Origin of the sequence: Belnapia arida (assembly GCF_016773205.1) — a bacterium.
In the GTDB taxonomy this organism is placed as follows: domain Bacteria; phylum Pseudomonadota; class Alphaproteobacteria; order Acetobacterales; family Acetobacteraceae; genus Belnapia; species Belnapia arida.
Genome location: NZ_JAETWB010000001.1, coordinates 106,141 through 159,789, shown reverse-complemented (window position 1 = coordinate 159,789; position 53,649 = coordinate 106,141). Strand labels below are relative to the sequence as shown.

Here is a 53,649-nt window from a genome sequence, read left to right as displayed (position 1 = left end):
GCGATCAGGCTACGCGCCGTCTCCAGGTCGTTGAAGGGCGCGACCAGCACCTCTTCCCGCACGCTGCGCGGGATACCGGCGGAGTCCGGCACGGCGACGGGGAAGTTGGCGAGCTGCTTCGGCGCCAGGCTCATCAGCCCCCAGTCGGACATGCCATGGTAACCGCCCTCGAATTTGAGGATGCGGTCGCGCTTGCGGAAGGCCCGCGCCACCCGCAGCGCATACATATCGGCCTCCGACCCGCTGGAGACGAAGCGCAACTGCTCCGCGCAGGGCAGCGCGGCGACGATGGCCTCGGCGAGGCGGATGCCGGGCTCGCTGGTGGCGAAGAAGGTGGTGCCGAGCGGCAGTTGCGCCCCGACCGCCGCCAGCACCTCCGGATGGCTATGACCGAGGAACATCGGGCCGGAGCCGAGCAGGTAGTCGATATATTCCCGCCCGGCGACATCCCAAACCCGCCCGCCGTGCCCCTCGCGGAGAATGACCTCGGGGGCGAAATTGCCGAAGCCTCCCGCCGGCAGCACGCGCCGTGCCGCCTGCGCCAGCGCCGCTTCGGTATCGCTTGGGGAGATGCTGTCCATCGCCGTCGGTCCTTGGGCTGGGATGGCCCTCAGCCTAGGGCATGATCGCCCGGGACCGAAAGCCGGCGCCATGGATCATGCAGCAGGGCGCCAGCCTCGGATGGATCCTCAGGACTTCGACGTCCCCGCGATGATCCCGCCGGCCAGCGTCGCCGGGTTGCGCTCCCACCAGCGGCCTGCATCCACCCAGGTGATGAAGTCGAGCACGGCGCGGTTGAAGCCGTCCGGATCCTCGATGTTCATGGCATGGCCGCAACGGGGCATTACCAGCAGGGCGCTGGTGGCAATCGCGCGCTTGAGGAAGAGGCCGGGCTCCAGCGTAGGGTCGTCCTCGTCGCCGCAGACGATGAAGGTCGGCAACTTCATCCTGCGGAACTCGGCCTCCAGGTCGAACAGACTCGGGCGCTCGCGCTGGACGCCGCGCATGGTCAGCACGGCGCCATCGGTGTCGTGCTCGGCGAGCTGGGACATGAACTCGGCATAGCCGCGCGGGTCCTTTTCCTCGAAGACCAGGCGGGTCGGGCCGCGGCCATAGGTCCTGGCCATCTTCCACATGCCCTCCCCGGCGATGCGGTCGGCGGTCGCGTCCACCTCGGAGCGGAACTGGTCGCGCTTGCCCGGGGCAGCGCCGTAGCCGACGCCCGCGGCGGTCAGGCTGCGCGCCAGATGCGGGTAGCGGAGGCCGAGATGCAAGGTGGCGAAGGCGCCCATCGAAAGCCCGACCACATGCGCCGGCGCCAAGCCCAGGCGCTCGATCACCTGGGCGATGTCGTCCGTGGCGCGGTCCTGGGAATAGGCAGCCGGGTCATGCGGCACGGCCGAAGGCGGATAGCCGCGGGCGTTGAAAGCGATGCAGCGGTAGCGCCGGGCGAAGAAGCGCATCTGCGGCTCCCAGCTGCGCGCATCGCCGGCGAATTCATGGACGAAGACCAACGGCGTGCCGTGACCGGCCTCCTCATAGTGCAGTTCCACCCCGTCATCGGTGGTGATGGTCGGCATCGGTCCCGTCCCCCTCCTGAGCGAGGCAAGGCTAGCCGGGGCCGGGGAAATGGAGGAAGGGGGCTTCAAAGAGGACCCTGCTGGTCCTATTTAGTCGGCATGAGGGATGTGCGGTGTTGAGGCTCTCGAAACTGACCGATTATGCCGTGGTCGTCATGGCCCGCCTGGCGCGGGATGGCGCCCTGCCGGATGGCCAGGTGCAGACCGCACCGGGCCTCGCCCTGGCGACCGGCATCGCCGAGCCGACCGTCGCCAAGGTGCTCAAGATATTGGGCCAGGCGGGGCTGGTGGAAGGGCTGCGGGGCGCCCGTGGCGGCTACCGGCTGACCCGGCCGCTCGCCGCCGTGCCCCTGTCCGAGGTGATCGTCGCCATCGATGGGCCGATCGCCCTCACCGCCTGTGTGGATGGCGGCCAGGGGCAGTGCGAGGCGCAGGGCATCTGCGCCGTGCGCGGCCGCTGGGACCCGGTCAACGATGCCATCCGCCGGGCCTTGTCCGACATCACCCTCGCTGACCTGGCCGGCCCCACACGCTGCGCCACCGTCCCCGCTTTCGCTCAGCTCGTCGCCGAGTAGGAACCCGATATGCCCGCAGTCGCCGAGACCCTCGACACCGTCCAGTCCGTCACCGAAGGCACCTACAAGTGGGGCTTCGAGACCGAGATCGAGATGGATTTCGCCCCGAAAGGGCTGAACGAGGATACCGTTCGCTTCATCTCCGCCCAGAAGAAAGAGCCCGAGTGGCTGCTCGAGTGGCGGCTGAAGGCCTTCGCCACCTGGCAGAAGATGCAGGAGCCGCGTTGGCCGGCGGTGAAGTACCCGCCGATCGACTACCAGGACGCCTACTACTACGCGGCGCCGAAGAAGAAGGACGGCCCGAAGTCGCTCGACGAGGTCGATCCCGAGCTGCTGAAGACCTATGCCAAGCTCGGCATCCCGCTGAAGGAGCAGGCGATCCTGGCCGGCGTCGAGGGCGTGGGCGACAGCCCCTCCGAGGGCGGCCGCATGCCGATCGCCGTCGATGCGGTGTTCGACAGCGTCTCCGTCGCCACCTCCTACAAGGAGCGGCTGGCGAAGGACGGCATCATCTTCTGCGCCATTTCCGAGGCGGTGCATGAGCACCCGGAGCTGGTGAAGCAGTACCTCGGCACCGTGGTGCCGCCGGGCGACAACTTCTATGCGGCATTGAACAGCGCGGTCTTCACCGATGGCAGCTTCGTCTACATCCCGAAGGGCGTGCGCTGCCCGATGGAGCTGAGCACCTACTTCCGCATCAATGCCAAGAGCACCGGCCAGTTCGAGCGGACGCTGATCATCGCCGATGAGGGCGCGGTTGTCTCCTATCTCGAGGGCTGCACGGCGCCGATGCGGGACGAGAACCAGCTGCATGCGGCGGTGGTCGAGCTGGTCGCGCTCGATGACTCCCAGATCAAGTACAGCACGGTGCAGAACTGGTACCCCGGCGATGCCGAGGGCCGGGGCGGCATCTACAACTTCGTCACCAAGCGGGCGCAGTGCCGCGGCAAGCGCAGCAAGGTGAGCTGGACCCAGGTGGAGACCGGCTCGGCCATCACCTGGAAGTACCCGTCCTGCGTGCTGCTCGGCGATGACAGCGTCGGCGAGTTCTACTCGGTGGCCATCACCAACAACCACCAGCAGGCCGATACCGGCACGAAGATGATCCATGTCGGCAAGCGCACGACATCGACCATCGTCTCCAAGGGCATCTCGGCCGGCAAGGGGCAGAACACCTATCGCGGCCTGGTGCGGGTGGCGCCAACGGCCTCGGGCGCGCGTAACTTCACCCAGTGCGACAGCCTCCTGATCGGCGACCAGTGCGGGGCGCATACCGTGCCCTATATCGAGAACCGCAACATGTCGGCCAAGGTCGAGCATGAGGCGACCACGAGCCGCATCGCCGAGGACCAGCTGTTCTACTGCCGCCAGCGCGGCCTGTCCGAAGAGGATGCGGTCGGGATGATCGTCAACGGCTTCTGCCGCGAGGTGTTGAAGGAGCTGCCGATGGAATTCGCCGTCGAGGCCCAGAAGCTTCTCCAGATTTCGCTCGAAGGGAGCGTCGGTTAAATGCTGCGTATCGAAGGACTGACCGCCGAGGTCGATGGCAAGCCGATCCTCAAGGGGATCGACCTGGAAGTCCCTGCCGGCGAGGTGCACGCCATCATGGGCCCGAACGGCTCCGGCAAATCGACCCTTTCCTATGTCCTTGCCGGGCGCGAGGGCTATGAGGTGACAGGCGGCAGCGCGACGCTGAACGGCGTCGACCTGCTGGGCATGGAACCGGAGGAGCGGGCGGCGGCGGGCGTCTTCCTCGCCTTCCAGTATCCGGTGGAGCTGCCGGGCGTTGGCAATGCCAATTTCCTCCGCACCGCGCTGAACGCCATCCGCCGCGGCAAAGGCGAGTCGGAGCTGGACGCCATGCAGTTCCTGAAGCTGGCCCGTGCCCGCCTGAAGGAACTGCAGATGTCGGAGGACATGCTGAAGCGCGGCGTCAATGTCGGCTTCTCCGGCGGTGAGAAGAAGCGGAATGAGGTGCTGCAGATGGCGCTGCTCCGCCCGAGCCTCGCCATCCTCGACGAGACCGACAGCGGCCTCGACATCGACGCGCTGAAGATCGTGGCCGATGGCGTGAACGCGCTGCGGGCGCCGGACTTCTCCGCCCTCGTCATCACCCACTACCAGCGGTTGCTCGACTACATCGTACCCGACAAGGTGCATGTGCTGATGCAGGGCCGCATTGTGCAGACCGGCGGGCCGGAGCTGGCGAAGCAGCTGGAGGCCTCTGGCTATGCCTCGGTGCAGGCCGCGGCATGAACACCGTCGTGCATAGCGGCGCCGAGGGCTTCCTGCACCGCTTCGAGGGGCTGCGGGCGCGCCTTCCGGGGCAGCGGCTGGCCTGGGTGCAGGCGCTGCGCGAGGCGGCGGCCGAGCAATTCCGCGTCGCTGGCTTCCCGACTCGCCGGGTCGAGGCCTGGAAATACACCGATCTCCGCCCCGTCTCCGATGCCGCCTTCGACGAGGCGCTGACCATCCTGGGCGATGGCGACACGCTGCCGGCGCCGCGCGGTGAGCGTCGCGCCGTCTTCGTCGATGGCCGCTTCCGCGAGGAGCTGTCGCAGATCGAGGGCGCCAGCTTCGCCATTGGCAGCCTGGCGGAGGAGCTGCCGCGGCTGGAGGGGCGTCTCGGCGCCCTGGCCCGCCCGGCGGAGGAGTCGCTGGTCGCGCTCAACACCATGCTGTTCGAGGACGGATTGCTGGTGACGGTGCCGACCGGCGTCGCCGGTGGCGTGCTGGAGCTGTGCTCGCTCGCTAGCCGCAGCGAGCGGCCCTCCGCCTTTCATCCGCGCCACCTCATCCGGCTCGAATCCGGTGCCAGCCTTACCATCGTGGAGGAGGCGAGCGGGCCCGAAGATACACGCTACCTGCATAATCCGGTCTTCGAGATCGAGCTGGCGGAGGGCGCCGTGCTGACCCATGCCCGCATCCAGCGCGAGGGGGTGAAGGGCTTCCAGCTCGGCACCGTCTATGCGCGGATCGAGGCGGGCGCGACCTATGACAATTTCACCCTGAATGCCGGCGCCCGCCTGGTGCGGAACGAGATCCACGCCGTGCTCGCCGGGCCGAAGTCCGCCTGCCACATGAACGGCGCGCAGCTGCTGCGCGCTGGCCAGCATGCCGACACCACGACGGTGCTCGACCATGCGGCGCCCGATTGTGCGAGCCGGCAGACCTACAAGACGGTGTTGCAGGGCAAGTCGCGCGGCGTCTTCCAGGGCAAGATCCATGTCCACCAGGTTGCGCAGCGCACCGACGGTTACCAGATGAATCAGGCGCTGCTGCTGAGCCCGGATGCCGAGATCGACAGCAAGCCGCAGCTCGAAATCTATGCCGACGACGTGAAGTGCAGCCATGGCGCCACCGTGGGCGCCCTGGACGCCGACCAGCTCTTCTACCTGCGGGCCCGCGGCATCCCCGAGGCTAAGGCGCGCAGCATCCTGGTCGAGGCCTTCCTGCAGGAAGCGATCGAAGGCGTCACCGATGAGACCGCCCGCGCCGCGCTGGAAAGCGCCGTCGCCGGCTGGTGGGAGAAGGAAGCTGCATGAACGCGCCGGTCCAGCCGGGCTTCGATGTCGAGCGCATCCGCGCCGACTTCCCCATCCTGGCACAGCAGCACCGTGGCAGGCCGCTTGTCTTCCTCGACAGCGGCGCCTCGGCCCAGAAGCCGCGGCAGGTAATCCAGGCGATGGTCCGCAGCATGGAGGAGCGCTATGCCAATGTGCATCGCGGCGCCTACCGGCTGAGCGAGGCCGCCACAGCGGATTACGAGGCGGCGCGCGCCGCCGTCGCCCGCTTCATCAACGCGGCCGACCCGCGCGAGGTGATCTTCACCACCAACAGCACGGCGGCGATCAACCTCGTCGCCCATAGCTGGGGGCGCGGGGTGTTGCGGCCCGGGCAGGCGGTGCTGGTCTCGGAGATGGAGCACCACGCCAACCTCGTCCCCTGGCACATGCTGCGGGACGACAACCGGGGCATCGAGCTGCGCATCTGCCGCGTGACCGATGCCGGGGAGCTCGACCTCGACGACCTTGAGGCCAAGCTCGCCGACGGCAAGGTGGGCCTCGTCGCCGTCACCCATATGTCGAACGTGCTGGGCACGGTGACGCCGGCCGGGCGGATCGTCGCCATGGCGCATGCCAAGGGTGCCAAGGTCCTGCTCGACGGCAGCCAGGCAGCCGTGCACCGCCGTGTCGACATGCAGGCGCTGGGCGCGGATTTCTACGCCTTCACCGGGCACAAGCTTTACGGGCCGACCGGCATAGGCGTGCTGTGGGCGCGGCTCGAGCACCAGGAGCGCATGCCGCCCTTCCTCGGCGGCGGCGACATGATCGCGAGCGTGACGCTCGAGGGCAGCACCTGGGCGGAGCCGCCGGCCAAATTCGAGGCCGGCACGCCGCCCATCGTCGAGGCGGTAGGGCTGCATGCGGCGATCGACTACGTCTCGGCCATCGGCATGCCGGCGCTCGAGGCGCATGAGCATACCCTCGTCGACCACGCCATGCGCCGCCTCTCCGATGTCGAGGGGCTGACGCTGCTCGGCCGGGCGCAGGACCGCGGCGGAGTCTTTTCATTCGCGCTCGACAATGCCCACCCGCATGACCTGGCGACGCTGCTCGACCGGGCCGGCCTCGCGGTGCGCGCCGGGAGGCATTGCGCCGAGCCGTTGCATGCGCGCTTCGGCCTTGAGGGCGGCACCTGCCGCGCCTCCTTCGGGCTCTACACCACGCTCGGCGAGATCGATTATCTCGCCGAGGCTTTGACGAAAGCCAGGGAGTTCTTCTCCTGATGTTCGACGACCTCCGTGACCTCTACCAGGAGGTCATCCTCGACCATGGGCGGAAGCCCCGGAATTTCCGCCGGCTGGAGGATGCCGACCGCACGGCCCGCGGCGACAACCCGATGTGCGGCGACCGGATGGAGCTGTTCCTGAAGCTCCGGCCGGACGGTGCCATCGAGGACGTCGCCTTTCAGGGCCGCGGCTGCGCCATCTCCATGGCCAGCGCATCTCTGATGACCGAAACCGTCAAGGGAAAGTCCCCGGCCGAGGCCCATATGCTGGGCGACCGCTTCCGCAACCTCGCCATGACCGGCACCTGCCCCGATTGCGGCGCCTCGCTGGAGGAGGAGATGGAGCGGCTGCAGCCTCTCTCGGGCGTGCATGAGTTCCCAAGCCGGGTGAAATGCGCGACGCTTGCCTGGCACACGCTCAACGCCGCGCTCGATGGCGGCGCGAAGGAGGCGACGAGTGAGTGACGAAGCCACCACCACGCATGGCGCCTGGACACCCGATGGCGAGGTCCCGCCGCCGGCGCCGAAGGTGAGCGAAGATGCCGTCATCAGCATGATGAAGACGGTCTTCGACCCGGAGATCCCGGTCGACATCTACGAGCTCGGCCTGATCTACGCCGTCGAGATCGAGGATGACGGGAAGGTGAAGGTCGAGATGACGCTGACCACGCCTTCCTGCCCCTCGGCGCAGGAGCTGCCGAGCCAGGTGGAGGAGAGCATTCGCATGGTCCCGGGCGTGACCGGCGTGAAGGTCGAGGTCGTCTGGGATCCGCCTTGGGATCAGGGCCGGATGAGCGAAGATGCCCGTCTTGCCATGAACATGTTTTGAGGGAGGCCGCCATGAGCACGACCACCCAGAGCCCGCCGCGCACGCGTCGCGCGCTGCCGCCTTTGATGCAGCTGACCGACGCCGCCGCCGAGCGGCTGCGCGCCCTCTACGCCGCCGGCGAGGCCGGGCGCCTGCTCCGCATCGGGGTGAAGACCAAGGGCTGCTCCGGCCTTTCCTACGACCTGTCCTGGGTCGATGCGCCGGAGCCGACGGATGAGCGGGTCACCGACAAGGAGGTGACGGTGCTCGTGGACCGCAAGGCGAGCCTCTTCCTCATCGGCACCACCATGGATTACGAGCAGAAGGCGATGTCCGCCGGCTTCACCTTCACCAACCCGAACGAGAAGGGCCGGTGCGGCTGCGGGGAGAGCTTCCACGTCTGAGGCTGCGGCCGCCCCTCAGCCGCTGGTTTTTTCTCGTCCTGCCACCCCGTTGCGCTAGGCTTCCCGGAAAGGACGGTACGGTCCTGACCAGGGAGGCCTCAGCATGAACGTCATCACGCGTGACCCATCGGCCGGGACGCCACTCTCGCGCCTCGACCCGAGCGACCCCGCCCTCTACCAGAACGAGGCCTGGGCGCCGCTCTTCGCCCGCCTCCGCCGCGAGGAGCCGGTGCATTTCTACGCCGAGAGCCGCTTCGGCCCCTATTGGTCCGTCACCCGCTACAAGGACATCATGACGGCGGAGGTGGACCATGCGACCTTCTCCTCCGAGACCGGCGGCATCCAGCTCATCGACCAGCCGAAGGACCTCGCCCGGCCGAGCTTCATCCGCATGGACCCGCCGAAGCATGACGAGCAGCGGAAGGTCGTCCAGCCCATCGTCGCCCCCGGCAACCTCGCCAACATGGAAGTGTTGATCCGCGAGCGGACCTGCCGCGTGCTCGACGCGCTGCCGCGCGGCGAGCCATTCGACTGGGTCGAGCGGGTCTCCATCGAGTTGACGACGATGATGCTGGCGACGCTCTTCGACTTCCCCTTCGAGGAAAGGCACAAGCTCACCTTCTGGTCCGACGTGGCGATCTGCGACGTCACCGCCCCCGACCCGTTGGTCCCGACCGAGGAGGCGCGCTTCGCCGAGCTGAAGGTCATGGCCGAGACCATGGCCGCCCTCTTCAATGCCCGCCGCGACGGCCCGCCGCGCTTCGACCTGCTCTCCATGCTGGCGCAGGGGCCGGCGACGCGGGACATGCCGCTCCGCGAGTTCATGGGCAACCTCGCCCTGCTTATCGTCGGCGGCAACGACACCACGCGCAACTCGATGACCGGCGGCCTGCTCGCCCTGCACCAGAACCCGGCGGAGTTCCGCAAGCTCCGCGAGAACCCGGCTCTCATCCCGAACATGGTCTCCGAGATCATCCGCTGGGTGACGCCGGTCATCCATATGCGCCGCACGGCAACGCGGGATGTTGAACTCGGCGGCCGCACCATCCGCGCAGGGGACAAGGTCGCCCTCTGGTATGTCTCCGGCAACCGGGACGAAGCGGCGATCGAGCAGCCGGACCGCTTCCTCATAGACCGGCCGCGCGCCCGCCAGCACCTCTCCTTCGGCTTCGGCGTGCATCGCTGCGTCGGCAACCGCCTGGCGGAACTCCAGCTCCGCATCCTCTGGGAGGAAATCCTGGCCCGCTTCCCGACGATCGAGGTGCTGGGGCCGCCGCGGCGGATCTACTCCAACTTCATCCACGGCATCGCCGGCTTGCCGGTGCGGATCCCCGCCTAGACCTCGACCGGATTGGGCGCCACGCGGCGCAAGGCTTCGGGCGAGGTCACCCGGGCCGGCCTCCTTCGGCCCCGCAATGGCCGAATGCGCCGGGCAACCGGCTTCACGCCGGGCGCGGCCGGGTCTAGAAATAGTTAGCCACCTATGGAGAGGGAACGCCAAATGGGCATGCTGGATGGTAAGGTCGCGGTCGTCACAGGCTCGGGCGGCGGCGTCGGCCGGGAGATCGCGCTGCAGATGGCCGAGGCCGGGGCCAAGGTCATCATCAACGACATCGGCGCCAGCCTGACCGGCGAGGGCCAGTCCGCCACCCCGGCGCAGCAGACCAAGCAGATCATCGAGCAGCGCGGCGGTCAGGCCGAGATCAACACCGACAGCGTCGCCTCCTGGGAGAGCGCCGGGAAGATCGTCCAGTCGGCGTTGGACCATTTCGGCCGCATCGACATCGTGGTGAACAATGCGGGCATCCTGCGCGACCAGATCTTTCACCGCATGTCGGCGGAGGAGTGGAACGCCGTCATCGACGTGCATCTCAACGGCTCCTTCTACATGTCGCGCCACGCGGCGACGCATTTCCGCAAGCAGGAGAGCGGCGCCTTCGTCCACATCACCTCGACCTCCGGCCTGATCGGCAATTTCGGCCAGGCGAACTACTCGGCGGCGAAGCTCGGCATCGTCGCGCTGTCGAAGTCGATCGCGCTCGACATGAAGCGCTACAACGTGCGCTCCAACTGCCTCGCCCCCTTCGCCTGGAGCCGCATGACCAGCTCCATCCCGGCCGAGACGCCGGAGCAGAAGGCGCGCGTCGAGAAGATCATGCGCATGGGTCCGGAGAAGAATGCGCCGCTCGCCGTCTTCCTCGCCTCCGACGCGGCGAAGGAGGTCAACGGCCAGATCTTCGCCCCGCGCATGAACGAGCTGTTCCTGTTCAGCCAGAACCGTCCGATCCGCAGCATCCACAGCAGCGACGGCTGGACGCCGGAGAGCCTCGCGGAGCATGCGCTCCCGGCGCTGAAGAGCTTCTTCGTCCCGCTGGAGCGTTCGGGCGAGGTCTTCTCCTGGGATCCGCTGTAACGCTCCCAGACACCGCTTCGAGGCGTCGCGGCAAGGCCGCCTGACGCCTGAGGCTTCGGCTACCCTTCCGTGGCAGACCCACGGAAGGGCTCCATCCGGCGACAAGGGAGGGGCCGTGACGCCCGAGAGCCTGATCCGCGGCCGCTATGGCCTCAAGCCCGAGGCGCCGCTGCCCTTCGCCCCGCCGGACGAGGTCCCGCCTGCCCTCGCAGCCCTGCTCGACCGCCGCGTCACCCGCCGCTATATCGCCGAACCGGTGCCGGAAGCGCTGTTGCATACCGTTCTCGCCGCCGCCCAATCCGCGCCGAGCAAATCCGACCTGCAGCAGTACTCCATCATCCTGATCCGGACACCCGAGAGGATTACCCGCATCGCCGACTGGATCGGCGGCATGGACTGGATCAAGCAGGCCCCCGTCTTCCTGCTCTTCTGCGGCGACATCCGCCGCGGCCGCCGGGTCGCCATGCTGCATGGCCGTCGGCATGCCAACGACAATGTCGACACCTTCATCAATGCGACGGCCGATGCGGCGCTGGCCCTCGGCTTCACGGTGATGGCCGCCGAGGCCGCCGGGCTCGGCGCCTGCCCCGTCTCCTATGTCCGCAACCATGTCGAGAAGATCGGGCCGATGTGCGGCCTGCCGGAGGGGGTCTTCCCCGTTGCCGGCCTGACCCTCGGCTGGCCCGAAGGACCCCGCAACTGGCTCTCCCCCCGCCTGCCCCAGGCGCTGGTCGTACACCGCGAGACCTATGACGACAGCGGGCTGGAGGCGGCGCTGCCCGCCTATGACGCCGCTCGCCCACCGGCCCGGCCGCGCTACCCGGAGATCCATGGCCCGAAGCCCGAGGGCTGCGGCTGGAGCGAGAATGCCGCCTGCCAGCTCTCCGTCCCGGAACGCTTCGGCCTCCGCACCTGGCTGAAGCTGCAGGGCCTCTCGCTTGACTGAAGCCCCGATGACCGAAGCCCCGACCGCCGACAACCCCGGTGGCGTCGAGGAGGCGAAGCGCAGCGCCCGCTCCGTCACGCCCCGCCATGCCGCGAGCCTCATCCTCTGGCGCGAGGGGCCGCAGGGGGTGGAGGTGCTGATGGGCCTCCGCCATGCCTCGCACCGCTTCATGCCGAACGTCCTGGTCTTCCCGGGCGGCCGGGTGGACCGCGCCGACCACCGCGCGCCGGCCCTCGGCGACCTTCCGGCCTTCACCCGCGCCTGCCTGGAGCGCCAGGCCCCACCATCGCTCGCGCGGGCCATCGGCATCGCCGCCGCGCGCGAGCTGCATGAGGAAACCGGCCTCGTCCTCGGGCGGATGGAGGGAGGGCGCCTGCTGCCCGACCTCCCCGCGCTCGACTATCTCTGTCGCGCGGTGACGCCGCCCAACCGCTTCCGCCGCTTCAACGCCCGCTTCCTCATCGCCCGCGCCGAGGCGGCCCATGGCGCGCTCCGCGGCAGCGGCGAGCTGGAGGAGCTGCGCTTCTTCGGCATCGAGGAGGCTGCCGCGCACAAGATCGCCAGCATCACCGGCAAGGTGCTGCGGGAATTCGTCGCTTGGCTCGCCCTCAGCCCCGTCGAGCAGGAAGCACGGGAGCTGATCTGCTTCCGCGGGATGGACCAGCGCCTAGCCGAGCGCTGACCATGCCTCGCCTTCGCGCACCGCCCGACCCTCGCCCTCCAGCTTGAGGAGATGGCTGAGCAGGCTGCGGCCCGCCGGGCCGACCAGCCGCGCATCGAGCGGCCCGTAGACCGGCGGCACCAGCTCGGCCGGCGTCGCACGCCCCGCTGTCCGCAGCGCCGCCAGCACCTTCGCCTCGCGCTCCTCCCGATGGGCCTTGAGGGCGGCGAGGAAGGGCTTCGGGTCGGTGAGCGGCGCGCCATGGCCGGGCAGCAGCAGCTGGTCGTCCCGCGCCATCACCCGCTCGAGGCTCCGCATGTAGTCCGCCATGTCGCCATCCGGCGGGCTGATCACGCTGGTGGACCAGCTCATCACATGGTCGGCGCTGAAGAGGATGCCCGTCCCCTCCAGCGAGAAGCAGAGGTGGTTGGCGCAATGCCCCGGCGTGTGCAGCGCCCGCAGCCGCCAGCCCTTGCCCTCCAGCACCTCGTCATCCGCGAGGCGTACATCCGGGTGGAAGCCGTGGTCGCCCCCTTCCCCGCCTGCCTCGGGCGGCGTCACATGCGGGCCGAAGCCATAGGTCATCGCCCCGGTCCGCGCCACGAGCGGCCGCGCGCCGGGCGAATGGTCCCGGTGGGTATGGCTGACCAGCACCTGGGTGATCGTCTCCCCTTCCGTCGCCCGCAGGATCGCGGCCAGTTGCGCCTCGTCCTCCGGTCCGGGATCGAGCACCGCCACCTCGCCCTGGCCGATCAGGTAGGTGTTGGTCCCACGGAAGGTGAAGGCGGAGGGATTGTTGCAGACCAGCCGCCGCACGCTGGGCGCCACCTGCTCGACCGCGCCGTGCGCCAGGCCGTCCCTGGTCAGGAAGGGGATGCTCATGCCTTAGGTTCCTCCGCGGCCGGCACCGCCTTCCGGCGCACCAGCTCCCGGTGGAGGATGTACAAGCCGGCGGCGACGATCAACACGCTCCCCGCCAGCATGGCCGGCCCCGGCAGGTCGCCGAAGGCGAGGAAGCCGAAGAGCATCGACCAGAGCAGCGCCGAATAAGAATAGGGCGCCAGCGCCGAGACCTGCGCGCTGGCCCAGGCCTCGGTCAGCAGCCACTGCGCCGCGCCGCCGACCAGCCCCATCAGGATGAGCAGCCCGAGTTCGAGCGGCGTCGGCGTCACCCAGAAGAAGGGCAGCAGCAGCAGGGCGAAGCCGCCCATCAGCAGCGACTGCCAGAGGGTGATAGTGGTGGAGCTCTCGGTCGCCGAGAGCTGCCGCACCAGCAGCGTGGTCAGCGCCGAGAACATCCCCTGCGCGACGGCCGTGGCGATGCCCATCACCGGCGCCCCCGCGACACCGCCCAGGGCGCCCTGCCCCGCCGCGATCACCAGCACGCCGCAGAAGCCGATCCCCACCGCGGACCAGCGGTGGATGCCGACCCGCTCGCCGAGGAAGGGGATTGCCAGCATGGTGACGAAGAGCGGCTGGGTGTAGCCAAGCGCCGTCTGCTCGGCGAGCGGCAGCAGGGTGAGGGCGAAGAAGCCGCAGGACTGCGCCGCGATGCCGGTCCCGGCCCGCAGCGCATGCCCGCCGAAGCGCCGCGTCTGCAGGCTGCCGAGGCCGAGCCCGGAGCGCATCAGGATCACCATCAGCACCGGCAGGGCGAAGACGCTGCGGAAGACCATCAGCTCCACGACCGGGATGCGCCCGCCCAGCTCCTTCACCAGCACGTTCATGGCGGTGAAGAGGGCATGCGAGGCGAGCATGCAGAGCGCCCCCCGCCGGATATCGTGCCGGAATGCCATCAGCCTGCCCCGGCGCGGCGCTCGGCCGCCCGCCGCACCCGCTCGCGGTGGACGTTGTAGAGCCCCGCCCCGATCACCACCGCGGCGCCGCCGAGCGTCGTCCAGGCCGGCACCTCGCCCCAGATGAGGAAGCCGAGCCCGATGCCCCAGAGCAGCGGCGTGTATTCGAAGGGTGCGATCGCCTGGATCGGCGCCAGGGCGAAGCCGCGGGCGAAGAGCATCTGCGCCACCGCGTTGGCAAGGCCAAAGGCAACCAGCGCGGCCACGCCGAGCAGGCTCGGCAGCAGCGGCGGCGGCCCGCCCGCCGCCGGCCAGAGGAAGGGAAAGGGCAGGCCCAGCAGCCCCACCGGCACATGCGCCAGCAGCAGCCAGAAGGCGATGGCGTAGGGCCCATCCGTTCGCGTCAGGATGCGTGTCCAGATGCGGGTCAGCGCCATCACCGCCGTCGCCACCAGCAGGATGAGCGACTCGATGCGCCACAGCTCGCCCCCGGGCTGGAGCATGAAGAGGACGCCGCCGAAGCCGACCATGGTGCTGGTCCAGCGCCGCCAGCCGACCCGCTCGCCGAGCAGCGGGATCGCCAGCAGGGTCATCAGCAGGGGCGAGGCGCTCGCCACCGCATAGCTGTCGGCCAAGGAGACGCCGGCGGCCCAGCAGTAATACCAGGTGATCGAGACGCCGCAATGCAGCAGGCTCCGCACCGCGAGCAGCCGCCGGTTGACCGGGATGAGCCCCCGCCCGCGCGCCAGCAGGAAGACCAGCAGCGCCCCGATCAGGCCGCGCCAGATCAGCGCCGCCGCCGGCCCGATCTCCGGCATCACCCATTTCACCGTCGCATCGGCCAGCGAGACCACCCCATAGCCGAGGCCGACGATGGCGAGGCCGCGCATCGCCTCCTCGGCGGTGGGCGCGGCGCGGAAGCTGGGCGCAAGTGGCAAGGCCGCGGTGCGCATCAGCCCGGCCTCCCGGGTCTGGAGGGCGGCAGGCAGCAGGCAGGCTCCGACACGGCAAACTCCTTGCCGCCCCCGCGCGGTCAAGGGGCGGACGATCAGCAGAGGGACAGGTGGCGCCTTACCCCAGCCTGGAATAACCGAAGATGCATGCTTCGCAAGGCAGAACGGAATGTCGCCACGGCTGCGCCTTGTTTTCGCCGTGCCTTGTCGTCAGAAGCGCCGTGTGGAACCCGCTGAATACGACCTGATGGATGCCGCCGAGCAGGGCATGTGGTGGTACCGCGCCCTCCACGCCCACGCCATCGCCGCGCTCCAGTCGGTGCGGATCGGCCCGGGCGGCCTGCTTGATGCTGGCTGCGGTACCGGCGGCTTCCTCGCCCGCCTGCGTGCCGCCCAGCCCGGGTTGAAGGCGGCCGGCCTCGAATACTTCGCCCCTGCCGCCGCCCGCGCCCGGGCCAAGGCCGGCGTGCCGGTCGCCATCGGCTCGGTGAACGCCATGCCCTTCGCCGCCGGCTGCTTCGGCGCCGTCGCCAGCCTCGACGTGCTCAGCCACGCTGCGGTCGAGCCGGATGCGGCGCTGGGCGAGATGGCCCGCATCCTCGCCCCTGGCGGCCTGCTGGTGCTGAACCTGCCGGCCTATGACTGGCTGCTCTCCGCGCATGACCTCCGGGTGCGCAACATCCGCCGCTTCACCGCCGGCGGGGTCCGGCGGCTGCTGGCGGCGTCCGGCTTCACCGCCACCCGCACCCGCTACTGGAACGCGCTGCTGCTGCCGGTGATGGCGGCCCAGCGCAAGCTCCTGGCCAGCGCGCCTCACCATGGCTCCGATGTCGCCCCGTTTCCGCCTTGGCTCGATCGTAGCCTGCATGCGGTGACGGTGCTGGAACGCCGGCTGATGCGGCTCGGCCTCCCTTTCCCAGCCGGCGGCTCCATTCTCGCCACCGCCATCCGCGCATGAGGTTTACCCAGATGGGTTTCGAGGACCTGAAGCTTTCCCAGGCTTTGCCGGAGGCCGCCGGCCGTCCGGTCGGCCTGTCGATCGTCGTCCCGGTCTATCGCGGCGCCGCGACGGTCGGGCGCCTGGTCGAGGCACTGTCCGCTCTCAACCCCGAGGGCGGGCTTGAGGTGGTGCTGGTGAACGACGGCAGCCCGGACAATTCCGGCGAGGTCTGCCGCGCGCTGGCCGCGACGGCGACCATCCCCCTTACCTATGTCGAGCACGCCCGGAATTTCGGCGAGCACAACGCGGTCATGACCGGTCTCCGCCATGCCCGCGGCGCCTACGTCATCACCATGGATGACGACCTGCAGAACCCGCCCGAGGAGGTGCTGAAGCTCTACGACCATGCCCGCCTCGGCGGCTGGGACGTGGTCTACACCCGCTATGCCGAGAAGAAGCACGAGGGCTGGCGCAACCTCGGCAGCCGCTTCGCCAATGGCGTCGCCGACATGCTGCTCGACAAGCCGAAGGGTCTCTACCTCTCCTCCTTCCGCTGCATGAGCGCCCTCGTCGTCGCCGAAGTCGCCCGATACAGCGGCCCCTACCCCTATGTGGACGGGCTCATCATGCAGGTGACGCAGCGCATCGACAGCATCGAGGTGATGCACCTCGCCCGCGCCGAGGGCCGCTCCAACTACACGCTGAAGCGCCTGGTCCTGCTCTGGCTGAACCTTGCCACCAACTTCTCCATCCTGCCGCTCCGCCTCGCCATCCTGGCCGGCGTGGCGATGGGCATCCTTGGCCTGCTCGGCGCCATCGCCGTGGTGGTGGAGGCGCTGATAGGCAGCGGCACGCCCTCCGGCTGGGCCTCCTCCATGACGACGACGCTGCTGCTGGCCGGCGTGCAGTTCCTCATCCTCGGCGTGCTCGGCGAGTATGTCGGCCGCGCTTTCCTCTCGGCCAACGGCAAGCCGCAGGGGGTGGTGCGCGAGGTGGTGCCGCCCCGCATCCCGGAGGATCGCGGCCAGTGAGCGCCTACTGGGCCGCGCTGGCGCTGGCCATCGCGACTTCGCTTGGCGGCCAGGTCATGCTGAAGGCCGGGGCGGTGTCGGAGGGGCATTTCCTGTCCCAGCTCTTCCGCCCGATGACGATCATCGGCCTCGCCACCTATGGCGGTGCGGCGCTGCTCTACATCGTGGCGCTGCGCCGCATACCGATGAGCGTCGCCCTGCCCTGCACCGCGGCCAGCTACGTGGCCGTCGCCGTGATCGGCCACCTGATGTTCGGCGAGAGCCTCGGGGCACAGAAGATGGCGGCGATCGGGTTGATCTGCGGCGGCGTCCTGCTGCTCGCCAGCGCCCCCGGTTGACCCGCCCGCGCGGCGGGGAAACAGTGCCGCCGCCTCGCACCAGGAGCCCTGCATGACCGAACTCTGGCGGCTGACCGCCACCGACCTCGCCGCCCTCATCCGTCGGCGCGAGGCCTCGGCCCGCGAGGCCACCTCCGCCGCGCTCGCCCGGCTCGATGCGGTCAACCCCAGGATCAACGCCGTCGTCGCCGATGACCCGTCCGCGGCGCTGGCCGCCGCCGATGCGGTGGACGCCGCGCTGGCCCGCGGCGAGGACCCGGGCCCGCTCGCCGGCGTGCCGGTCACGGTGAAGGTGAATGCGGACCAGGAGGGCTGGCCCACCACCAACGGCCTCCGGCTGCAGGAGGGGCTGGTGGCCACGCAGGACAGCCCCGTCGTCGCCAATCTCAGGCGGGCCGGCGCCGTCATACTCGGTCGCACCAATACCCCGGCCTTCTCGCTCCGCTGGTTCACCCGCAATTCGCTGCACGGCGCGACCCGCAACCCGCGCGACCCGGCGCTCACGCCCGGCGGTTCCTCCGGCGGCGCGGCGGCGGCCACCGCGGCGGGCATCGGCGCCATCGGCCACGGCACGGATATCGGCGGCTCCATCCGATACCCGGCCTATGCCTGCGGCATCCATGGCCTGCGCCCGACCCTCGGCCGCATCCCTGCCTGGAACGCGACGGCGCCCGACCGCTTCATCGGCGGCCAGCTGATGGCCGTCTCCGGCCCGCTCGCCCGCAGCATCGCCGATCTCCGCCTTGGGCTGGCCGCGATGAGCGCCGCCGATGCGCGCGACCCCTGGTGGACCCCGGCCCCGCTCGAGGGCCCGGCCTATCCGAAGCGCGCCGCCCTTTGCATCGCTCCCGAGGGCATGCCGGTCGATCCGGCCATCGTCCAGGCCCTGCACGACGCCGCAGCCCGCCTCACCGCCGCCGGCTGGCAGGTGGAGGAGGTCGATGCCCTCCCTCCGCTCGGCGAATGCGCCCGGCTCCAGGCGACGCTCTGGCTCGCCGAGATGCGCCGCGGCGGCAACACGGCCATCGCCTGCGAGGCCGATCCGGATGCACTTGCCGTCTACGGCTTCATGGAACGGCTCAGCCCCGCCCCCGATCTCGACGCCTTCCAGGATGCGCTCCAGCGCCGCCTCACCCTGCTGCGCGAGTGGTTGCTCTTCCTCGAGCGCTTCCCGGTGGCGCTGATGCCGGTCTCCGGCGCCCTGCCCTTCCCCGACCATGCGGATGTGGAAAGCTTCGAGGGCTTCCAGCGTGTCATGGCCGCCCAGCTCCCCCAGGTCGGCCTGCCGCTGCTGAGCCTGCCCGGCCTCGCCGTCAGCACCGGCCTCGCGGGCCCGGCGCCGGTCGGCGTGCAACTCGTCGCCGGCCGCTACCGGGAGGACATCCTGCTCGCCGCCGCCGAAGCGATCGAGGCCGGCGGCACGCCACCCTCCCCTATCGACCCGGCCTGATGCGACGCCTTTTGACGCTTGCCCTGCTGGCGGCGCTGGGGGGCTGCGCCGGCGGCGGGCGCGCCTGCGGCCCGGCCGGGGCGGCGGTGGAGAACGCCTCCTCCCTCGCCATCGAGCAACTCTTCCTCACCTCCGGGACGGATTGGGGCCCGGACCTGCTCGGCCAGGCGCCTGCCCTGGTGCCCGCGGGGCGTATGCCCCTCACCTTCGACGGCCCCGGCCCCTGGCGGATGCGGGCGGTGTGGGTGACCGGCCGGGCGATCGAGCTCGGCGGCATCAATGGCTGTCACGCCCGCCGCATCGTCATCCGCGACGGCATGGCAACCACCGATTGAAGCACCGCTTGCCGCCGCCCGGTCCGGCACCGTATCGTCGCAGTCTCCAATGAGGATCCGCCGGCATGCGGAAACGCGCCCTGGCTTCGATCACCCTCGCCCTTGGCCTGGCCGCCTGCGCCCCGCCGCCGGACCGGCGCGCGGCCGAGGCGCCGGTCCTGGGCGGCTGCGCGGGCGAGCTGCAGGTCGTCAACGCCTCCTCCCGCACGGTGGACCGGCTCTTCCTCACCCGGCTCTCGCTGGAAGGCTGGGGCAATGACCGGCTCGGGCAGGAGGTGCTGCGCCCCGGCCGCAGCGCCCGCTACCGCCCGAGCGTCCCGGGCGCGCAGGATCTGCGGGTGGTCTGGGCGGATGGCCGCGCCGCCGAGTTGCGCCGGGTCGATCCCTGCGCCACCGGCACCATCCGCGTGGAGGATGCGGGGCTAAAGGCCGCCGCCTAGCCCTGCTTCAGGCGCAGAAGCCGCTCCTCCGCCTCCTCCGGGGCCATGTCGAGCGCCGCCTCCGCCACATCCCGTCCGAATCCGGCCCGCGCCAGCGCGCCCATGGCCTTCATGCGCGCCTCCCGCTCCATCGGCGCCGGCGCGAAGGGGCCGATGCGCCGGCGCCGGCATTGCGCCAGCGCGGCGTCCAGCTCCTCCTCCGGCAGGGCCGCGGCCGCGACCTCCCGCGCCACGCCCTTGCCAGCGAGATGCGCCGCGATTGCCCGCCGCGACCGGCCCGCCTTGGCCAGTCGCCGCGCCCGCGCCATGGCGAAGGCCGCGTCGTCCACCGCGCCGAGCGCCACCATCTGCCGCGCCACCTGCGCCGCCAGCGCCCGCACCTCGGCCGCGGGCGCGGTGTCCTGCCCCTCCGCTTCGGCCCGCCGCGCCCAGCGGTCCACCTTGCGCTCCAGCACCCGCCGCAGGCCGAGCTCCGTCGCGGCGAAGCGGGCAAGATGGGCGAGCGCCGCCTCGCGCAACTTGGCCTCACCCGGCGGCGGTCCGGCGGGGATGGGCTGGCGCCTGGCCTTCTCCTTTGTCATGCACGCACTCTGCCACGATCCCGCCAGGGCTGGCGAACCTCCCTCCGGCCGGGCATAGGCAGAGGCGACCACGACCGAAGGACCCCCGCATGGCTCGCTACCCGACCAATGGCCTTACCCTCGCCCAGGCCAATGCCATCATCGCCGCAGCCCTGGCCAAGGGGCGGGAACTGAACCTGCTGCCGCTCACCGTCGTCGTGCTCGATGCCGGGGGTCAAGTGAAGGCGGTGCAGCGCGAGGACGGCGCTTCCCTGCTCCGCCTTGAGATCGCCGAGGGCAAGGCCCATGGCACCCTGGCGCTGGGCCTCGGCGGCCGTGAGTTGGCCCGCCGCGCCCAGTCGATGCAGGGCTTCATGAATGCCCTGTCGGACCTCTCCGGCGGCAAGGCCGTGCCGGTCCAGGGGGGCGTGCTGGCCTGCGATGCCTCCGGGCTCATCCTCGGCGCCGTCGGCATCAGCGGCGATGTCTCCGCCCAGGACGAGGTCTGCGCAGTCGCCGGCATCGAGGCCGCCGGCCTGGCCGCGGAAACCGGCGACCCGGCCTGAGCCGGCTCGCAACCCGGGGCCATCACAGCCCTGGGTTGTCACCGTCCCGGCTGCGCCACCGAGGCAACCACGTCTCGTTCGGCGGCGTTTCCCTGCCCTAACCCGGTCCGCCGGGCCATGCAAAAAAGGTGACGCCGCCCATGCGAACGACCCGTGATTCCTTCCTCGCCATGACCGCCGCCGCCGCGCTGCTCGCCCTCCCGGTGCTCGCCCAGGGCCAGACCCTGGGCGAGCCGGGCAATGCCTCCGGCGGCCTGCTCGCCCAGGCGGCGCCGCGCGACGGCACGCCCGGCAATCCGCCGAGCACCGCCACCCAGCGCGGCACCGATGCCGTCACCGGCAACCGCACCCCAGCCGACGGCACGCCCGGCAACCCGCCCGGCACCGCCGCCGGCCGCGCCGTGGACCGCGCCCTCGGCACCAACACCACCGGCGCCCAGCCGGAGAACAACCGCCCCGCCGCTGCGCCCTCCACCACGGCCGGCGCCAGCACGGGCGCGCTCGCCGTCGACAGCAGCGCGCTGCGCAGCGGCCGTCGCGCCAGCAAGGTGATCGGCTCGGCCGTCTACAACGAGAACAACGAGAGCATCGGCGAAATCGACGACATCCTGATCCCGCCCGGCGGCAGCGCCCCGGTGGCCGTGATCTCGGTCGGCGGCTTCCTCGGCATCGGCGCCAAGCTGGTGGCGGTGCCCTATGACCGGCTGAACATGGCCGCCAACAGCAATGGCCGCTGGACGCTGGCCGGCGCCACCAAGGAGAGCCTCGGCAGCCTTCCGACCTTCACCTATGAGGGCCAGCCCGAACGGCGCGGCTGACCGGCGTGCAGGCGGGGGAAGGCAATTCCCCCGCCATCGCTGCGAATTTCATCCAGGACGGTTTGACGGCGCGGCCCGATTGCGGCCAAATCCGCCAATTCTCTCCGGAAGGCCCGCGATCCGCGCAGGCTGGGGGAGAAGTCTGGAGTCGATGACCCCGTGATCCCGTCCCTGATGCCCACCTACAACCGCGCCGACCTCGCTTTCGAGCGGGGCGAGGGTGCCTGGCTGTGGACCGGGGACGGCCGACGATTCCTCGATTTCGGCTCCGGCATCGCCACCGCCTCCATCGGCCATGCGCATCCGCACCTGGTGCAGGCCATCGCCGAGCAGGCGGCGCGGGTGATGCACACCTCGAACCTCTACCGGATTCCGCAGGCCGAGAAGCTTGCGGCGCGGCTGGTCGAGACCTCCTTCGCCGACAGCGTCTTCTTCTGCAATTCGGGCGCCGAGGCAAATGAGGGGATGATCAAGGCCGTCCGCAAATACCATGCGGAGCAAGGCCACCCGGAGCGCTTCGTCACCATCTGCTTCGAGGGCGCCTTCCACGGCCGCACCCTCGCCACGCTGGCCGCCACCGGCAACGAGAAGTACATCGCCGGTTTCGGCCCTGTGGTGCAGGGTTTCAAGCACGTCCCCTTCGGCAACATGAACGCGCTTCGCGACGCCATCGACGGCACCACCGCCGCCATCATGGTCGAGCCAATCCAGGGCGAGGGCGGCGTCCGCCCGGCCTCGCTCGACTTCCTCCGCCAGCTCCGCGCCGCGGCCGACGAGTTCGGCATCCTCCTCGCGCTCGACGAGGTGCAGACCGGCATGGGCCGCTCCGGCAAGCTCTGGGCCCATCAATGGGCCGGGATCGAGCCGGATGTCATGTCCTCGGCCAAGGGCATCGGCGGCGGCTTCCCCCTCGGCGCCATCCTGGCGAAGGAGCGGGTGGCGCAATACCTCAAGCCCGGCACCCATGGCAGCACCTATGGCGGCAACCCGCTGGCCTGCGCCGCCGGCAATGCGGTGCTCGACGTCATCCTCGCCCCCGGCTTCCTCGATGGCGTGGATCGCGTCGCCCGGCACCTTTGGCGCGGCCTGCTGGAACTCGCCCATCGCCACCCGGCGGTGGCCGAGGGCGTCCAGGGCGCCGGGTTGCTGGTCGGCCTCAAGCTGCGGCCGGAGATCAGCAACGGCGAGATGCAGAACGCCGCGGTCGCCGAAGGACTGCTGACCGTCGCCGCCGGGATGAACGTGCTGCGCCTCGCGCCGCCGCTCATCATCACCGAGGCGGAGGCCGACGAGGCGCTGCGCCTGCTCGACCGCGCCTGCCTGCGCTGCACGCCGAGCCAGGCCCGGGACGCCGCGAAATGAGTGCTGCCTTGAAGCCCATGGCCGGCGGGGGGGAACAGGCCCCCCGCCACTTCCTCGAACTGATGGATTTCGAGCCGGCGACGCTCCGCCGCATGCTCGACCTCGCCGCGCAGACCAAGCGCGGCCTCGGCGCCCGGCCGCTCGCCGGCAAGACCATCGCGCTGATCTTCGAGAAGCCCTCGACCCGGACCCGCGTCAGCTTCGAGGTCGGTATCCGCCAGCTCGGCGGCGATGTCGTCTTCCTCAATGCGCGGGACATGCAGTCCTCCCGCGGCGAGGAGCTGAGCGACACCGCGAAGGTCCTCTCCCGGTATGTCGATGCCATCATGATGCGCACGCATGACGTGAACCGCATCCGCGAGATGGCGGCGCACGCGACCGTGCCGGTGATCAACGGGCTGACGGACATCTCCCACCCCTGCCAGCTCATGGCCGATGTGCTCACCTTCGAGGAGCATCGCGGCCCGATCGCCGGCCAGGTCGTGGCCTGGGTCGGCGACGGCAACAACGTGGCGCAGAGCTTCATCCAGGCCGCCGCCCGCTTCGGCTTCACTCTCCGCCTGGCGACGCCGCCCGAGCTGCGGCCGCCGCAATGGGTGGTCGACTGGGCGCGCTCCCAGGGTGCGACCATCGAGCTCACCGACGATCCTGTGGAGGCTGTCCGCGGTGCCCGCTGCGTCGTCACCGATGCCTGGGTCTCGATGAACGACGAGACCGGCGATGACGGCGCCGGCCCCAACCGCCACAACCTCCTCGCCCCCTACCAGGTGACGCCGGAGCTGATGCGCCATGCGGCGCCGGACGCCATCTTCCAGCACTGCCTCCCCGCCCATCGCGGCGAGGAAGTGGCGGCGGAGGTGATCGACGGGCCGCAGAGCGTCGTCTTCGACGAGGCGGAGAACCGGCTCCACGCCCAGAAGGGCGTGCTGCTCTGGGCGCTCGGCGCAGGCTGATCGGCGCGGCGGGTGGGCGTGGCCCATCCGCGCCCCTATCTATGGGGCCGAAGCACCAAGGTTCCCGACGTTGCCTGACCCGACCCAACCCTCCTCGACGCCCGACTTCCTCCAGCATGACCGGCCCCCGGTGCCGGATATCATCGTCCCGCGCGGCATCTTGCCTTTTCACTTGGCGGACAAGCCGGTGCGTGGCCGGCTGGTCCGCCTCGGCCCGCTCGCCGATGCGCTGCTGACCCGGCACGAGAACCACCCCGCTGTCACCCGCCTTGCCGGGGAGGCGCTGGCGCTGACCGCGGGTCTCGCCGGCGCGCTGAAATTCAAGGGCAGCTTCTCGCTCCAGGCCAAGGGCGACGGACCGGTCTCCATGCTGCTCGCCGACTGCACAGAGGCCGGCGCGTTGCGCGGCTATGCCCGGGCGGACATGGCGGCGCTGACGAAGCTGCTGGCCAAGGACCCGGTCGGCGACGCCGCGGCACTGCTCGGCCGCGGCTACCTCGCCTTCACTGCGGACCAGGGGCCGGACATGGACCGCTACCAGGGCATCGTCGAGATCCATGGCCTCACCCTGGCGGCGATGACCGGCCACTACTTCGAGACCTCGGAACAGCTCCGCGCCCATGTGCGCCTTGCCTGCGACCGCACCGAGGCAGGCTGGCGCGCCTCCGCGCTCATCATCGAGAAGGTCGCAGGCCAGGGTGGCATCGGCCCCGAGATGGACGACGCGGCGCAGGAGGAGGCCTGGCGCACCGCCCTCGCCCTCATCGGCACCCTCACCGATGCCGAACTGCTGGACGACGCCCTGCCCTCCCAGACCCTGTTGCACCGCCTGTTCCACCTGGAGGGGCTGGAGGTGGACCGTCCGCGGCCTCTCTCCTATGGCTGCCGCTGCTCGCGCTCGCGCCTGGCCGGCGTGCTCTCCCGCTTCGGCCAGGACGATCTGGACCACATGGCGCAGGAGGATGGCGCGATCACCATGACCTGCGAGTTCTGCAACCTCGATTTCCGTTTCGACCGCATGGAAATCCAGGGTAGCGGCACGGCCGGATGAGCCGTACCACCCCCGGTGTCCATTCGGCTGGAGGTCCCCTGATGCCTGACCGGCGCAGCATCCTACTGCTCCCCCTGCTCGCCGCCGCCTGCGGGGGCCGTCTGGAGCCGGTGCCGCTGCCATCCGGTCCGCTCGGCTACAAATACCTCTCGCCGCTGCCGCTGAACGTCGCCGGCATCGACATCGCCGAGGAGGCGCCATCCCCGGTGCCCGGCGATATCGGCGCCCGGCTTTCCCCCTCGGCGCCTGAGGCAGTGCGGATCATGGCCCGCGACCGGCTGATCGCCGTCGGCACCACCGGCCAGGCCCGCTTCACCGTCAGCCAGGCGCAGGTGATCCAGAGCCAGGATGCGCTCACCAGCCTGCTGGGTTGCCGGTTGGAGATCCTCTCCGGCCTCGGCAGCCGGGTCGGCTTCGCCGAGGCGGCGGTCACCCGCTCGGTCAGCGGGCCGGAGGCCAAGCGGCCGAATGCGCCCGAGGCCCTGCTGCGCCGCGCGATGGACGACCTCAATGTGGAGTTCGAATTCCAGCTTCGGCGCGCGCTGAAGGACTGGCTTTCGCAGACCACCCCCGATCCGGATGGCGGCATGGCCGCGCCTGGCCCTGGTCAGGTCGGCGTCGAGGATCTCTCGCCCGGTGCCGCAGCCCCACGGGGCGAGAGGCTGCCTTAGGCGCCGGGGGCGGAACCTTCCGCCTCGCCATGCGATGGGGCGGCATGAGAAGCCTCGTCCTGCCCCTGGCGGCCTTGTCCCTCACCGCCTGCATGGTTCGTGTTCCGGTCAGCGAGCAACAGCCGCCGCCGGCGGTCTATTCCCAGGCACCGCCCTATGCCGCGCCGCTGCCGCCGACCGGCTATGCGGCCCAGGCTCCGACCGACCCCTATTGCGCCGAAGCGGTGGGCGAAGCGCAGGATGCGGCCGCCGTCGCCTCGGCCACCGGCCGTGGCCGCGACATGGACCGCGCCGCTCGCGCCGAGCGCTACGCCCGGCGCGACTGCCGCTAACCCTCGGCGGCTGCGCGCGGCCCGCCGATCATCGCCAGGAATTCCCGCCGGGTGGAGGTATCGTCGCGGAAGGCCCCGAGCATCCGGCTGGTCACCATGGTGACGCCCGGCTTGTGGATGCCGCGTGTCGTCATGCATTGGTGCGCCGCCTCCACCACCACGGCGACGCCCTTCGGCTTCAGCACGTCGTTGATGCAGTTGGCCACCTGCGCGGTCAGCTTCTCCTGGATCTGCAGCCGCTTGGCATAGACCTCCAGCACCCGCGCCAGCTTGCTGATGCCGACCACGCGCCCCGCTGGGAGGTAGGCGATATGCGCCCGGCCGATGATCGGGACCATGTGGTGCTCGCAATGGCTCTCGATGCGGATGTCACGCAGCACCACCATCTCGTCGTAGCCGTCCGTCTCCTCGAAGGAGCGGGCAAGCAGTTCCACCGGATCGACGGCGTAGCCGGCGAAGAATTCTTCATAGGCGCGGGCGACGCGCGCCGGGGTATCCACCAGCCCCTCGCGGTCCGGGTCGTCGCCGGTCCAGCGCAGCAAGGTGCGGATGGCGGCCTCCGCCTCCTCCCGGCTCGGCCGGCCCTCCAGCGATGCCTTGGCGTCGATGATGTGGTTCGGCGTCTGGATGTTCACGGTGCGGGTTCCCAAGGCTCGTGGGCGATGACCTAGCTACAGGCTCGGACATGGGCCCGCCTTGCGGGACTGCAATGGTTCGAACTGCCGCGATCAGCCTGATGGCGGGCCGGATGGCGCCGCTGTCGGAGGCGGCTGGCGGGGCGGCGGCGGAGGCAGGCTGAAGGCGGTCGCCTGCATGTCCCGCAACAGGCTGGTCGCCCCCCGCCCGAGCGTTACCTTCCGCTGAACCAGGATGCCGGAGACGCCTTCCAGCCAGTACCGCGCGGTGAAGCTCTGCTGCGCGTTGGCGCCGGTGCCGTTCGCCGTCCGCTCCAGCACCACCGTGTCGAACCGTCCCACCGGCCCGTCGATCTTCTCGAAGCCGACGACCCGCCAGCGCGTCTCGAAGGGGTACTGGATGCCGCTGCCGGGATAGGAGACGGTCGCGGTGTAGCTCGCATTCGCTCCCGTCCTCGCCGGGAAGAGGCTCTGCATTCCCGCCCGGTGGCCGTGCCCCTCGCTGCTGGCCTCTTCGATCATCCCCCAGACCAGCCGCACCGTCCCGCCGCTCGTTGTGCGCGCGGTGCAGATCGAGGGATCCGCCGGGTCCGCCCCGGCGAAGGCAAGGCTGCGGCCGTCATCCCAGGTGACGCGGCTCCCGGGCTCCGGGCAGGCGAAGATCCAGTCTTTCTCGGCCTGCGGCGTCGGCGTCTTGCAGCCGAGCAGGGTCAGGGCGATCAACGGCAGGCCTCTGCCGGGGAAAAAGCGCATGCGGAGGTCCTGGCCTTTCGGGATGGCGGCGGCACGCCTTAACCGTTCATTCAGGGAGGCGGGACAAAATCCCATTTATCGAGACAATGGGTTGGATAATGGGACTCTCTCTCAGAAGTAGATATTTCTTCCCGGCCGGCATCGACGCGGGCGAGGCATGATGCGCCCGGGCTTTGCCATGAGGTCAAGCGCGCAGGACGACCCATGGGACGAGATCTGGGCCTGCTACGACGCCGCCCACCGCCCCATGCCCCTGAATGCCACGGCCCCTGTCCGGGCCCGGCACCGCAATGGGCGCGTGCTCCTGGTGCTGCTGGGGCTCCTTGCCTTTCTCGCCGTGGCCGCATCCGCCTTCGCCGCTCCTCGCCAGGCGGCCCGGGAGGTGTCGGCGGCGCTCCGGGCAGCCGATAGGGCAAGCCTCGCCGCACTGGTGGACTGGGAGGCGCTCCTCCATGCCGCCCCGCCGCTGGCGGTGCCAGACAACGGCTTCCTCGCCGGCCTCGGCCGCATCGTGCAGCAGCACCGGGCGACGCCGGAGGGGCTGGCGGCACTGGTCCAGGCCCGGGTCGGTCCCGGCTGGCCCGATCCGGCCATTGAGACCACGGGTCTCGCCACCGCACGGCTGGTGCTCGCTTCCACCAGCCAGCCGGGCCGTGGCGTCGCCCTTTCCCTCGCCTTGCAGGACTACCTGCCGCCGCGCTGGCGCGTGGTCGCGGTCGAGCCCTTCGGATGACATGAGCTGCCGCTTGCCCTGGCCACTGCGCCGGGTCTAGTTGCGGCCGTGTTCACCTTCCTTCTCGCGCGCCTTGTCGCGCTTCCCTGGCGACGGCAGTTGGCGGCGGCCTTCGGCCTCGGGCTGCTCTCCGCCCTCGCCCTGCCGCCGGTGCATGCCGTACCGGTGCTGCTGGTCGCCATCCCCGGCCTGCTGGCGCTGGTCGCCGCGGCGCCGAACGTCCGGCGCGCTGCCTGGCTCGGCTTCGCCTGGGGCTGGGGTCATGGCCTCGCCGGCATCTACTGGGTCACCCATGCCATCCTGACCGATGTGGCGGATTTCTGGTGGCTCGTGCCGCTGGCGGCGCCCGCCATCGCCATTCCGCTCGCCCTCTTCGTACTGCCGCCGGTGCTGGTCGCACGCGCCCTGCCGGAGGGTTGGCCGAGACCGCTCGGCTTCGCCGGCGCCTGGGTGCTGGCGGAACTCGCCCGGGGCTTCCTCCTCACCGGCTTCCCCTGGAACCTGATGGGCACGGTCTGGGCCTTCGCCGCCCTTCCGATCCAGCCGGCGGCGCTGATTGGCGTCCACGGCCTCTCGCTGCTGACGATGCTGCTGGCCACCCTCCCGCTGCTGCCAGGCCGGCGGCCCTGGGCAGGGGCGGCGGCCGTGCTCGTCACGCTGGCGGGATTCGGCGCCTGGCGCCTCGCCCAACCAGCGCCGCCTGCCCCTGGGGTGCAACTCCTGCTGGTGCAGGGCAACATCCAGCAGGAGGTGAAGTGGCGTCCCGAACAGCGGATGCCCAATTTTCAGCGCTACCTGCAGTTGACTGCGGAGGCCGCGCGGCACGCGAGCCCCGGGAGTAAGCTGGTTGTTATTTGGCCTGAGACCGCCAGCCCCTTCCTCCTCGCCCAGGATCCGGAGGTGCAACGCCTGGCAGCCGCCACCCTCCCGCCCGGCGCGACGCTCCTTGCCGGCACGGTGCGCGGCGAGTGGGCGCCGGATGGGCAGTTGCAACGCGTCTTCAACAGCCTCGTCGCCCTCGACGCGGAGGGCCAGGTGGAGGCGATCTACGACAAGTCCCACCTCGTCCCCTTCGGCGAATACATGCCGCTTTCCGGCCTGCTGCCGATCCGCCTGGTGACGGGCGGGATGGACTTCACGGGAGGCCCCGGCCCACAGCGCCTCGCTCCACCCGGCATGCCGTCCTTCGGCGCGCTGATCTGCTACGAAGTCATCTTCCCTGCCGCGGTCACCCCCGCCCCACGGCCGGACTGGCTGGTGAACATCACCAATGACGGCTGGTTCGGCATCTCCACCGGGCCCTGGCAGCACCTTGCCGCCGCCCGGCTGCGCGCGGTGGAGGAGGGACTGCCGCTTGCCCGCGCCGCGCAGACCGGCATCTCCGCCCTGTTCGATTCGCGTGGGCGGCGCCTGGCGGCGATCCCGCTCGGCAGCATGGGCACCGTGGAAGTCGCGCTCCCAGGGCCCGATGTGCCGCCGCCCTTCGCCCGTTTCGGGCTGGCGATTCCCCTCGCCCTCGCACTGCTCGCCCTGGGCCTGGCATGGGGTCTGCGGCCTAGGGTTGTAACCTGTGCCGACTCGACGCCCACGCCGCGAGCGTGATCTTTATTGAGAAATCTCGAAAGTATTGACGCTTCTTGGTGCTGCGCGTAAAAGAGTCATTAGGGAGTGGCCGCTGCAGGTGCGGCCCGTGCCTCGGCCGCAGCCTTGGGTTGCCGGACGACCGGCGCCTCGGATTGGGATGAGATAGGTATGCCGAGCGACGAACCCCTGGACCGCATCGCGCGGGAGCCCCGCCCCAGCCCGATCGACGTGCATGTCGGCACGCGAGTCCGCCTGCGCCGCACCCTGCTCGGGATGAGCCAGGAGAAGCTCGGCGAGGCGCTCGGCCTCACCTTCCAGCAGGTGCAGAAATACGAGCGCGGCGTAAACCGCATCGGCGCCAGCCGCCTCTTCGACCTCGCCCGCGTCCTTGATGTGCCGATCGGCTTCTTTTTCGACGACATGCCGGATGCCGTCGGCGGCACGATGAATGGCATTCGCCGCGCCATGGGCTTCGCCGACAGCCAGGACGCCTTCGAGGACGACACCCTCCATCGGCGCGAGACACTGGAATTGGTGCGTGCCTATTACCGCATCACCGACCCTTCGGTCCGCAAGCGGGTTTTCGACCTCATCAAGAGCCTGACCCCGGCCGAATAGCGCCTCCTCCATCGCGCAGCTGAGGGTTGTCGAAGACCGGCTCCCGCAGCCGCCGTAGGGCCTGATCGAGCGCACCGGCCAGGCTCCGCTTCTGCTCATCGCCCAGCAGGCGGCCGATCTCCACCTCGCTGCCGCGCTGCCGCAGCACCAGCAGGCTGACGCGGCCCGGCCGCTCCTCCAGCCGCAGCCGCGCCCAATAGGGGTCGATGGCAATTTCCTGCTGTCGCCCGCGCCCGTCGGTGCGATGGATGGTTAGCTGCTCTCCGGTGAGGACCAGCACCTCCATCGCCCGGGCGCTCCAGCGCCGGTGCATGGTCATCAGCCCGAGCACGAGCAGTGCCTCGATCCCGGTGAACCCGAGGATCGGCCAGGCCCCGAGCGCCAGGAACAGCCCACCCGTCGCCGCCGAGAGCCCCAGCAGGGCGATGCTCAGTACGCGCATCCCGCGCCGCCCGAGGCTACGCGCCGGGGTGCAGATGGCCTCGAACAGGACTGGCGGTTGTGCGCTCTCGGGCGGGGCTGGCATAACGTCCACAGAGATGGGATGGCCCGTGCAGACTGCCATGGATTGAATCGCCGCCGATGCCCCGCCTCGCTGCCAAGACGCCGCTCCACGGCACCGCCACCCAGCCCCGCCGCGCCCGCCGCATGTCGGCTGCCCAGGCTGGCGACTTTCTCCGGGCGCTGGCCATGCACAACCCGGCGCCGGAGACGGAGCTGCGCTACACCACCCCCTTCACCCTGCTCGTCGCCGTCGTCCTCTCCGCCCAGACAACCGATGCCGCGGTCAACCGCTGCACCCCCGCGCTCTTCGCCGCCGCCCCCGGCCCGGTCGAGATGGCCGCTCTCGGCGCCGAGGGCATCGCCCCCTTCATCCGCACCATCGGCCTCTGGCAGGGCAAGGCGAAGAATGTCGCGGCCCTCTGCAGCCTGCTTGTCGAGCGCCATGGCGGCGAGGTTCCCACCGACCGCGCCGCGCTCGAGGCCCTGCCCGGGGTCGGCCGCAAGACGGCGAATGTCGTCCTCAACGTCGCCTTCGGCGAGAGCACCATGGCGGTCGACACCCACATCTTTCGCCTCGGCAACCGCACCGGCCTCGCCCCAGGCAGGACGCCGCGCGAGGTGGAGGACGGGCTGGTCAGGCGCTGCCCTGCCGAATTGCTGCGTGATGCCCACCACTGGTTGATCCTGCACGGCCGCTATGTCTGCAAGGCGAGGCGCCCCGAATGCTGGCGTTGCCCCGCCGCAACCCATTGCAATTACGGCGACAAAGTGGCGGCGCCGGGCTGAACCGTTGCGCATCGTGCAGGCTCCCAGACGGGAACCACCGGGCACTTCGCTGCGTTGCAATGACATAACCGATCCATAGGCCCAAACCGCTCAACCCGCGGCTTGCAGCCCGGTTCGGACTCCATCGGCGGGTTCCCGCTGGTGGCCTCACGGCGACTGCAATTGAAGGGACCCCCCATGACCGATGTCCTGCCGGGCAGCGCTGCCCCGCGCTCGGCCGCCGCGCGCCCGACGCCGTCGACGCTGCTGCTCTGCCTGTCCCACCTCCGCTGGAATTTCGTCTTCCAGCGGCCGCAGCACCTGCTGACGCGGGCCGCCCAGACCTATGACGTGGTCTTCCTCGAGGAGCCGCTCTACCAGCCGGGCGCCACCCCACGCCTCGACCTGCACCGGACGCCCGAGGGCGTCACCGTCGCGGTCCCCTTGCTGCCGGAGGGCATCCCGGCCGCCGCTGCCATCGCCGCACAGCGCAGCATGCTGAACGACCTGCTGGCGCCTGAGGCCGGCCGGCCGATGATCGCCTGGTACTACACCCCGATGGCGCTGGAGTTCTCCGCCCATCTGCGTCCCGACATCACCGTCTACGACTGCATGGACGAGCTTTCAGCCTTCCGTGGCGCCCCGCCCCGGATGCTGGAGCTGGAGCAGGCGCTGCTGAACCGCGCCGACCTGGTCTTCACCGGCGGCCGCAGCCTCTATGAGGCGAAGCGCAACCGCCATGCCCGCGTCTCCTGCTTCCCTTCCTCGATCGACACCGCGCATTTCGCCGCCGCGCGCAACGGCGCTGCCGAACCGGCCGACATGGCCGGGCTGGCCCGCCCGCGCATCGGCTTCTTCGGCGTGGTCGACGAGCGGATGAACCCTGCATTGGTCGGAGAACTCGCCGCGCTCCGGCCCGATTGGACCTTCGTCATGATCGGCCCGGTGGTGAAGATCGATCCGACCGAGCTGCCTCACCTGCCGAACATCCAATGGGTCGGCGGACGTGACTACAAGCAGCTGCCGGCCTATCTCGGCGCCTGGGATGCGGGCTTCATGCCATTCGCCCAGAACGAGAGCACCCGCTTCATCAGCCCGACCAAGACGCCGGAGTTCCTGGCTGCCGGCCTTCCCGTCGTCTCGACGCCGATCACCGATGTGGTGCGCGACTGGGGCCCGAAGCCGGATGGCAGCGCCGGCCTGGTCGAGATCGCCGAGGATGCCGAGGGCTTCGCCCGCGCCCTCGACATGATGCTCGCACGTCCCCGCGCGCCCTGGCTGAAGCAGGTGGACAGGCGCCTCGCGCAGATCTCCTGGGACCGCACCTGGTCTGAGATGCGTGGACTCATGGAGACCGCTCTCCGCGCGACGACGCGCACTGCCAGGACTCGCGCGGCGGCGGAGATGGTGAAGCGGGCGGCCGCAGGCGACTGAGGCCATACGGGGCTCTGCCCCGTAGACCCCCGCCGGGGCCAAGGCTTGGCCCGGACCTCGCCATTAGTTCAACGTGAACAGGCGGCCGAGTTTGGCCGCCTTGCTCATGTCCACGCCCAGCGCGTCGAGGCAGGCCCAGACGCCGATCGAGGCGGAATCCAGCACCGGCACGCCAAGTTCCGCCTCCAGCGCCGGCACCAGCGCGAGCCCCGGCAGGTTGGTGCTCCAGATCAGCACCGCCTCCGCCCCCGCCGCCACCTCACGCGCGAGGCCGGCGATCACCTCAGGCTCCACCGCACTCGCCGCCGCATTGTCGCGGATGCCAAGGCCCCGCAGCTCGGTGACCTTCACCGGCAGGCCGGCGGCATGCGCCGCCGCCTCCTCCATGGGTCCCTGCGCCACCATCCCGACCCGTTGCACCCCGAGCCGCTCCAGCACCCGGACCGTCGCCATCACGGTGGTGATGCCGATGCACCCCGCCGCCTCCCCCATCGCCGCTGCCAGCGCCTCGTCCTGGGCCAGCCCGAGCGCCGCGCCTCGCGTGCCGTTCCAGCACACCACCCCGACACCGGCATGGCCCAGCAGCCACGCCGCCTCGCGGAAGCTGCCGAGATCGTAGCCATCCGCCGGCTGCCCCAGTCCCTGGCCCCAATAGGGGATGCGCGCCACGCAGCCATCGACTTCAGGGAAAAGCGGCAGGATGGCACCAAGCACCCGCTCCACCATCCGGTTCGAGGAGGGCAGCACGGTGCCGATGGCGGGGCGGGGCATGTGATGGCTCCTTTCAGGCGAGGCGGCTTCGCGCTTAGCTTCCCCGATGGACACGCCCGGCACCAGCACCGTCCGCCACGCCGTCATGCAGCTGCTCCGCGACTGCGGCATGACGACGGTCTTCGGCAACCCTGGCTCGACCGAGCTGCCCTTCCTCGACCGCTGGCCGAACGACCTCCGCTACGTCCTCGGCCTGCAGGAATCCTCCGTCGTTGCCATGGCCGATGGCTATGCCCGCGCCACCGGTCGGGCGGCCTTCTGTTCGCTGCACTCGGCGGTCGGCGCCGGCCATGCCGCGGGCAGCATCTTCACCGCCTACCGCAACCAGGCCCCGCTGGTGATCACCGCCGGGCAGCAGGCCCGCAGCCTGCTGCCGCTGAACCCCTTCCTCGGCGCCACCGAGGCCGCGAACTTCCCCAAGCCCTACGTCAAATGGTCGGTCGAGCCGGCGCGGGCCGAGGACGTGCCGGCTGCCCTCGCCCATGCCTGGCATATCGCCCTGCAGCCGCCCTGCGGTCCGACCTTCGTCTCCATCCCGATGGATGACTGGTCCGCCCCGGCCGAACCCCTCCCGCCCCGCCGCATCGGCCGCGACACAGCGCCCGACCCCGCGCTGCTGAAGGAAGCCGCCGTGGCGCTCGCCGCCAGCCGCAACCCCGTGCTCGTCATCGGCCCGGAGGTGGATGCCGCCGGCGCCGGCCCCGCCGCCGTGGCGCTGGCCGAGCGTCTCAATGCCCCGGTCCTCGCCAGTCCCTTCTCGAGCCGCGCCAGCTTCCCCGAGGGCCATCCGCTCTTCGCCGGCTTCCTGGCCGCCGCGCCGAATGTGGTCACCGCCGGCCTCGCCGCCCATGACCTCGTCCTGGTCCTCGGCGCTCCCGTCTTCACCTTCCATGTCGCCGGCGACTACCGCCTGCCGCCGCTCATCCAGATGACGGCGGATGGCGAAGCCATCGCCGCCGCGCCCGCCGGCACCGGCATCCTCGGCGGGCTTCGCCTCGGCATCCCCGCCCTGACCGCGCTGCTGCCGAGGAGCGACCGCCCCGCCCCGCCGCCACGCCCGAGCCCGCCGGCCCCCGCGGCGGCCACGCCCATCCCCGTTGAATACCTGCTCCACAGCCTCGCCGCAGCGCGCCCCGGGGACTCGGTCATCGTCGAGGAAGCACCCTCCCACCGCCCGGCGATCCAGCAGCACCTGCCGATCCCCGATTGGGGCGGCTTCTTCACCATGGCGAGCGGCGGCCTCGGCTACGGCTTGCCCGCCGCAGTCGGCGTCGCCCTGGCCCATCCCGGCCGTCGCGTCGTCGCCGTCATCGGCGACGGCTCGATGATGTATTCCATCCAGGCGCTCTGGACGGCGGTGCGCGAAGCCCTTCCCCTCACCGTCATCGTGCTGAACAACGGCGGCTACGGCGCCATGCGCTCCTTCAGCCGCGTCCTCGGCGTGGAAAACGCCCCAGGCATCGACCTCCCCGGCCTCGACTTCCCGAGCCTCGCCGCCGGCATGGGCTGCCCCGCCCGCCAAGTGGCCGACCCTGCGGACCTCGCCGCGGCACTGTCGGCGGCCTTCGCCTCGCCGAGCCCGATGCTGATCGATGTCGCGCTCGACCCGGCCATCCACACCCTGTACCGCAAAGGGTGACAGCCTCTAGGCTCGGCCCGTGAGCGTCCCAGCCAAGGGCCGCCGAAGGGAGCCTCGTCCATGAATCTCACCCGCCGCGCCGCGCTCGGCGCCAGCGCCAGCCTGCTCGCTGCCCCGGCCCTTCGCGCCCAGCCGGCCGATGTCATCCGCATCGGCGTGCTGACGGACCTCGCCGGCCCCTATCGCGACGTGACCGGCCCGACCTCCGTCGCCTGCGTCCGCCAGGCGGTCGAGGAGTACACCGCCGCGCATCCCTCCCTGCGCGTCGAGATCATCACCGCCGACCACCAGAACAAGCCGGATGTCGGCATCAACACCGTCCGCCAATGGTTCGACCAGCGCGGCGTCGATGTCGTCACCGATGTGGGCAACAGCGCCATCGCCCTCGGCATCAACCCAATCTGCGTCGAGAAGGACAAGTTCCACCTCAACGCCTCCGCCGGCACCTCGGACCTGACCGGCCGCGCCTGCACGCCCAACTCGATCCACTGGGCCTACGACACCTACTGCCTCTCCAATACCTCCGGCACCGCGCTCACCAAGGCGGGCGGCGACCGCTGGTACTTCATCACCGCCGACTATGCCTTCGGCCATGCCATCGAACGTGACACGACGCGCTTCATCGAGGCCGCCGGCGGCAAGGTGCTCGGCGCCTCGCGCTACCCCTTCCCGCAGACCACGGATTTCTCCGCCTTCCTGCTCCAGGCGAAGGCGTCCGGCGCCAAGGTCCTCGGCCTCGCCATGGCCGGCGACGACCTGATCAATTGTGTGAAGCAGGCGCAGGAGTTCGGCCTGACCCGCAGCATGAAGCTTGCCGCCATCATCGGCTCCATCACCGCCGTCGTCGCCTCCGGGCTGCAGACGATGCAGGGGATGTACATCGCCGAGACCTTCTGGTGGGACCTCGACGACCGCACCCGCGCCTTCACCCGCCGGGTGCAGCAGAAGCTGCCCGCCGGCATCTTCCCCAACTACGTCCACGCCGCCAACTACAGCGGGGTGTTGCACTACCTGAAGGCGGTCGAGGCGCTCGGCATCGCCCGCGCCAAGGCGAGTGGCCGCGAGGTCGTGGCGCAGATGAAGCGCATGCCGACCGATGACGACGCCTTCGGCCAGGGCTCCATCCGCGAGGATGGCCGCAAGCTCCACCCCTCCTACCTGCTCGAGGTGAAGAAGCCCGGCGAGAGCCGCTATACGGGCGACGTCTATCGCCTCGCCGCCACCATCCCCGCCGACCAGGCCTTCCGCCCTCTCTCCGAGGGCGCCTGCCCGATGATTCGCAGCTAGCCCGGATGGATGAAACCATAGGCCGGATAGGCCGTGGCGCCGTAGCCGTTCACCGGCGGATACCAGACCCGCACCACGGACCAGTCGTTGCCCGGCGAGATGTCGAGCACCGGCTGGTCCCGCGCCACGCGCCCCTTGCCGCGTCCCGAGGCCCAGTTCGCATGATCCACCCGGATCTCCCGCGCCGAGACCACCCGCGCGACGACGGAGACATGCCCCTGCGGCAGCCGCGAGGTCCGCATCATCACCAGGACGCTCCCGGCCCGCGGCACCCGGCCCCGTGCAAAGGCAGCGCCGCCCTCCCACCATTCCCAGGCATCGCCGCGAATCGGCAGGCCGGTCCGCGCCCGCACATAGGGCACGCAGCTCCAATCCCCGGCCGCCTCGGTGCCTGTCCGCGGCGCGCGCGCCGTGCCGCAGGCGCCGAGCGCGAGCAGCGCCACCAGCAAAACCCATCGCATCGCAGCGAATCCGGCCCTCCAACCCGGGCAACATAGCCGAAACCGCCGGTCGAGCCAGCCGGAAAGCTCGCCCCATCAAGGGTTTGCAGCGTATTACTGGAACGCCATCATCAACCTCTCGCCCAAGCCCGCCATTTATGCGAAATACGGCGCGCATGCGGGGGGAATGCTCCAGCCGCGCCGGCAACCCCGGCGGGAGGGACAAGGCCCGCAATTGCTCAGGAAGGGCCAGGTGATGACCGAAACCAACAGGCGGCTGCGTCGCCGCCCCGCTGCCGCGCCGGTTGCGCTGCTGATGGCCGGCGTGCTCCTTGCCGCCCAACCCGCAAGCGCCTTGCCGCGCTGCGCCGCCGAGACGGACCAGACCGTCTTCGAGATCGAGGCGCTGAAGACCGAGCTGATGGTGGTCGCCACCACCTGCAAGCAGGAAGACCGCTACAACGCCTTCGTTCAGAAGTACCAGCCGGCTCTGGCGCAGAACGGCCGTGCCTTCGGCCAGTACTTCATCCGCACCCACGGCGGCACCCGCCCCGGCCAGCGGCAGAACGACATCTACATCACCGAGCTCGCCAATGTGCGCTCGAACGTCGCCCGCTCGCTCGGCAGCGATTTCTGCTCGCGCAATGGCGGCCTGTTCGACGAGGTGATGGCGCTGCAAAGCTCGGACGACCTGCCCGGCTACGCCGCCGGCAAGGACCTGCTCTCCTCCGGCGCCACCGCCTGCCAGGGCGCGCCCGCCCCTCGCGCGGCCACCCCGGCCCGCCGCACCGCTGGAACCCATCACCGATGAGCCTCCGCCTCCCCCTCGCCGGCCCGCTCGCGCTGGCCGCCCTGCTCGCCGCCTGCGCGCCGCAGCAGCAGGCCCGCCAGGCCGCGCCGGGCGCCCGCCTTTATGCGAACGACCTCGCCGGTGGCGCCAAGACCTGCACCGTGCCGCAGGCTGCCGTGCTCTCCACCGGGCAGCAGGTCGAGACCACCATGACCGTCGACAATGACGGCGGCTGGTGCGGCATCACCGTCGCCCAGGCCGGGCCGAAGCCCTTCGCCTACGGCACGGTGCAGAGCCGTCCGCAGAACGGCCGGGTGCATATCCATACGGTCGGCGACAACACGCGCGTGGACTACATCCCGAACGCCGCCTTCGGCGGGACGGACAGCTTCGCCGTCCAGCTGAAGCCAGGCAACGCGACGATGCGCGTGGCGGTCAACGTGAGCTACACGCCGCCGCCGGCCCCGCCCGCCCCACCCGCTCAGCCGCCGCGGCAGAGCCGGACGCCGGCGCGGCGCCGCTAGATAGAGAAAGGTCCCGGGGGAAGGCGCTTCCCCCGGGCCCCCATCGCTTTCCCCGGGTTACGCCGCCCTGCGGACGGCGGGGACGCGGCGCATCGCACCGCCGGGGATGGCGCCGGGCACGGCAGCCGCCATGTCCGCGGCGACCAGCAGCCGGTCCCAGGCGACGCCCGTCTCGATGCCCATCCGGCCGAACATCCAGGCGACGTCCTCCATCGCCACATTCCCCGTCGCCCCCGGCGCGAACGGGCACCCGCCGATGCCGCCAGAGGCCGCGTCCATCACCCGCACCCCCGCCTCATAGGCCGCGACCACATTGGCGACGCCCATCCCGTAGGTGTCATGCCCGTGGAAGGCGAAGCGCTTGCCCCAGGCGGCAATGGCCCGCTCGAAGATTCGCCGCACCTGGTCCGGCGCCGCATTCCCCGTGGTGTCGCAGATGGCGATCTCCATCTCCGGGTCGAGAGCCACCACCTGCTCCACCAGGTCGAGCGTCGCCTGCTCCGGCACCACCCCCTCGAAGGGACAGTGAAAGGCGCAGGAGAGGTTGAAGCGGATCGGCGTCCCCTTCGGTGCCTCCCGCACGATGGCCGAGAGGTCGGCCAGGCTCTCCGCCCGGCTGCGGTTCAGGTTCGCCTTGTTGTGGCTCTCGGTCACCGACATGAACAGGCCGAGCCGGTCGGCCCCCGCCGCCATTGCCGCCTCGAAGCCGCGCCGGTTCGGCACCAGCACGGTGCATTCCAGCCCTTCGAGCTGCTTGGCGAACTGCAGCACGGCGCCGGTATCCGCCATCTGCGGGATAGCCTTGGGCGAGACGAAGCTGCCCACTTCCATCCGCCGCAACCCTGCCTCGTAGCAGGCGCGGACCAGCCCGATCTTCGTCTCCGTCGGCACGAAGGCCCCGATGGATTGCAGTCCGTCGCGCGGCGCGACCTCCGACAATGCGACCCCGTTCATCCCTCGCCCTCCTTCAGCAATTCTTCGAAGACATGCCGGTTGTGCGCCCCCGCGGCCGGTCCCGTCCAGCGCACCATCTCGCGCGGCGCGACGCCGTCGAAGCGAAAGGGCGCCGCCGGATGCAGCACTGGCCCGAGCAGCGGGTCCTCGACCTGCATCACCAGCGCGCGGGCGCGGAAGTGTGGGTCCTCCACGCAGTCCCGCATGTCGTAGAGGCGGGAGCATGGCACCTCGGCCCGTTCCAGCACCGTCTCGGCCTCGGTGGCGGGCAGGGTCCGCGTCCAGTCGGCGATCATCGCGTCCAGCTCGGCGACATGCTCGCAGCGCAGCCCATTGGTGGCGAAGCGCGGGTCAGTAGCCGCCTCGGTCCGGCCGATCGCCGCCATCAGCCGGCGGAAGATAAGGTCCGAATTGCCGGCGATGCAGAGCCATTTGCCATCGGCGCAGGGATAGGTGTTGGTCGGCGCCGCCGTCTTGATCGCCGCCCCCTGCGGCTGCCGCACCCAGCCGAACAGCCCGTATTCCGGCAGCATGCCCTCCATCAGCGAGAAGACGCTGCTGACCAGGTCCACGTCGATGACGCGCCCGCGCGCCTCCGGGTTGCCCTTCACCTGCCAGCAGGCCGAAACCAGCCCCATCGCCGCGTACATGCCTGCCAGGTCGTCGCTGATCGAGACGCCGCAGCGCGGCGGCGGCAGCTCCGTCTGCCCCGGATTGGCGGTGAGGTGCCGCAAGCCGCCCATCGCCTCGCCGATCGCCCCGAAGGCCGGCTTGTCCCGGTAGGGCCCATCCTGCCCGTAGCCGCTGATGCGGGCGATGACGAGGCGCGGGTTCACCGCATGCAGCGCCTCCGGCCCGAGGCCGTAGCGCTCCAGCTGGCCGGGGCGGAAATTCTCGACCAACCCATCGGCCCGCGCCACCAGCCGGCGGAGCTTCGCCTTGTCCGCCTCGCTCTTCAGGTCCAGCGTGACCGAGAGCTTGTTCCGCCCATGCACGCTGAACCAGACGGGATGGCCTTCGACGGCGGAGCCCCAGCCGCGCACCGGGTCGCCCTCCGGCGGCTCCACCTTGATGACCTCGGCCCCAAGATCGGCCAGCAGCCGGGTGGCGAAGGGCGCCGCGATGTAGTGCCCCAGCTCGACGATCCTGAGGCCCGCGAGCGGCAGGCCCTGCGGCGTTTCCTGTGGCGACGGCATTGCTTCCTCCTGCTTGGCGCTGCCTGTCCTGCATAGACCCCACCCGGCGGCGACAAAAGCGGCCAGAACCACAACGATGTCTTCATCCTTTCGGATGCATCCTCATCCCAGACCAGAGATGGTCTTTTGCGCCGCAACGCACTGACCCTTCCCCCCAATGAAGGCAGGCGTCCTCCCCTCCCGGCGGCGCGCAAACTCGGGGGCGGCACCTGCGAGGGTTCCGCCCCCTCTTCTTTTGCGCCACCATCCCCACCGCAGCGAGAGGGGGCGCAGGATGGCGGATCGGGCCGAAACCCTGGCGAAGGCCGCCGGCCTCGACCGCGCCTGGCAGGATCACCGCGCCGATGTGGAGGAGGCGATCGCCCTCGCCGCCCGTTTCCGGGACGCCTTCAGCCGCCCCGCCAGCCCTGCCGCCGAGCCCACCCCGCCCTACCGCGCGCCGGTGCAGCCCAAGGGTGCCGCATGACCGCGCCGCACGCCCTGCCGCTGGCCGAGGCCGCCGCCCTCATCGCCGCCCGCCGCCTCTCGCCAGTCGAGCTGCTGCAATCCTGCCTCGACCGCATCGCCGTGGCGGAGCCGCGCCTCAACGCCATCGTCCGCTTCGCCGCAGAGGAGGCGATGGGGGATGCCCGCGCCGCCGAGGCCGAGATCGCGCGCAACGGCCCGCGCGGCCCAATGCACGGCATTCCGGTCGGGTTGAAGGACATAATCGACCTCGCCGGCCACGCGACGACCTGCCATTCGAAGCTGCAGCTCGACCGTATCGCGGCGGAGGACGCCCATGCGACGGCCCGCCTGCGGGCCGCCGGCGCCCTCTTCCCGGTCAAGCTGGCAACGCATGAATTCGCCATCGGCGGCCCGGCCTTCGACCTGCCCTTCCCACCCGCCCGCAATCCCTGGAACACGGCGCATCATCCGGGCGGCTCCTCCTCCGGCTCCGGCTCCGCGGTCGCTGCGCGGATGCTGCCGGCGGCACTCGGCACCGATACCGGTGGTTCGGTCCGCCATCCGGCCAGCCATTGCGGACTCGTCGGGCTGAAGCCGACCTATGGCCTCGTCTCCCGCCGCGGTGTCTTCCCGCTCTCCTTCACGCTCGACCATGTCGGGCCGATGACCCGCACGGTGCGCGACAACGCCTTGCTGCTGAACGCCATCGCCGGCCACGACCCCGCCGACCCCGGCAGCGCCCAGCATCCGGCCGAGGACTTCACCCGCGACCTCCACCTCGGACTGAAAGGCCTGAGGATCGGCTTCGTCCGCCATTTCCACGAGCACGACCAGCCGGCGACGCCCGAGATGGCCGCCGCCCTCGAGGCCGCTGCCGTGCTTCTCGCCGCCGAGGGCGCCCGGGTGACGACGGCGATCCTGCCGCCGCTCGGCGAATTCGCCGGCGTCAACCGCACCATCATGCTGCCCGAGGCGACCGCCATCCACGAAGCCTGGCTGCGCGAGCGTCCCGGCGACTATGCCCACATCACCCGCCGCCGGCTGCTGCCAGGGATGTTCGTCACCGGCGCCGACTACGTGCAGGCCCAGCGCCGCCGCCGCGAGCTCGTCGCCGCCGTGGAGGCCGCCTTCGCCGAGATGGACCTGCTGCTCTGCGCCAGTTCCATGGATCCAGCCTGCCGCATCGACGACGCCGCGGAGGTGGAGCGCACTTACCCCCGCCAGGCCCGCACCCCTTTCAACGTCACCGGCCACCCGGCGATCAGCGTGATGTGCGGCCTGAGCCGCGAGGCGGGCCTTCCCCTCGGCCTGCAGCTCGTCGCCCCGAGCTTCCGGGAAGCCCTGCTCTATCGCGCCGCCGCCGCCTATGAGCGCGCCGCCCCGTGGAAGGACATGGCGCCGGCGATCTAGGGCCCGTCAGCCGGCGCCGGTCCAGCCGCGGAGATTGCCGCAGAAGATCTCGGCCACGCGCTCGGCCAGCCCCTCCCCGGCCGCCGCGCTGTGCGGCGAGACGATGACGTTGGAGAGGTCCCAGAACGGGCTCCCGGCCGGCAGGGGCTCCTCGGTGAAGACGTCGAGGAAGGCGCCCGACAGGTGGCCCGACCGCAGGGCGGCGAGCAGTGCCCCCTCATCCACCACGCCGCCACGGGAGACGTTCACCAGCCCGCTGCCGGCCGGGAGCCGGGCCAGGGCCGCGGCGTCGATCAGGTTCCGGGTCGTCTCGGTCAGCGGGCAGGCGAGGATCAGCCAGTCGGCGCACGGCAGGAGCCGCGGCAGGTCGGCGTAGGGATAGGTCTCGGTGAAATGCGGCGGCGGCGGCGCGGCGCCATCGCGCCGTATGCCGATGGGGCGCAGGCCGAAGGCGGCGGCGAGGCGGGCGATCTCCTGCCCGATCGGCCCGGTGCCGATGATGAGCGCGGTCTGGCTGGCGAGGTCCGGCGGCTCGCCCTCGCCGTAGATCGGCTCCCAGGCGTGGCGGGCTTGGGCCTCCATCACCTGCGGCAGGCGGCGGGCGAGCGCGAGTAGGCCGGCGATGGCGGCCTGCGCCACGGCCGGGGCGCTGGCGCCGCTGGCGCCGACCACCTCGATCCCCCGGGCGCGCATCGCTTGGTAGGGCGCCATGTCGGTGCCGGCGGAGAAGGTCTGCACGCGCTTCAGGTCGGGCGCGGCGAGGACCAGGTCGACGAAGCGCTGGAAGCGCGCGGTGAGGCGGAAGCGGGTGCCGCCGAGGAAGAGGTCGCGGGAGATGAAGGCCATCCCGATGCCCGCGGTATCGGGCAAGGGACCTTCGGGCGCGACGGGCACCAGCGCCATGCCCGGCACGGCGGCGCGGATGCGCGCACCGTGCCGGGCCTCGGCGACGTCCGAGAGCAGGATGCGCATCAGGTCCGGTAGCTGGGGTCGATGCGGTCGAGCTTCCGCAGCAGGGCCGGCCAGTCGAGCAGGCCGAAGGGCCGGCGGACCTGCGGCTGGTAGTTCATGTAGGTCTTCTCGACGATGTCGTCGCCGACCTTGACCATCGGCGTGTTGCAGGACATCGCCGCGATCTGCGTCTTGCAGGACAGCTCGAGGCGATGAAGGGCGTTGAAGGCCTCCGGGATGGTGGTGCCGACGGTCAGCAGGCCGTGGTTGCGCAGAATCATGGCGTTGTTGTCGCCGAGGTCGCGCACCAGCCGCTCCTGCTCGGACAGGTCGAGCACCACGCCGTTGAAGTCATGGTAGCTGATCTTGGCGAAGCGCATGCTGGTCTGGGTGTTCGGCAGCAGCCCGCATTCGAGGGTCGAGACCGCCATGCCGGCCCAGGTATGGGTATGCGCGACGCAGGCCAGGTCGTGCCGCGCCTTGTGGACTGCCGAGTGGATGACGAAGCCGGCGCGGTTCACGCCGTAATCCTGGTCGGGAAAGTCCGGCTTCAGCAGGATGTTGCCGTCATAGTCGACCTTCATCAGCGAGGAGGCCGTGATCTCCTCGTAGAGCAGGCCATAGGCATTGATGAGGAAGGCATCCTCCCCCGGGACGCGGACGGAGACGTGGTTCGCGATCAAGTCGCTCATGTGGTAGAGGTCGACCAGCCGGTAGCAGGCGGCGAGGTCGATGCGGGCCTGCCATTCCTCCGGGCTCACCTTATGGCGCAGCGAGGGGATACGGTATTCGGTGCCGTCGAGCATCGCTCTCTTCCTTTCCTGGACGCGGCAAGTATCCCGCACCCGATCCGCGGCTTTGTCCAGCAGCGGCGGCCCTGTGCGATGGATGGAACCTGACCTGTTCTGACACCGTGCAAATCCGTGTCAGATTGGTGTGATTTTGCAATGAAGGGGAGGGCTTGCGTCTTCTCAACCAAAGCAAAGAAGCCTAAGTTTGATAATAATCTAATGGTTGCATGCGCCATGCCGCGGATTACCTCGAGGCCGGCCCCTCTCCTTCCGCAGGAGGGGGAAGCACCGACGACCATGCGGAACGCCGAGCCGATTCACCATCGGCTGAAGCAGGCTCGCCTCGATGCCGGCGTGACCCTGGCGCAGATGGGCGTGGCACTCGGCGTCAGCCCGCAGCAGGTGCTGAAATACGAACGCGGGCAGAACCGCCTCTGCGCCGACCGGCTGCCGGTCTGGGCGGCGCTTTGCAACACCTCGGTCGAAGGATTGCTGGGCCAGGCCGGGCGGCATGCCCTCACCCATCTCGCCGGCCACGGCGTGATGAGCCTGGTCCAGGCCTTCACCGCCATCGGCGACCCTTCGGTCCGGCAGGCGCTGATCGAGACGGCACGGGCCCTGGCCCTGGCCGACCGGCAGCGCCGGGAGAAGCCGGCGCTGCCGCTGGCGGGGAACTGAACCGCCTGATCCTCGACTACCGCCCCCTCAAAGGATCGGCTTGCCGCCGGTGACAGCGACCGTCGCGCCCGAGACATAGCTCGCCTCGTCCGAGGCCAGCATGACGTAGACGGGCGCGAGTTCGGCCGGCTGGCCCGGGCGTCCGATCGGCACTTCGGAGCCAAAGCTCTTCACCTGCTCGACCGGCATTGTGGCGGGGATCAGCGGCGTCCAGATCGGGCCGGGGGCGACGCAATTGGCGCGGATCCCCCGCTCGGCCAGAAGCTGCGCGAGGCTGCCGGTGAAATTCTGGATCGCCGCCTTGGTTGCCGAATAGGGGATGAGCTTCGGCTTCGGCGTATCGGCATTCACCGAAACGGTGTTGATGATGGCGGCACCCGCCTTCATGTGCGGCAGCGCCGCCCGGGTGATACGGAACATCGCGTTTATGTTGACGTCGAAGGTGTAGTCCCACTCCTCGTCGCTGATCTCGTCGAGGGATCCGCGCGTCATCTGGTAGGCGGCGTTGTTGACCAGCACGTCGATCTTGCCGAAGGCCTTGGCAGTCTCCTCGACGATGCGGCGGCAGACGGCCGGGTCGGCGATGTCACCGCCGATGAGCACGGCGCGACGGCCGGCGGACTCGACGAGGCGGGCGGATTCGCGCGCATCCTCTTCCTCGTTCAGGTAGGCGACTGCGACATCGGCGCCCTCGCGCGCGAAGGCGAGGGCCACGGCGCGGCCGATGCCGCTGTCGCCGCCGGTGATGATCGCCGCCTTGCCCGCAAGACGGCCGGAGCCGCGATAGCTGGCCTCGCCGTAATCGGGCGGCGGGTCCATCGGAGCATCGCGGCCGGGCACCTGGTCCTGGTGCTGCTCAGGCAGCGGCGGGCGATGGTCATTGGGCATGCGCTGGTCCTCCTCGTATGGAGGGCCAACGCGGGACGTGCGGATGGTTCGGGCGATGCCGCGGAACGAGGGGCGGTTATTTCCCGCGGAAGACGGGTTTGCGCTTCTCGGCGAAGGCGGCGGTGGCCTCGCGGTGGTCCTCGGTCGCGCTGACGACGCCGACGCAGCTGGCGGCGAAGGCGAGACCGTCCCGGAAGCTGCTGGTGAGCCCTTGCATTACCATGCGCTTCATCAGCCGGATGCCGACCGTGGGGCCCGAAGCCAGGCGCTCGGCGACGGAATAGGTATGCGCCATGAGCTGGTCGTCGGGCACCGTCCTGTTGACCAGGCCGATGCGCTCGGCCTCGGCGGCGGAGACGAAGTCGCCGAGCCAGAGCATCTCCAGCGCGCGCGGCAGGCCGACCAGCCGCGGCAGCATCCAGGCGCCGCCGTCGCCGGCGACGAAGCCGACCTTGATGTAGGTCTCGGCGAAGCGCGCGCTCTCGGCGGCGAAGCGGAGGTCGCCCATCAGCGCCATGTCCATGCCCGCCCCGGTCGCTGCGCCGTTGACGGCGACGAGGTAGGGCTTGTCCAGCTCCATCAGCGTCAGCGGGATGCGGTGGACATGGTCGGTGAGGTACTTGGCGCGATCCCAGGGCTGCTGGCCGCCGGCGGTGTTCGCCGCCATGCGCTTCACGTCGCCGCCGGAGCAGAAGATGCGGCCGGCGCCGGTCAGCACCACGCAGCGGATGGCGTCGTCATGGATGCATTCGCGCAGCGCCTGTTCCCATTGCGCCAGCATCTCGGTGGTGAAGGCGTTGCCGCTGTCGGGCCGGTTCAGGGTAATGGTGGCGATGCCGCCAGCCTTCTCGAAGAGCAGTTCACTCATCGTCCGTTTCCTCCGTCTGGTCCGGCATCCTGCCCGGATCGGCGATGAGGGGCCACAGCCCGGCGGCGCCGGCACGGCGGGCGCGGCGGCCAAGCCAGCTCGCCCATTCTGATTCCGTACCGAATTCGCCCGACCATGCTGCGATGCGGCGGACGAGCGCCGGATCCTGCCCGGGGATGGCAAGGGCATCCTCGGCCGCGGCGTGGACGCGGAGGCGGGCGCAGGCAATGGCGAAGCGGCCCGGCGCCCACGCGGCCCGGCGCAGGGCGAAGCGCGCCGCGGCCGCCAGCGCCGGGCTGCGGCGATGGCCGGCCAGGCGGCCCGTCGCGCCGAGCATGGCGGCGGCGCGGAACAGGGTGCCGAGCGCGCGCAGCCCCCCAGGGTTTAACCCCATGCCGGGCTCGCCGGCGGCGAGGACGGGCATCTCCTCCAGCAGCACGAGGTCGCGCGGCTCGCCGGCGCCGTTGCGGCCCTCGTCGCCGATGGCGGGGCGGCCGGCGAGCACGGTGCGTCGCCCCTCCAGCACGATGACGGCGGTGCTGGCATGGCGGGCCCAGGGCAGGCGATGCAGCCGGCCGGCGAGCAGGCCCTGCCCGAAGCCGGGCGAGTCGTCGGGCAGAACCGGGCCGAAGGTCAGCGGCCCGATGGGCGGGGCGAGCCCCGCGAGGGCCAGGGCGTGATGGCCGAGCAGCGTCTCGGCGATAGGCAGCGGCGCCCCGGCGGCGCCGGCCGCCTCGGCGATGGCGAGCAGGCCGGGCAACCCTTCGCCGTCCCCACCGAGTTCCGGCGGCAGGGCCGCACGGAGCACGGGCCCCTCCTCCAGCGCTGCCCAGAGATGGGGGTCGAAGGCGGAGGAGAGGCGTCCGTCGAGCAGCCGGGCCGTCTCGGCGGCGAGCGGGTGCGGAGGGCGGGCGGGACGGCGAAGGCCGGGAACAGGCGGCAGGACGGGCTGCGGCTCGGCTGGGGCGGGGCGGGCTTCACCGGGCAGCAGGCGATAGAGGGCGGCGGGGATGGCCTCCGCCTCCGCCGCGGCCAGGGCGGCGAGGCGGGGCGCTGCGCGGCCGGCACGGGCCAGGCCAATCGCCTGCATGGTGGCGCAGCCGGCAAGGAGGCGCCCGAGCACCGGCTCCGCCTCCGGCGGGCCGTCGGCGGCGGCGAGCACGGCCAGCAGCGGCAGGTGGCGGAGCCAACCACCGGGCGCACCACGGGCGATGCCGGCAACCTCCTGCCAGATCGCCAGCCCTGCCTCGGGCGGCCCGAGCAGCCGGTCCCCGGCGAGGAAAACTCCGTCGAAGGCAAGCCGGCCGGCACCGAGCGGGGCGATGCCGGGCAGCGCCAGGTCGACGAGGAAGAGGCTGAGGCCGGCCCCCCCGTCATCGCCGGTGCGGGCGAGCAGGATCAGCCGGCCGAGCGGGTCGCCGATCATCTGGCAACGGCCGCCGAGGCGCCAGCCGCCGCGGTCCGGCCGCGCAAGGCAGCGCGGCGCGCCGCTGCCGGGCAGGGCGGCTTCGGTCAGGCCGATGCAGGCGGAGAGGCGCCCGGCGGCGAAGCGGGGCAGCAGCTCCCGCTGCTGCTCCGGCGTGCCGGCGGCGAGCAGGAGCGGGCCCGCGAGCCATTCCGCGACCCAGCTTGCCCGCAACGGGGCACCATGGGCGATCAGCTCCTCGGCGATGACATGGCGGTCGAGGGCACTGCCCTCCTGGCCGCCGAGGGCACGCGGCCAGCAGATGCCAAGCCAGCCCCGCGCGCCCAGCCGGGCAGCGAAGCCGGGATCGGCCGGCCCGAAGCTGCCGGCCGCCGGGTCGTACTCGCCCGCGGCGATCGCGGCTGAGAGGAAGCTGCGCAGTTCACGCCGCAGTCCCGCCGCCTCGGCCTGCCTCATCCTTGCACCTCCGCCATGGCGCAGAGGTTACCCGAGCCGGGCGGCCTTATCGATCCGAGGTGTTGGCCTGCGCGGCGCGGACGGCGCGGCGCAGCTTGGCGATGCCGACCCGCACATGGCCGTTGCCGCAGAGCCGCATGCCTTCGGCGGCAAGCCTGCGCGAGGGTTCCTGCGCGGCGGCGGGCATGCCGGCCAGGCGGGCGGCGAGGCTGCCGCAATACTCGACGGTGTCGGTGGTCACGCGCGGGCCCGGCTCGGCCGAGGCGGACATCGCCAGGACCAGGAGCAGCGCAGGAGGCGTGACGAGACTTTGCATGGCTTGCCACAATGCGGAAGGCCGCCTCATCCGGTGATGGGCAGGGGATGACGCTTCGGTCATGGCGGATCAGGGCTTCGGCAGGCGCAGCACGACGCGGAGCCCGGGCGGCACGCGGCCAGGGGCGGCATCCTCGAGCCGCAACTCGCCGGCATGCAGGTGAACGACCGCCTGAACCAGGGATAGGCCGAGGCCGGAGCCGGGCGTCGCGCGGGCCTTGTCGGCGCGGAAGAAGCGTTCGCCCGCATGGGCGCGGTCCCCGGGCGAGAGGCCGGGGCCGTCGTCGCAGACCGCGACCTCGACCGCCGTCGGCAGGGCGCGGGCGATCACGCGCACCGTGCCGCCGAGCGGGGTGAATTTGATGGCGTTGTCGAGCAGGTTGGCGACCGCCTGCAACAACAGGTCGCGGTCGCCGACGAGGTCGAGCCGCTCCGGCAGCTCCGTGGCAAGTTGCTGGCCCCGCGCCTCGGCGGCAACCTCGTATATCTCGGCGGCATCGGCCAGGACGGGGACGAGGTCGAAGGGGGCGAAGGCGGCGCGGCGGGCGCCCGCCTCGGCCTCCGCGATGCGCAGCAGGGCCTGGAAGATGCGGCTGATGCCGTCGAGATCGGCGATGCCCTGCTCGATGGCGGCGCGGAGCGTCGCCTCGTCCGGCGGGACGCCGGGCCGGGCCCCCTCCGGCGCCTCGGAGAGCGCATCCTCGAGTTTGGCGCGGGCGCGGGCGATCGGCGTGCGGAGGTCGTGGGCGATGGCATCCGAGACGCCGCGCACGCCCTCCATCAGGGTCACGATTCGCTCCAGCATGATGTTCAGCGTCTGCGCCAGCCGGTCGAATTCGTCAGCGCGGCCGGAGAGGGCGACCCGGGAGGAGAGGTCGCCGCCGGCGATTGCCGCCGTGGTGGCGAAGACCGGGCTCATCCGCGCCTGCAAGGCATGGCGCAGCAGCCAAGCACCGAGCAGGGCGAAGAGCACCACCGCACCGGAAGCCCAGAACACCCCCTCGGTCAGCAGGCGGCGGAGCTGCTCGCGCTCCGACTCGTCGCGGCCGACGATGAGGCGGAGGCCGGGCAGCTCGAGGCGGTGCAAGCGTGCCTCGGCGGCGATGCCGTCATGCAGGACGCGAGTGCGGAACCAGGACCCCTCGCCGGGAGGGGCGTTCGGCCAGCGGTCGAGATTGCCGGCGAGGCGGCGGGTGCCCTCCGCCTCCATCAGCAGGTAGATCGACTCGTTCTCCACATCGACGGCGAGCCGCTCCTCGATCGCCTCGGCAAGGCCGGTGGCGCCCGCCTCGCGCCAGCGTTCCGCCAGCGCGATGGCGTCGGCGCGCACGGCGGCATCGGTCTGCCGGTCGAGCGCTCCCGCCGTCGCCCACCAGAGCACGGCGACGAGGGCGATGGCGGCGGAGGCGAACATTGCCGCGAAGAGCAGCGCGAAGCGGAAGCCGGCGCTGCGCAGCAACCGTGGCGGCCCGAGGGCTAGGCTTGGGGCGAGCCCCGGGGACAGCGCCTGGTCGCCGCGGCGATTGGCGGCCTGCTTCAGGGTTCGGCCCGGATCATGTAGCCGGCGTTGCGCACCGTATGGATCAGCGGCTTGTCGAAGCCCTTGTCGAGCTTCTGGCGCAGCCGCGAGACATGCACGTCGATGACGTTGGTCTGCGGGTCGAAATGGTAGTCCCAGACCTTCTCGAGCAGCATGGTGCGCGTCACCACCTGGCCGGCATGGCGCATCAGGTGCTCCAGCAGGCGGAATTCGCGCGGCTGCACGTCGATGCGCTTGCTCGCACGCATCACCGTGCGGGAGAGCAGGTCGAGCTCCAAGTCGGCGACGCGGAGCTTGGTGGCCGGCGCATCGACCGAGGGGCGGCGGCCCAGTGCCTCGACCCGAGCCAGGAGTTCGGCGAAGGCGAAGGGCTTGGTCAGGTAGTCGTCACCGCCGGCCTTCAGCCCCTTCACCTTCTCATCGACCGCCGAGAGGGCGGAAAGGAAGAGCACGGGGGTGCGGTTGCCCTGGCTGCGCAGCGTCTCGACCAGCCGCACGCCGTCGACGCCGCCGGGCAGCATGCGGTCGAGCACGAGCATGTCGAATTGCTCGGAGGCGGCGAGGAAAAGCCCGTCGCGCCCGTTCGTCGCGTGCTCGACGGTATGGCCGGCCTCCTGCAGCCCCTTCTTCACGAAGCGGGCGACCTCGGCATCGTCCTCGACCAGCAGAATGCGCATGGCGGCGGGTGTCCTTGTAGATGCGGTATGTTACCCCTGACCCGGGCGGCGGCCAACCTGGACGGGCAGCTCGCGCTCCCGCCCCTCGCGCAGCACGCTGAGGCGGACGGTCTGGCCGGGCGGCACGGCGGCGACGGTGCGGACCAGGGCGCGCGACGTCTCGACCCGGTCGCCATTGATGGCGACGACGATATCGCCCTGGCGCAGCCCGGCGCGGCCGGCCGGGCTGGTGCGCTCGACCCCGGCGATGAGCACGCCGCGGCGGGCGGGGCGGCCATCCTCCGGCACCAGGTCCTGCACCGAGACGCCGAGCCAGCCGCGCTCCACCCGCCCATCGCGGCGGAGCTGCTCGATCACCGGCCGGGCGAGGTCGGATGGCGTTGCGAAGCCGATGCCGGCGGAGGCGCCGGAGGGTGAGTAGATCGCCGTGTTGATGCCGATCACCTCGCCCTGGGCGTTGAACAGCGGGCCGCCGGAATTGCCCGGATTGATGGCGGCATCGGTCTGGATGAAGTCGTCGAAGGGCCCGGCGCCGATCTCCCGCCCGCGCGCCGAGACGATGCCCGAGGTGACGGTGCCGCCGAGGCCGAAGGGATTGCCCGCGGCCAGCACCCAGGAGCCGACCCGCGTCGTCCCGGAGCTTCCCCAGGACACGGCGGCGAGGCTGTGTGGCACCTCGACCTTCAGCAGGGCGAGATCGGTCAGTTCGTCGGAGCCGACGATGCGTGCGGTCAGCTCCGTGCCGTCCTGCAGGGCGACGACGACGCGGCTGGCACTGCCGATGACGTGGTTGTTGGTGACGATGAAGCCGACCGGCTCGATGATGAAGCCGGAGCCGGCGCCCGAGACCTCCTGCCGCCGGTTGCGCAGGCGGTCGCGGAAATAGCGCTCGAGCGGAGTGCCGCGCAGCTCGGGCGGCAGCTGGGCGACGGTGGTCTCGCCGGTGACGGCGATATTGACCACGGCGGGGAGGACGCGCTCGGCGAGATCGGCGAAATCGGGCAGCAGGCCGCGCTGGGCGCTGGCCGGCCAAGGCTTGGTGGTGCAGCCGGTCAGCAGGGCGGCGAAGGCGAGGCCGGCGTGGCGGCGCGGCAAGGTGGCTGACATCAGGGGGGCGCGATCCTCGTGGGAAGGGCGTGGCGGTACTCGGTCGACCCAACTTTGGGAAGATGGATGCGGTCCTTCAACCTCTTCGCGGGTGACGGTCGGTTCATCCGCCGCGGCCGGGCCGGGACGGGTCGGCGGCGGCGCCGGCCGGATCCTCGGGCCAACTGTGCTTCGGATAGCGGCCACGCATCTCCTTCCGCACCTCCAACCAGCCGCCGCGCCAGAAGCCGGCCAAGTCCCCGGTGACGGCGATCGGCCGGCCGGCGGGGGATAGCAGCGCGACCTGGAGAGGGATGCGGCCCTCGGCAAGCGGCGGCAGGCGGGTCAGGCCATAGAGGTGCTGGGGGCGGGCCTCGAGCGTCGGGGTCTCGCCGGTGTAGTCGATGGCGGCGCTGCGCCCGGCGGGCAGGTCGAGGCGGGTGGGGAGCGCCGCATCGAGGCGCCGGCGGCGCTCCCATGGCAGATCCGCCAGCAGCATGTCGGGCAGGTTCAGTCCGGCGAGGTCGGCGAGGCGGGAACGGCCACGGAGGTGCGGGGCGAGCCAGTCCCCGGCGGTTGCGATGAGCGCGGCATCCGAGGCATCCGGCCAGCCCTCGCCCTCGACCTCGCGCATCCAGCGGAGACGGGCCTGGAGCTGGCGGGCGGCCGGCGTCCAGGGCAGGTCGCGCAGCCCGCGCTCCGCCACCGCCTCGGCCAGGGCCGCGGCGACCAGTGCGGGGTCGGGGTTCAGCAGGGGCTGCTCCTCCAGCACCAGCGGGCCGAAGCGGAGGCGGCGGCGGGCCAGCACCGCGCCGGCGCGCTGGTCGAAGGCCGCGCCCTCCTCGCGGCGGAAGCGTCCCGGGAAGCGGGCCTCCAACAGGGCGCGGTCGAGCGGCGCGGCCATGCGGATGCGCGCCTCGGTGCCCTGCAATTCGAGGTCCGCGACGGCGAGGAGTGGCGACTTCGCCAGCGGGTCCGTCGCCCCGAGCCGGGCGCCCTGCCCCGAGGCCAAGCGGAAGGCACCGATCATGACGCCGCGCATGGCGGCGATGCGGTCGGGGAAGCCGGCGGCGAGCAGCGCGCCCGGCTCGCCTTCGGGCGAGGCATTGCCATGCAGGCCGAGCCGGCGCCGGTGCAGCGCGGCGGCGCGGCGGATGCGGTGGATGGTCGCCCGGTCGGCATTCGGATGGTCGCCGCCATGCAGCAGGTCGAGGCGGAGGGTGATGTCGCTCGGCACCTCGCGGCCGCGGATCGGGTCGCGCTCCTCCAGCAGGGCGGCGAGGTCGGCGGCCAGCGCCCCCTCCCCTTCTCCTTCGGCTGCCGCCAGCATGCGGGCAAGGCGCGGATGGGTGCCGAGCCGGGCCATGCGGCGGCCGGTCGCGGTGATGCGCCCCTCGGCATCGAGCGCATCGAGGTCGCGGAGCAGGTTGCGGGCGGCGGCGAGCGCGCCGGCGGGCGGCGGGTCGAGCCAGGCGAGGTCGGCGGGCCCGGCGCCCCAGCTGGCCAGGTCGAGGGCGAGGCCGGACAGTTCCTCCTCCAGGATCGCCGGCCGGTCCTGCGGGGCGAGCCCGCGATGCAGCGCCTCCGACCAGAGGCGGATGGCGACGCCCGGCGCGGTGCGGCCGGCGCGCCCGGCGCGCTGCTCGGCGGCCGCCTTGCTGATGCGCACGGTGACGAGCCGGGCGAGGCCGGTCGCCGGGTCGAGCCGCGGGGTG

At 71.0% G+C, this 53,649-nt stretch carries 60 protein-coding genes (2 of these 60 cut by a window edge); 37 read left to right on the top strand and 23 right to left on the bottom strand.

Annotation, left to right across the window (positions count from 1 at the left end; genetic code table 11):
- Positions 1 to 581 carry the 5' portion of an aspartate aminotransferase family protein gene (locus JMJ56_RS00895; RefSeq protein ID WP_202829726.1) on the bottom strand. It extends 709 nt beyond the left edge of the window, so only the first 581 of its 1,290 coding nucleotides appear in the window; its start codon is at positions 579 to 581; the stop codon falls past the left edge of the window.
- 108 nt (positions 582 to 689) lie between these two features.
- Entirely contained in the window at positions 690 to 1,580 is an 891-nt protein-coding gene (locus JMJ56_RS00890; RefSeq protein WP_202829725.1) for an alpha/beta fold hydrolase, read from the bottom strand.
- Positions 1,581 to 1,693: 113 nt separating this feature from the next.
- Between JMJ56_RS00890 and JMJ56_RS00885 the strand changes: the two genes are divergently transcribed.
- The 12 genes from JMJ56_RS00885 to JMJ56_RS00830 all read left to right on the top strand — a co-directional run bounded on the left by JMJ56_RS00885 (position 1,694) and on the right by JMJ56_RS00830 (position 12,199).
- Positions 1,694 to 2,155 carry an SUF system Fe-S cluster assembly regulator gene (locus JMJ56_RS00885; protein WP_202829724.1) on the top strand — a complete coding sequence of 154 codons (462 nt, stop codon included), beginning with the start codon at positions 1,694 to 1,696 and terminating at the stop codon, positions 2,153 to 2,155.
- A gap of 9 nt (positions 2,156 to 2,164) precedes the next feature.
- Complete coding sequence (gene sufB, locus JMJ56_RS00880; protein ID WP_202829723.1) at positions 2,165 to 3,664, top strand: Fe-S cluster assembly protein SufB; 1,500 nt, start codon at positions 2,165 to 2,167, stop codon at positions 3,662 to 3,664.
- Positions 3,665 to 4,411, top strand: a complete 747-nt coding sequence (gene sufC / locus JMJ56_RS00875) for a Fe-S cluster assembly ATPase SufC (protein ID WP_202829722.1) — start codon at positions 3,665 to 3,667, stop codon at positions 4,409 to 4,411.
- Positions 4,408 to 5,700 (top strand): Fe-S cluster assembly protein SufD, encoded by a 1,293-nt coding sequence (sufD, locus tag JMJ56_RS00870; protein WP_202829721.1) that lies wholly within the window; start codon positions 4,408 to 4,410, stop codon positions 5,698 to 5,700. The genes sufC and sufD overlap by 4 nt, the downstream gene beginning before the upstream one ends.
- Entirely contained in the window at positions 5,697 to 6,944 is a 1,248-nt protein-coding gene (locus JMJ56_RS00865) for an aminotransferase class V-fold PLP-dependent enzyme (protein ID WP_202829720.1), read from the top strand. Before sufD ends, JMJ56_RS00865 begins: the two co-directional genes overlap by 4 nt.
- On the top strand, positions 6,944 to 7,411 hold the full coding sequence (gene sufU / locus JMJ56_RS00860; RefSeq protein ID WP_202829719.1) for a Fe-S cluster assembly sulfur transfer protein SufU: 468 nt from the start codon (positions 6,944 to 6,946) through the stop codon (positions 7,409 to 7,411). Before JMJ56_RS00865 ends, sufU begins: the two co-directional genes overlap by 1 nt.
- Positions 7,404 to 7,775, top strand: a complete 372-nt coding sequence (locus JMJ56_RS00855) for an SUF system Fe-S cluster assembly protein (protein ID WP_407927871.1) — start codon at positions 7,404 to 7,406, stop codon at positions 7,773 to 7,775. Before sufU ends, JMJ56_RS00855 begins: the two co-directional genes overlap by 8 nt.
- 11 nt (positions 7,776 to 7,786) lie before the next feature.
- Positions 7,787 to 8,158 carry a HesB/IscA family protein gene (locus tag JMJ56_RS00850; RefSeq protein WP_043339347.1) on the top strand — a complete coding sequence of 124 codons (372 nt, stop codon included), beginning with the start codon at positions 7,787 to 7,789 and terminating at the stop codon, positions 8,156 to 8,158.
- Positions 8,159 to 8,261: 103 nt separating this feature from the next.
- Complete coding sequence (locus tag JMJ56_RS00845; RefSeq protein WP_202829717.1) at positions 8,262 to 9,497, top strand: cytochrome P450; 1,236 nt, start codon at positions 8,262 to 8,264, stop codon at positions 9,495 to 9,497.
- 168 nt (positions 9,498 to 9,665) lie between these two features.
- Positions 9,666 to 10,571: an SDR family NAD(P)-dependent oxidoreductase gene (locus JMJ56_RS00840; protein ID WP_202829716.1), complete on the top strand. Its 906-nt coding sequence runs from the start codon at positions 9,666 to 9,668 to the stop codon at positions 10,569 to 10,571.
- A 115-nt stretch (positions 10,572 to 10,686) separates the two neighbouring features.
- A complete protein-coding gene (locus JMJ56_RS00835) occupies positions 10,687 to 11,517 on the top strand; it encodes a nitroreductase family protein (RefSeq protein ID WP_202829715.1) in 831 nt (276 codons plus the stop codon).
- A gap of 7 nt (positions 11,518 to 11,524) precedes the next feature.
- Entirely contained in the window at positions 11,525 to 12,199 is a 675-nt protein-coding gene (locus tag JMJ56_RS00830; RefSeq protein WP_202829714.1) for an NUDIX hydrolase, read from the top strand.
- On the opposite strand, the gene JMJ56_RS00825 is transcribed toward JMJ56_RS00830, so the two are convergent.
- Genes JMJ56_RS00825 through JMJ56_RS00815 form a run of 3 tightly spaced genes read right to left on the bottom strand, consistent with a single transcriptional unit; the run spans position 12,185 to position 14,927 of the window.
- Positions 12,185 to 13,060, bottom strand: a complete 876-nt coding sequence (locus tag JMJ56_RS00825) for an MBL fold metallo-hydrolase (protein ID WP_202829713.1) — start codon at positions 13,058 to 13,060, stop codon at positions 12,185 to 12,187. The two genes, JMJ56_RS00830 and JMJ56_RS00825, sit on opposite strands and share 15 nt — an antisense overlap.
- Positions 13,057 to 13,974: a DMT family transporter gene (locus tag JMJ56_RS00820; RefSeq protein ID WP_202829712.1), complete on the bottom strand. Its 918-nt coding sequence runs from the start codon at positions 13,972 to 13,974 to the stop codon at positions 13,057 to 13,059. Before JMJ56_RS00820 ends, JMJ56_RS00825 begins: the two co-directional genes overlap by 4 nt.
- On the bottom strand, positions 13,974 to 14,927 hold the full coding sequence (locus tag JMJ56_RS00815) for a DMT family transporter (RefSeq protein WP_236037371.1): 954 nt from the start codon (positions 14,925 to 14,927) through the stop codon (positions 13,974 to 13,976). Before JMJ56_RS00815 ends, JMJ56_RS00820 begins: the two co-directional genes overlap by 1 nt.
- Positions 14,928 to 15,150: 223 nt before the next feature.
- On the opposite strand from JMJ56_RS00815, the gene JMJ56_RS00810 reads away from it, so the two are divergent.
- The 6 genes from JMJ56_RS00810 to JMJ56_RS00785 all read left to right on the top strand — a co-directional run bounded on the left by JMJ56_RS00810 (position 15,151) and on the right by JMJ56_RS00785 (position 19,461).
- On the top strand, positions 15,151 to 15,885 hold the full coding sequence (locus tag JMJ56_RS00810; RefSeq protein ID WP_202829711.1) for a class I SAM-dependent methyltransferase: 735 nt from the start codon (positions 15,151 to 15,153) through the stop codon (positions 15,883 to 15,885).
- Between the two features lie 11 nt (positions 15,886 to 15,896).
- Positions 15,897 to 16,898: a glycosyltransferase family 2 protein gene (locus tag JMJ56_RS00805; protein ID WP_202829710.1), complete on the top strand. Its 1,002-nt coding sequence runs from the start codon at positions 15,897 to 15,899 to the stop codon at positions 16,896 to 16,898.
- Positions 16,895 to 17,236, top strand: coding sequence for a DMT family transporter (locus JMJ56_RS00800; RefSeq protein WP_202829709.1), 342 nt, complete (start codon positions 16,895 to 16,897; stop codon positions 17,234 to 17,236). Before JMJ56_RS00805 ends, JMJ56_RS00800 begins: the two co-directional genes overlap by 4 nt.
- Positions 17,237 to 17,288: 52 nt before the next feature.
- A complete protein-coding gene (locus JMJ56_RS00795) occupies positions 17,289 to 18,686 on the top strand; it encodes an amidase family protein (protein ID WP_202829708.1) in 1,398 nt (465 codons plus the stop codon).
- Complete coding sequence (locus tag JMJ56_RS00790; RefSeq protein WP_202829707.1) at positions 18,686 to 19,021, top strand: hypothetical protein; 336 nt, start codon at positions 18,686 to 18,688, stop codon at positions 19,019 to 19,021. The genes JMJ56_RS00795 and JMJ56_RS00790 overlap by 1 nt, the downstream gene beginning before the upstream one ends.
- A 65-nt stretch (positions 19,022 to 19,086) precedes the next feature.
- Positions 19,087 to 19,461, top strand: a complete 375-nt coding sequence (locus JMJ56_RS00785) for a hypothetical protein (protein ID WP_202829706.1) — start codon at positions 19,087 to 19,089, stop codon at positions 19,459 to 19,461.
- Here JMJ56_RS00785 and JMJ56_RS00780 read toward each other — a convergent pair.
- Positions 19,458 to 20,042 (bottom strand): RecX family transcriptional regulator, encoded by a 585-nt coding sequence (locus JMJ56_RS00780; RefSeq protein ID WP_202829705.1) that lies wholly within the window; start codon positions 20,040 to 20,042, stop codon positions 19,458 to 19,460. The two genes, JMJ56_RS00785 and JMJ56_RS00780, sit on opposite strands and share 4 nt — an antisense overlap.
- Positions 20,043 to 20,131: 89 nt before the next feature.
- Here JMJ56_RS00780 and JMJ56_RS00775 point away from each other — a divergent pair, with 89 nt between their 5' ends.
- The 7 genes from JMJ56_RS00775 (at position 20,132) to JMJ56_RS00745 (ending at position 25,774) form a co-directional block, all read left to right on the top strand.
- Positions 20,132 to 20,587 (top strand): GlcG/HbpS family heme-binding protein, encoded by a 456-nt coding sequence (locus tag JMJ56_RS00775; protein WP_202829704.1) that lies wholly within the window; start codon positions 20,132 to 20,134, stop codon positions 20,585 to 20,587.
- 140 nt (positions 20,588 to 20,727) lie between these two features.
- Positions 20,728 to 21,405 (top strand): PRC-barrel domain-containing protein, encoded by a 678-nt coding sequence (locus JMJ56_RS00770; RefSeq protein ID WP_202829703.1) that lies wholly within the window; start codon positions 20,728 to 20,730, stop codon positions 21,403 to 21,405.
- A gap of 159 nt (positions 21,406 to 21,564) precedes the next feature.
- Entirely contained in the window at positions 21,565 to 22,767 is a 1,203-nt protein-coding gene (locus tag JMJ56_RS00765; protein WP_202829702.1) for an aspartate aminotransferase family protein, read from the top strand.
- A complete protein-coding gene (gene argF, locus JMJ56_RS00760) occupies positions 22,764 to 23,720 on the top strand; it encodes an ornithine carbamoyltransferase (RefSeq protein ID WP_202829701.1) in 957 nt (318 codons plus the stop codon). The genes JMJ56_RS00765 and argF overlap by 4 nt, the downstream gene beginning before the upstream one ends.
- 70 nt (positions 23,721 to 23,790) lie before the next feature.
- Positions 23,791 to 24,771 carry an Hsp33 family molecular chaperone HslO gene (hslO, locus tag JMJ56_RS00755; RefSeq protein ID WP_202829700.1) on the top strand — a complete coding sequence of 327 codons (981 nt, stop codon included), beginning with the start codon at positions 23,791 to 23,793 and terminating at the stop codon, positions 24,769 to 24,771.
- Positions 24,772 to 24,812: 41 nt separating this feature from the next.
- Positions 24,813 to 25,442: a hypothetical protein gene (locus JMJ56_RS00750; RefSeq protein ID WP_202829699.1), complete on the top strand. Its 630-nt coding sequence runs from the start codon at positions 24,813 to 24,815 to the stop codon at positions 25,440 to 25,442.
- 44 nt (positions 25,443 to 25,486) lie between these two features.
- Positions 25,487 to 25,774, top strand: coding sequence for a hypothetical protein (locus tag JMJ56_RS00745; protein ID WP_202829698.1), 288 nt, complete (start codon positions 25,487 to 25,489; stop codon positions 25,772 to 25,774).
- On the opposite strand, the gene folE is transcribed toward JMJ56_RS00745, so the two are convergent.
- Together folE and JMJ56_RS00735 are read right to left on the bottom strand one after the other, a co-directional pair.
- Complete coding sequence (gene folE / locus JMJ56_RS00740; RefSeq protein WP_202829697.1) at positions 25,771 to 26,409, bottom strand: GTP cyclohydrolase I FolE; 639 nt, start codon at positions 26,407 to 26,409, stop codon at positions 25,771 to 25,773. The two genes, JMJ56_RS00745 and folE, sit on opposite strands and share 4 nt — an antisense overlap.
- Positions 26,410 to 26,502: 93 nt before the next feature.
- Positions 26,503 to 27,162 (bottom strand): hypothetical protein, encoded by a 660-nt coding sequence (locus tag JMJ56_RS00735; protein ID WP_202829696.1) that lies wholly within the window; start codon positions 27,160 to 27,162, stop codon positions 26,503 to 26,505.
- A gap of 178 nt (positions 27,163 to 27,340) precedes the next feature.
- Between JMJ56_RS00735 and JMJ56_RS00730 the strand changes: the two genes are divergently transcribed.
- The 3 genes from JMJ56_RS00730 to JMJ56_RS00720 all read left to right on the top strand — a co-directional run bounded on the left by JMJ56_RS00730 (position 27,341) and on the right by JMJ56_RS00720 (position 30,097).
- The gene (locus tag JMJ56_RS00730) at positions 27,341 to 27,895 is read left to right on the top strand and encodes a hypothetical protein (RefSeq protein ID WP_202829695.1); all 555 of its coding nucleotides are present in this window, start codon (positions 27,341 to 27,343) and stop codon (positions 27,893 to 27,895) included.
- Between the two features lie 48 nt (positions 27,896 to 27,943).
- Complete coding sequence (gene lnt / locus JMJ56_RS00725; protein ID WP_202829694.1) at positions 27,944 to 29,497, top strand: apolipoprotein N-acyltransferase; 1,554 nt, start codon at positions 27,944 to 27,946, stop codon at positions 29,495 to 29,497.
- Between the two features lie 150 nt (positions 29,498 to 29,647).
- Entirely contained in the window at positions 29,648 to 30,097 is a 450-nt protein-coding gene (locus tag JMJ56_RS00720; RefSeq protein WP_202829693.1) for a helix-turn-helix domain-containing protein, read from the top strand.
- Here JMJ56_RS00720 and JMJ56_RS00715 read toward each other — a convergent pair.
- Entirely contained in the window at positions 30,072 to 30,623 is a 552-nt protein-coding gene (locus JMJ56_RS00715; RefSeq protein WP_268884939.1) for a DUF2244 domain-containing protein, read from the bottom strand. The genes JMJ56_RS00720 and JMJ56_RS00715 overlap by 26 nt on opposite strands.
- Before the next feature lie 56 nt (positions 30,624 to 30,679).
- Between JMJ56_RS00715 and nth the strand changes: the two genes are divergently transcribed.
- Complete coding sequence (gene nth, locus JMJ56_RS00710) at positions 30,680 to 31,387, top strand: endonuclease III (RefSeq protein WP_407927870.1); 708 nt, start codon at positions 30,680 to 30,682, stop codon at positions 31,385 to 31,387.
- Between the two features lie 177 nt (positions 31,388 to 31,564).
- Positions 31,565 to 32,800 carry a glycosyltransferase gene (locus JMJ56_RS00705; protein ID WP_202829691.1) on the top strand — a complete coding sequence of 412 codons (1,236 nt, stop codon included), beginning with the start codon at positions 31,565 to 31,567 and terminating at the stop codon, positions 32,798 to 32,800.
- Positions 32,801 to 32,863: 63 nt separating this feature from the next.
- On the opposite strand, the gene JMJ56_RS00700 is transcribed toward JMJ56_RS00705, so the two are convergent.
- A complete protein-coding gene (locus JMJ56_RS00700) occupies positions 32,864 to 33,571 on the bottom strand; it encodes an aspartate racemase/maleate isomerase family protein (protein ID WP_202829690.1) in 708 nt (235 codons plus the stop codon).
- A gap of 46 nt (positions 33,572 to 33,617) precedes the next feature.
- Between JMJ56_RS00700 and mdlC the strand changes: the two genes are divergently transcribed.
- Positions 33,618 to 35,210 carry a benzoylformate decarboxylase gene (mdlC, locus tag JMJ56_RS00695; protein ID WP_202829689.1) on the top strand — a complete coding sequence of 531 codons (1,593 nt, stop codon included), beginning with the start codon at positions 33,618 to 33,620 and terminating at the stop codon, positions 35,208 to 35,210.
- Positions 35,211 to 35,270: 60 nt separating this feature from the next.
- Positions 35,271 to 36,497, top strand: a complete 1,227-nt coding sequence (locus JMJ56_RS00690) for an ABC transporter substrate-binding protein (protein ID WP_202829688.1) — start codon at positions 35,271 to 35,273, stop codon at positions 36,495 to 36,497.
- On the opposite strand, the gene JMJ56_RS00685 is transcribed toward JMJ56_RS00690, so the two are convergent.
- The gene (locus JMJ56_RS00685) at positions 36,494 to 36,958 is read right to left on the bottom strand and encodes a CHAP domain-containing protein (protein ID WP_202829687.1); all 465 of its coding nucleotides are present in this window, start codon (positions 36,956 to 36,958) and stop codon (positions 36,494 to 36,496) included. The genes JMJ56_RS00690 and JMJ56_RS00685 overlap by 4 nt on opposite strands.
- Positions 36,959 to 37,193: 235 nt before the next feature.
- On the opposite strand from JMJ56_RS00685, the gene JMJ56_RS00680 reads away from it, so the two are divergent.
- Both JMJ56_RS00680 and JMJ56_RS00675 read left to right on the top strand, forming a co-directional pair.
- Positions 37,194 to 37,748 carry a hypothetical protein gene (locus JMJ56_RS00680; RefSeq protein WP_202829686.1) on the top strand — a complete coding sequence of 185 codons (555 nt, stop codon included), beginning with the start codon at positions 37,194 to 37,196 and terminating at the stop codon, positions 37,746 to 37,748.
- Positions 37,745 to 38,251 carry a hypothetical protein gene (locus JMJ56_RS00675; protein ID WP_202829685.1) on the top strand — a complete coding sequence of 169 codons (507 nt, stop codon included), beginning with the start codon at positions 37,745 to 37,747 and terminating at the stop codon, positions 38,249 to 38,251. Before JMJ56_RS00680 ends, JMJ56_RS00675 begins: the two co-directional genes overlap by 4 nt.
- A gap of 57 nt (positions 38,252 to 38,308) precedes the next feature.
- Here the strand turns inward: JMJ56_RS00675 and JMJ56_RS00670 are convergent, their stop codons facing one another.
- Both JMJ56_RS00670 and JMJ56_RS00665 read right to left on the bottom strand, forming a co-directional pair.
- The gene (locus JMJ56_RS00670; RefSeq protein ID WP_202829684.1) at positions 38,309 to 39,205 is read right to left on the bottom strand and encodes a hydroxymethylglutaryl-CoA lyase; all 897 of its coding nucleotides are present in this window, start codon (positions 39,203 to 39,205) and stop codon (positions 38,309 to 38,311) included.
- Entirely contained in the window at positions 39,202 to 40,401 is a 1,200-nt protein-coding gene (locus JMJ56_RS00665) for a CaiB/BaiF CoA transferase family protein (protein WP_202829683.1), read from the bottom strand. Before JMJ56_RS00665 ends, JMJ56_RS00670 begins: the two co-directional genes overlap by 4 nt.
- A 274-nt stretch (positions 40,402 to 40,675) precedes the next feature.
- On the opposite strand from JMJ56_RS00665, the gene JMJ56_RS00660 reads away from it, so the two are divergent.
- Complete coding sequence (locus JMJ56_RS00660) at positions 40,676 to 40,867, top strand: hypothetical protein (RefSeq protein ID WP_202829682.1); 192 nt, start codon at positions 40,676 to 40,678, stop codon at positions 40,865 to 40,867.
- A complete protein-coding gene (locus tag JMJ56_RS00655; RefSeq protein ID WP_202829681.1) occupies positions 40,864 to 42,258 on the top strand; it encodes an amidase in 1,395 nt (464 codons plus the stop codon). Before JMJ56_RS00660 ends, JMJ56_RS00655 begins: the two co-directional genes overlap by 4 nt.
- A 6-nt stretch (positions 42,259 to 42,264) precedes the next feature.
- Here the strand turns inward: JMJ56_RS00655 and JMJ56_RS00650 are convergent, their stop codons facing one another.
- Together JMJ56_RS00650 and JMJ56_RS00645 are read right to left on the bottom strand one after the other, a co-directional pair.
- Positions 42,265 to 43,230: a D-2-hydroxyacid dehydrogenase gene (locus JMJ56_RS00650; RefSeq protein ID WP_202829680.1), complete on the bottom strand. Its 966-nt coding sequence runs from the start codon at positions 43,228 to 43,230 to the stop codon at positions 42,265 to 42,267.
- The gene (locus tag JMJ56_RS00645) at positions 43,230 to 44,015 is read right to left on the bottom strand and encodes a class II aldolase/adducin family protein (protein WP_202829679.1); all 786 of its coding nucleotides are present in this window, start codon (positions 44,013 to 44,015) and stop codon (positions 43,230 to 43,232) included. Before JMJ56_RS00645 ends, JMJ56_RS00650 begins: the two co-directional genes overlap by 1 nt.
- Before the next feature lie 282 nt (positions 44,016 to 44,297).
- Between JMJ56_RS00645 and JMJ56_RS00640 the strand changes: the two genes are divergently transcribed.
- A complete protein-coding gene (locus tag JMJ56_RS00640) occupies positions 44,298 to 44,678 on the top strand; it encodes a helix-turn-helix domain-containing protein (RefSeq protein WP_202829678.1) in 381 nt (126 codons plus the stop codon).
- Between the two features lie 27 nt (positions 44,679 to 44,705).
- Here JMJ56_RS00640 and JMJ56_RS00635 read toward each other — a convergent pair whose 3' ends face one another.
- The 8 genes from JMJ56_RS00635 to hrpB form a co-directional block, all read right to left on the bottom strand.
- Positions 44,706 to 45,566, bottom strand: a complete 861-nt coding sequence (locus JMJ56_RS00635) for a glucose 1-dehydrogenase (RefSeq protein ID WP_202829677.1) — start codon at positions 45,564 to 45,566, stop codon at positions 44,706 to 44,708.
- Between the two features lie 76 nt (positions 45,567 to 45,642).
- Positions 45,643 to 46,434, bottom strand: a complete 792-nt coding sequence (locus tag JMJ56_RS00630) for an enoyl-CoA hydratase/isomerase family protein (RefSeq protein ID WP_202829676.1) — start codon at positions 46,432 to 46,434, stop codon at positions 45,643 to 45,645.
- The gene (locus tag JMJ56_RS00625) at positions 46,427 to 48,316 is read right to left on the bottom strand and encodes an acyl-CoA dehydrogenase family protein (protein ID WP_202829675.1); all 1,890 of its coding nucleotides are present in this window, start codon (positions 48,314 to 48,316) and stop codon (positions 46,427 to 46,429) included. Before JMJ56_RS00625 ends, JMJ56_RS00630 begins: the two co-directional genes overlap by 8 nt.
- A 46-nt stretch (positions 48,317 to 48,362) precedes the next feature.
- On the bottom strand, positions 48,363 to 48,632 hold the full coding sequence (locus tag JMJ56_RS00620) for a hypothetical protein (RefSeq protein ID WP_202829674.1): 270 nt from the start codon (positions 48,630 to 48,632) through the stop codon (positions 48,363 to 48,365).
- Positions 48,633 to 48,701: 69 nt separating this feature from the next.
- The gene (locus JMJ56_RS00615) at positions 48,702 to 50,090 is read right to left on the bottom strand and encodes a sensor histidine kinase (RefSeq protein ID WP_236037369.1); all 1,389 of its coding nucleotides are present in this window, start codon (positions 50,088 to 50,090) and stop codon (positions 48,702 to 48,704) included.
- 77 nt (positions 50,091 to 50,167) lie between these two features.
- A complete protein-coding gene (locus JMJ56_RS00610) occupies positions 50,168 to 50,848 on the bottom strand; it encodes a winged helix-turn-helix domain-containing protein (RefSeq protein ID WP_202829673.1) in 681 nt (226 codons plus the stop codon).
- A gap of 30 nt (positions 50,849 to 50,878) precedes the next feature.
- A complete protein-coding gene (locus tag JMJ56_RS00605; protein WP_202829672.1) occupies positions 50,879 to 51,955 on the bottom strand; it encodes a trypsin-like peptidase domain-containing protein in 1,077 nt (358 codons plus the stop codon).
- Between the two features lie 103 nt (positions 51,956 to 52,058).
- Positions 52,059 to 53,649: the 3' portion of an ATP-dependent helicase HrpB gene (gene hrpB / locus JMJ56_RS00600; RefSeq protein WP_202829671.1), read on the bottom strand. 884 nt of this gene lie beyond the right edge of the window; the window shows 1,591 of its 2,475 coding nt (coding positions 885–2,475); the start codon falls outside the window, past its right edge — the gene reads right to left on this strand; the stop codon is at positions 52,059 to 52,061.

Coding starts and splice junctions, on each gene's coding strand:
- JMJ56_RS00890 (WP_202829725.1), bottom strand. CDS start 1,580: ATGCCGACCATCACCACCGATGACGGGGTGGAACTGCACTATGAGGAG.
- sufB (WP_202829723.1), top strand. CDS start 2,165: ATGCCCGCAGTCGCCGAGACCCTCGACACCGTCCAGTCCGTCACCGAA.
- sufC (WP_202829722.1), top strand. CDS start 3,665: ATGCTGCGTATCGAAGGACTGACCGCCGAGGTCGATGGCAAGCCGATC.
- sufD (WP_202829721.1), top strand. CDS start 4,408: ATGAACACCGTCGTGCATAGCGGCGCCGAGGGCTTCCTGCACCGCTTC.
- JMJ56_RS00865 (WP_202829720.1), top strand. CDS start 5,697: ATGAACGCGCCGGTCCAGCCGGGCTTCGATGTCGAGCGCATCCGCGCC.
- sufU (WP_202829719.1), top strand. CDS start 6,944: ATGTTCGACGACCTCCGTGACCTCTACCAGGAGGTCATCCTCGACCAT.
- JMJ56_RS00850 (WP_043339347.1), top strand. CDS start 7,787: ATGAGCACGACCACCCAGAGCCCGCCGCGCACGCGTCGCGCGCTGCCG.
- JMJ56_RS00845 (WP_202829717.1), top strand. CDS start 8,262: ATGAACGTCATCACGCGTGACCCATCGGCCGGGACGCCACTCTCGCGC.
- JMJ56_RS00840 (WP_202829716.1), top strand. CDS start 9,666: ATGCTGGATGGTAAGGTCGCGGTCGTCACAGGCTCGGGCGGCGGCGTC.
- JMJ56_RS00830 (WP_202829714.1), top strand. CDS start 11,525: ATGACCGAAGCCCCGACCGCCGACAACCCCGGTGGCGTCGAGGAGGCG.
- JMJ56_RS00825 (WP_202829713.1), bottom strand. CDS start 13,060: ATGAGCATCCCCTTCCTGACCAGGGACGGCCTGGCGCACGGCGCGGTC.
- JMJ56_RS00820 (WP_202829712.1), bottom strand. CDS start 13,974: ATGGCATTCCGGCACGATATCCGGCGGGGGGCGCTCTGCATGCTCGCC.
- JMJ56_RS00815 (WP_236037371.1), bottom strand. CDS start 14,927: ATGCGCACCGCGGCCTTGCCACTTGCGCCCAGCTTCCGCGCCGCGCCC.
- JMJ56_RS00805 (WP_202829710.1), top strand. CDS start 15,897: ATGGGTTTCGAGGACCTGAAGCTTTCCCAGGCTTTGCCGGAGGCCGCC.
- JMJ56_RS00795 (WP_202829708.1), top strand. CDS start 17,289: ATGACCGAACTCTGGCGGCTGACCGCCACCGACCTCGCCGCCCTCATC.
- JMJ56_RS00790 (WP_202829707.1), top strand. CDS start 18,686: ATGCGACGCCTTTTGACGCTTGCCCTGCTGGCGGCGCTGGGGGGCTGC.
- JMJ56_RS00785 (WP_202829706.1), top strand. CDS start 19,087: ATGCGGAAACGCGCCCTGGCTTCGATCACCCTCGCCCTTGGCCTGGCC.
- JMJ56_RS00780 (WP_202829705.1), bottom strand. CDS start 20,042: ATGACAAAGGAGAAGGCCAGGCGCCAGCCCATCCCCGCCGGACCGCCG.
- JMJ56_RS00775 (WP_202829704.1), top strand. CDS start 20,132: ATGGCTCGCTACCCGACCAATGGCCTTACCCTCGCCCAGGCCAATGCC.
- JMJ56_RS00770 (WP_202829703.1), top strand. CDS start 20,728: ATGCGAACGACCCGTGATTCCTTCCTCGCCATGACCGCCGCCGCCGCG.
- argF (WP_202829701.1), top strand. CDS start 22,764: ATGAGTGCTGCCTTGAAGCCCATGGCCGGCGGGGGGGAACAGGCCCCC.
- JMJ56_RS00750 (WP_202829699.1), top strand. CDS start 24,813: ATGCCTGACCGGCGCAGCATCCTACTGCTCCCCCTGCTCGCCGCCGCC.
- JMJ56_RS00745 (WP_202829698.1), top strand. CDS start 25,487: ATGAGAAGCCTCGTCCTGCCCCTGGCGGCCTTGTCCCTCACCGCCTGC.
- JMJ56_RS00735 (WP_202829696.1), bottom strand. CDS start 27,162: ATGCGCTTTTTCCCCGGCAGAGGCCTGCCGTTGATCGCCCTGACCCTG.
- JMJ56_RS00730 (WP_202829695.1), top strand. CDS start 27,341: ATGAGGTCAAGCGCGCAGGACGACCCATGGGACGAGATCTGGGCCTGC.
- JMJ56_RS00720 (WP_202829693.1), top strand. CDS start 29,648: ATGCCGAGCGACGAACCCCTGGACCGCATCGCGCGGGAGCCCCGCCCC.
- JMJ56_RS00715 (WP_268884939.1), bottom strand. CDS start 30,623: ATGCCAGCCCCGCCCGAGAGCGCACAACCGCCAGTCCTGTTCGAGGCC.
- nth (WP_407927870.1), top strand. CDS start 30,680: ATGCCCCGCCTCGCTGCCAAGACGCCGCTCCACGGCACCGCCACCCAG.
- JMJ56_RS00705 (WP_202829691.1), top strand. CDS start 31,565: ATGACCGATGTCCTGCCGGGCAGCGCTGCCCCGCGCTCGGCCGCCGCG.
- JMJ56_RS00700 (WP_202829690.1), bottom strand. CDS start 33,571: ATGCCCCGCCCCGCCATCGGCACCGTGCTGCCCTCCTCGAACCGGATG.
- mdlC (WP_202829689.1), top strand. CDS start 33,618: ATGGACACGCCCGGCACCAGCACCGTCCGCCACGCCGTCATGCAGCTG.
- JMJ56_RS00690 (WP_202829688.1), top strand. CDS start 35,271: ATGAATCTCACCCGCCGCGCCGCGCTCGGCGCCAGCGCCAGCCTGCTC.
- JMJ56_RS00685 (WP_202829687.1), bottom strand. CDS start 36,958: ATGCGATGGGTTTTGCTGGTGGCGCTGCTCGCGCTCGGCGCCTGCGGC.
- JMJ56_RS00680 (WP_202829686.1), top strand. CDS start 37,194: ATGACCGAAACCAACAGGCGGCTGCGTCGCCGCCCCGCTGCCGCGCCG.
- JMJ56_RS00675 (WP_202829685.1), top strand. CDS start 37,745: ATGAGCCTCCGCCTCCCCCTCGCCGGCCCGCTCGCGCTGGCCGCCCTG.
- JMJ56_RS00670 (WP_202829684.1), bottom strand. CDS start 39,205: ATGAACGGGGTCGCATTGTCGGAGGTCGCGCCGCGCGACGGACTGCAA.
- JMJ56_RS00665 (WP_202829683.1), bottom strand. CDS start 40,401: ATGCCGTCGCCACAGGAAACGCCGCAGGGCCTGCCGCTCGCGGGCCTC.
- JMJ56_RS00660 (WP_202829682.1), top strand. CDS start 40,676: ATGGCGGATCGGGCCGAAACCCTGGCGAAGGCCGCCGGCCTCGACCGC.
- JMJ56_RS00655 (WP_202829681.1), top strand. CDS start 40,864: ATGACCGCGCCGCACGCCCTGCCGCTGGCCGAGGCCGCCGCCCTCATC.
- JMJ56_RS00650 (WP_202829680.1), bottom strand. CDS start 43,230: ATGCGCATCCTGCTCTCGGACGTCGCCGAGGCCCGGCACGGTGCGCGC.
- JMJ56_RS00645 (WP_202829679.1), bottom strand. CDS start 44,015: ATGCTCGACGGCACCGAATACCGTATCCCCTCGCTGCGCCATAAGGTG.
- JMJ56_RS00640 (WP_202829678.1), top strand. CDS start 44,298: ATGCGGAACGCCGAGCCGATTCACCATCGGCTGAAGCAGGCTCGCCTC.
- JMJ56_RS00635 (WP_202829677.1), bottom strand. CDS start 45,566: ATGCCCAATGACCATCGCCCGCCGCTGCCTGAGCAGCACCAGGACCAG.
- JMJ56_RS00630 (WP_202829676.1), bottom strand. CDS start 46,434: ATGAGTGAACTGCTCTTCGAGAAGGCTGGCGGCATCGCCACCATTACC.
- JMJ56_RS00625 (WP_202829675.1), bottom strand. CDS start 48,316: ATGAGGCAGGCCGAGGCGGCGGGACTGCGGCGTGAACTGCGCAGCTTC.
- JMJ56_RS00620 (WP_202829674.1), bottom strand. CDS start 48,632: ATGCAAAGTCTCGTCACGCCTCCTGCGCTGCTCCTGGTCCTGGCGATG.
- JMJ56_RS00610 (WP_202829673.1), bottom strand. CDS start 50,848: ATGCGCATTCTGCTGGTCGAGGACGATGCCGAGGTCGCCCGCTTCGTG.
- JMJ56_RS00605 (WP_202829672.1), bottom strand. CDS start 51,955: ATGTCAGCCACCTTGCCGCGCCGCCACGCCGGCCTCGCCTTCGCCGCC.